The organism is Pseudomonas sp. G34, assembly GCF_031119625.1.
Classification (GTDB): Bacteria; Pseudomonadota; Gammaproteobacteria; order Pseudomonadales; family Pseudomonadaceae; genus Aquipseudomonas.
On record NZ_JAVHZV010000020.1, the window covers coordinates 56,913 to 113,405 of the forward strand.

The window sequence follows — 56,493 nt, forward strand, 5'->3', positions numbered from 1 at the left end:
GCGGCGACAGACTGCGGGCGTCTTTTTCTGATGAGCGACGCCCACCATGCAGCAGTTCATGATCATTGCCGCCGCCCACTTCCTGGCGCTGATTTCCCCCGGCCCGGATTTCTTTCTGGTCGCCCGCACGTCCCTGGCCGCAGGCTGGCGAGTCGCCAGCGGCGCCTGCCTGGGTATCGCCGTGGCCAACGGGGTATTCATCGTCGCGGCGTTCACCGGCGTATCGGTGTTGCAGCCAGGCAGCCCAGCGTTCATCACCTTGCAACTGGTCGGCTGCCTGTACCTGCTGTACCTGGGCGTGCTGTTCATCCGCCATGCCGGCAGCAGCCTGCTCCAGGCCCCGGGCGAGGCGCCGCCTGGCGCGCGGCTCTCCTGGTTGCAGGCGGCCGGCATGGGGTTGCTGTCGGGCATCCTCAACCCCAAGAACGCGTTGTTCTACGTCAGCCTGGCGAGCATGCTGGGCGCCCATTCCAGTGCCGGCTGGAAGGTGTTCTATGGCATCTGGATGTTTGCCGTGGTGCTCGGCTGGGACCTGCTGGTGGCGCTGGCCATCGGCAACGGCCGCCTGCTGCGCAGCTTCCAGCGTGCCCTGCCGCTGCTCGAGCGACTCTCGGGCCTGGTGCTGATCGCCCTGGCGGTGGGCATGGCCGGGCTGCTGGCGAGCTGAGGGCGGCTCAGCGCCCTTCACCATTCAATGCCTGGTAGAGGCTGGCGCGCCGTGGTTTGCCCAGCAGATGACGGATGCCCCGGTAGCACGCCAGGCTGCCCAGGCCCGCGACGCCGATCACCAGGCACATGGGCCGCGCCGTGCCGTCGGCCAACACGCTGACCAGCCAGCTGAACAGCGCACCGCAGGCGAACTGCAGGGAAATGCCCAGGCCCACGGCGGCGCCGGCATTGCCCGGGAACAGGCTCATCAGGCTGGCGATGCAGTTGGCGCCGATCATGCCGCTGATACCCATGAACAGCAGCACGCCGCCGGTGATGGAGAACGGCTGCCCCCAGCCGGTCAAGCCGATGACGATCAACAGCGCCCCGGCGCAGGCGGCGACCACACTGCCGAAGCCGAGCATCTGCAATGGGCCGAGGCGGCGAACCAGGCGGGCATTGATGACGGTCGCCAGGATGATGCCGGCGATGTTCAGCCCGAACAGCAGGCTGAAGGCCCGTGGCGAAAAGCCGAAGTGGTGGATGAACAGAAACGGCGAAGCGGTGATGAAGGCGAACATGCCGCCCACCGACAGGCCCATGGCCAGGATGTAGCACAGCGCCAAGGGGTCGCGCAGCACGGTGCCATAGTGGCGGAACGAGGCCAGTACCGAATGGGTGCGTGCCTCGACCGGCAGGCTTTCCTGCAGGGCTGTCGCGACCGCCACCAGGCAAGCGGTGCCGAGCAGCGACAGCATGACGAAAATGATCCGCCAGCCGCCGAGCAGCACCAGATAGGTGCCCATGATCGGCGCCAGCAGCGTGGCGACCATGGCGATCACGTGCATCAGCGACAGCACCCGCGCCGCCTCGCTCAACGGATACAGATCACGCACCACGGTCCTGGCCAGCACCAGCGCACCGGCGCCGCCGACCGCCTGCATGAAGCGCAGCACGATCAACTGCTCGACACTGGTTACCCAGATGCAGCCCACCGAGGCGAGGATGTACAACAGCAGGCTGCCCAGCAACAGCCGGCGGCGCCCGTAGCGATCCGACAGCGGCCCATAGAGCAACATGCCCGAGCACAGCCCGGCCAGGAACACACCGATGGTCAACTGTACCTGGGCATCCCGAGTGCCCAGCTCCCGGGCGATGTCCGGCAGGCTCGGCAGGTAGGTATCGATGGACAACGGTGAAAAGGCGGCGAGCGTGGCCAGCAGCCACACGAGCCAGCGTGGCCGGGTTTGCGAAGACATTCGAGCGCTCTCGGGTAGGCGAAAAGGGATCGGTCAGCCGGATGCACGGCGGGTTTCGGACGGGTATTCGCCAAACAGGCCGCGGTAGTTTCGCGAGAAGTGGCTCAGGTGATAGAAGCCCATCTGCGCCGCTGCCTCGCCCACCCCACAGACCCCGGTCGGGGTGCTGGCCAGCCGCCGACGAACCGCGTTGAGGCGCAGGTTGCGCAGGTACTCCACCGGCGGAATACCGGCGACCACGTGGAAGCTGTTCTGCAGGGTTCGCCGGCTGACGCGCAGGCGCTCGCACAGATCGAGCACGCTGATTGGCTCATCGACGCAATCGAGCGCCAGCTCCTGGCTCTTCTTCACCAGGTACGAGCTCACCGCGAAGTTGCCATGCCGCCCGCGGCACTCGTTCTGCGCGCTGCCGAACAAGTCCAGCAGGGCGTCGATCAGGCTGTCTTCGAGCAACTTCTCGGCGGCGGTGCTGACGGCGTTAGCGTTGTGCAGCAGGTGTTGAAACATCGGGTAGATCTGCTGATGGAAACGTTTGAGCGCCACATCGGGTAAACCGATCTGCGAGGCGCTCTTGAGCAGGTCGAGTTGCTGCTGCGGCAGTTCGAGCGCTGCCAGCCTGGCAAAGCGCACGGTGTCGACGGTTACGGCGAAGAAGTGGGTGCCCTCCGGCGCATGCAGCAGAAACTCCTCGCCGTCGCGCAGCAGCACCACGCTGTGGGAGCCGACCTCGTGCTTCTGCACCACCGGCGCACAGACCGGGTTGAGCACCAGGGCCAGGCACAGGCGCCCTTTTGGCGCATAACCGTGCTGCACCACACGCTTGTCGAGCACCTCCTGAAAGATCTGGAAGCGCTCGGACGAAACCTGCTGCAGGTTGCTGCTCAGGCTGCCACGGCCGAGCTGGTCGTACACCTGGCGCCAGCCCAGAATCGAGCCGGCGTGTTGTTGTGGGTCATTGAAGGAACGGACTTCTGCAAACATGATGGCTGCACTCCACGGCTTGTCTGTAACGATTCGCCACAGGTGGCTCCGACGGTGAAAGGCGCTGTAGCGAAACGCGCCTTTTGCCCATCCCGGCCACATTTATTGTTTTCGGCGACACCACCTGGCTAGGCGATATGCCACTACAGGCTCTCCGGCCCTTGACCCGCTTGGAACTGTAAAGCCAACTCCATGCCAAGCATGCTCAGCCGGTAGCAACCCGGCTCGATGGCGATAGGCGCTAACAGCGCGCCGGACAGGATGACCTGCCCGGCACCGAGCCGATGCCCATCGGCCAGCAACCGGCGAATCAGCCAGCAGGCGTTGCTCAACGGCGACTCGTCGCCAAAGCTGCTGGCCCCGCGGCCCAGCGCATGGCCTTCATGCACCAGGCGATACTCCACCTGGTCATGACGCGTTGCATCGAAGGGCTGCCGGGCGGACAGGCAATAGGCCGCAGCGGCGGCGTTGTCGGCCACGAAGGCACCGGCCTCGAAGCTCCAGCTCTGCCAGCGGCAGTCGGCGATCTCGAAGGCGGCGGCCACCTCGCCGATGGCCGCGTGCAACGCCTCATCGCTGTAGAAGCCTGGGTCGAGGTCCTGACCGAGGATCAGGGCCAGTTCGATTTCCAGCTTGGGCTGGATCAACCCGGCCAGGTCGACCACCTGGCCCTCGGCAATCGCCATGGCGTCGGTCAGCGCGCCATACACCGGCTCGCTCAGGCCGAAGCGGCGCTGGGCGGCAGCACCGGCAAACGCCACCTTCCACCCGCTCAGGCGCTCGTGCCGCGCCTCGCGCACCCGCATGCCGAGGCGCTGCAGCTCATAGCCCGAGGCGAGATCCAGACCGTCGCCCTGCTCCCGGGGCAGCGCCACCTGCTCGCGCGCGGCCTGTAGAAGACGCTGGGCCAGATTGGCCTGGTTCATGACAACTGCCCCTGCAACTTGGCCAGCACGCTTTCCAGACGCTCGGGCGTGGTGATGGCAGCGACGAAACGGTCCGGGCGCACGATCACCACGCAGTCACGCACCTTGGCAAACCAGTTGCCGAGCTTGTTGTCGACGTCTTCCACGCTGATCACCCCATCGGCGCTCAGCGGCTGGTTGCGGCTGCCGCTGCGCGAACGGTTGACCTGGATGAAGCGGGTGTTCCAGCGCGCCCAGTAGGCCTTGGCCGCCTCGCTGAGCTCGGCCGTCGGGTTGACCCGGTAACCGAGCACCGCATAGGAGTCGCCAAGCACCTCGTCGAGCCGGCGCTTGTTGCGCTCGGCGTCTTCGACGAAGGGCTGCACGAACAGCTGGCCGACCAGGTCGCCTTCGCGCAGTTCTTCGCGCTCGTGGTAGACCAGCCCCTTGATGATGGTGGCCTTGGGCTTGAACTTGAACTCCAGAAGGTGCGAGCGCAGGTTGTCGACGGTGTTCACCGCCTGGAACAGCCAGTCGCGCACGCCGGCCATCAGCGGGTTGGTGAGGCCCAGTACGGCGCCCATGTTGTCGGCCAGGCCGATCAGGTCGGTGGCATGGCCACGGCGCTCGATGTCGTAGCTGGCGATGATCTTCGGCGAGGCGCGGCCCTGCAGCACGGCCACCAGTTTCCAGGCCAGGTTGGCGACGTCGCGCAGGCCCGAGTTCAGGCCCTGGCCGGCCCACGGCGGAGAGATATGCGCGGCGTCGCCGACCAGGGCCACACGGCCTTCGACGAAACGTGCCGCCACCCGCGAGTTGTGGGTGTAGGCGCGGATGCGCACGATCTCCAGCGCGTCCACCGCATCGCCGATATGCCCGCGAATCAGCTGGCGGATGGTGGCTTCCTCGCACATCTTCGCCTCGTCCTCGCCCTCCTTGAGCATGAACTCCCAACGGCGCTGGCGGTACGGCAGGTAGATGCACACGAACGGCCGCTCGGGGTCGGCGTGCAGCGCGGTGTAGGGGGCGTCGAGGGAATCGTTGGTGACATCGACCACCACCCACTTGCGCGGGTGGGTCATGCCCAGCAATTCGATGCCGAGCTTCTTGCGCACGCAGGAGCGGCCGCCGTCGGCACCGACCACGTACCCGGCATGTAGCTCGTAGGGTTCGCCATCGGCGCCCTTGACTTGCAGGGTCACGCCCTCCTCGTTCTGGCTGAGGTCGAGCATCTCGTGGCCCAGGCGCAGGTCGACGCTGGTGTGGCGCGGCAGTGCTTCACGCAAGGTGCCTTCGAGCAGCTGCTGCATGAAGATGTTGCGCATCGGCCAGCCGTACTCGGCGGCCGTCGGTTTGACTTCGGCAAAGCACACGCCACGGGCGTTGTAGTAGCGCAGCGGCACATCGCAGATCATGTCGCGAATGGCCATGTCGGCGATGCCGATGCCCTGCAACACGCGCAGCGCCTCATCGTCCATGCCGACCGCACGCGGGTACGGGAGGATGCCCTCGGCCAACTCCAGCACCACGCACTGGATGCCGTGATGGCCCATGTAGTGGGCCATGGCGATGCCATTCGGCCCGCCGCCGACGATGACTACCTGAGTCGTCTCGCGTTTCATGCTTTCCACCTGTTTCTTGTAGGTTTCGGTGTAGATCGGGCTAGGCGCGCTGCGCCCGCAGATAGTCGCCGACGACCTGATTGAACAGCGCGCTCTGGTCGTCGTGAACGTAGTGGCTGGCGTCGTCGATCACGGCTGTCTGAACGTTCGGGTTGGCGCTCTGCAGTGCCTCCAGGGTCGCCAGCGGCAGGAAATCCGAGCGCCCGCCACGAATGAACAGCGTCGGGCAGTCCAGTGCATGCACCGCCGGCCACAGATCGGTCGGGGTGATGCTCAGGCGCGCCTCGGCGATGCCCTGCTGGTCATGCCGCCAGGTGATGCCCTGCTCGGTTTGCTTCATCGAATGGGCCAGCCGCGAGGCCAGCCCCTCGGCCGACAGGCCCGGGCGCGAGCGCTGCCAGAAGGCTCGCGCGTGCGCCCAGTCCGGAAAATACAGCGGTGTTTCCTGCATCTCGCGGCGGATGCGCGCCGCCCCGTCGCCGACGCTCGACGAACCCGGGCCGATGTCCTCGATCACCAGGGCCGACAGGCGCCCCGGGTGTTGGCGGGCGTACTCCAGGGCATTGGCGCCGCCCAGGGAGTGGCCGACCAGCATGAAGCGCCCCAGGTGCAGGTACTCGACCAGGTCTTCGAGGTCGCGCACGTAGTGCTCGGTGCAGTAGGTGCGGCTGTCGGCCCAGTCACTCAGTCCGCGTCCGCGCTGGTCGAGGGCATAGCAGCAGAACGCGTCGCCCAGGGCCTCGGCCAGCGACTGCCAGGTCTGCGCATAGGCGCGCAGACCATGCAGCAGGATCACCGGTGTGGCATCGGGGTTGCCCCACTGCAGGAAATGCAGCGGCAGCATCGAGCGGTTGTGGAAGAAGTGACTGTTGGACATGGCGGTTCTCCGGCCGGCGCGTGGCACTCAGGTCAGCCCGTTGTCGCCCTTGATGGCATCGGCGGTCAGGCCGCCCAGGCGGGCATGCAGGCGCCCGCGGGTGGCGAAGGCCCAGATGATGATCACTTCGTCCGGCGCCGGGCCGTCGCCAAAGGAGGCCGACACGGTGTCGTAGTGCGAACGCACGTAGAGGGCGTCCTTGTGGGCCAGCGGAATGTCGATGGTCACCCCCGGCGCGCCGCGCTTGCCGGTCGACGGCACCCACGACTTGCCGCCACCCAGGGCGACGCGGATCGGGTCGGCAGCCGGGTTGGTCAGGAAGGCGTTGCCGTGCTCGTACTCGCTGGCGCTACCGACCAGGCAGGCCTTGCCGTAGCTGATCACGCTGCGGCCGGCGGCCAGTTCATTGATGCGCCGGCCGAATTCATGGCCGAGCAGCGGCGAGTCATTGATCAGCTCATCGAGGTTCTCGCTGAAGCGCCCGGCGTAGGGGTTGTGGATGGCCGCGGCGATCACGTACTTGAACACGGGCTCGCCATCGGCCAGTTTGCCGGTTTCGTTGGCGTGGGTTTCTTCGGTGAAGCTGTACCACTTGCGGATGTGGTAGCTGGCGAAATTCTTGGCTTTCATCAAGGTGTTCCTTGCTCAGAGAGGGTCGACGGTGAAGTTGCGGCTCGGTGCCCCGGCCGCCTTGAAACGCGCCTTGGCCAGGGCGTCGTCGTGTTCGGTTTCGAAGAAGAATTCCAGGCGGTTGCCGTCCGGGTCGTGGAAGTACAGGCCGTTGCCGATCTCGTGATCGGTGATCTTGACGATCTCCACGCCCTTGCTCAGCAACATGCCGTACAGCTCGCGCAGGGTGGTCATGTCGCCGGCCACTTCCAGGCCGTAGTGCTGCAGGCCCAGGCCGCCCTGATGGGCGCCGGGCTCGGCCTTGATCAGGGCGATGTCGTGGTGCTTGCTGCCAAAGGCCATCATCACCCAGGCCTCGCCACGGGCGCTTTCATGCATGCCCAGCACATCGGCGTACCACAGCGCCGAGGCGTCCGGGTCGGTGACGAACAGCGAAATATGGGTGCGCAGGATGTCGATCTTCATCGCAAGGCCCTCACTTCTTGATCACGGATGTGTGCCCGGCCTTGATCTGCGCCACCGCCGGCGTCCACAGCACGTCGGCGATCTCGCTGAATTCGCGCCACTGCTTCTGCCAGCCGTTGCCGCCGTTCAGCGAGGTGAACAGGTGGCCGTACTTGGTGCCGGCGACGATCTGCAGCGGGTTGGCCGGGTTGAAGGCGATGGCCCACACGCAGGAGTTGGGCTGCTGGGACAGCGGCAGCACTTCCCAGGTAGCGGCGGCGTCACGGGAGACCAGCACCTTGCTGGTGGTGCCCGGGGTGCCGTCGGAAATGCTCAGGTACAGGGTGTCTTCGCTGCCCACCGGTGCATTGAGCACGCGCACGTAGTACAGGCCGAAGGCGTCGGCGCCGACGATCCCGGTCCAGGTCGCGCCTTCGTCGAAGCTGCGGTACACGGCGTTGACGCACACCACCACGATGACCTTCTTGCCATGGTTGGGCAGCACCACGATGTTGTGCACATCGGAGTTGTAGTCCCACAGCAGGCGGTCATCGAGGCGGGTGAAGGTTTCGCCGCCATCGCGGCTATGGAACAGGCCGCCCTCTTCCAGGCCGAACCACACCTGGTTGCGGTCGGTGGGGTCGTAGGCGAAGGCCAGCAGGCGTGGCTTGCTGACGCCCTCGCAGAACTCGGGAATCTCTACCGGCACGCGGTACCAGCTGGCGCCGGCATCCAGGGTGCGCCAGAGCACGGCCCGCGATGGCGCGCCGGTGCCGACGAAGATGCGCTTGGCATCCTTGGGGTCGACCGCCACCTTCCACACGGTTTCGCCATTGAACGGCGAGTCGACGCGCGTCCACTTGCCGCCGGTGTCGTGGCTCACGCACAGGCCGACATCGGTGCCGGCGTAGATCACTTCCGGCGCTTGCGGGCTGACGCTCAGCGAGCGGGTGATGGCATCGAACTCGATGTCCTGGCCGAGGCCCAGGCGATGCCAGGTCTTGCCATCGTCGGCGCTGCGGATCACCGCTTGGCCGACGGTGGCCACCAACAGGGTTCCGTTGCTCATGGTTGCCTCCTCAGATGAAGATGCCGCGGGTCAGGCCGCCATCGATACCGATGGATTCGCCAGTAACGGCGGCCGCTTTGGGGGATGCCAGGAAACCGATCAGCCAGCCCATTTCGATCGGCTGCAGGGTGCGGCGGATCGGCGTGGAGTCGATGTAGGCCTGCTCGACCTGCTGCGGGGTCTTGCCCTGCTTGACGCCTTCACGCTCGTACAGCTCGTGGATGTGCGGGGTGTCGACCACACCGGGGTGGATCAGGTTGACGGTGATGCCCGACGGGCCGAGCTGGTCGGAGAGGGTCTTGGTCATGTGGGCGATGGCCAGGTTGCGCATGCCCGACAGCACCTTGCTGCCACGCCCGGTGAGGCCGCCGATGTTGATGATGCGCCCGAAGCCGGCCGCCTTCATGTGCGGGGTCACCGCCTTGGCGCAGCGGAAGTAGCCGATCACCTTGGTGTTGAGGTCCGACAGCAGCTCGTCGTCGCCGGCGTGTTCGATATCGTTGCGCACCACGCCGGACGGCGCAGCGGCGCCATTGACCAGGATGTCGATACGGCCGAAGTGATCCTTGGCCTGCTGCACCATGCTCGACACCGCCTGCATGTCGTTGGTGTCGCAGAACAGCGGCAGCACTTCATTGCCGGTTTGCGCGCTGATTTCCTCGGCAGCGGCGCGCAGGTATTCCATGCGGCGCGCACAGATGACCACCTTGCAGCCCTCTTCGGACAGGAAACGCGCGACTTCTTTGCCGATACCCATGCCGCCGCCGGTGACGATGGCGACGCGGTCTTGCAGTTGCAGATCCATGATTGTTCCTCTGGTAATCGTGTGGTCAGGCGAGATCGACGTAGACGCTCTTGGTCTCGGTGTAGGCGTCGATCACGTTCTTACTCATTTCCCGGCCCCAGCCGGATTGCTTGTAGCCACCGAAGGGCGAGGCCGGGTCGACCACGTTCCAACAGTTGATCCATACCGAACCGGCCTTGAGCTGCGCCGCCAGGCGATGCGCGGAACGCAGGTCGCGGGTCCACAGGCCGGCGGCCAGGCCGTACGGCGAGTCGTTGGCGCGCTGGGCGAGTTCGTCGACGTCGCTCCAGCTCATCACCGTGAGCACCGGGCCGAAGATTTCCTCACGGGCCACACAGCTCTGCTCGGCGCGGTCGAAGAACACCGTGGGTTCGATGAAGTGGCCCTGCTCCAGGTGCGCCGGGCGCTTGCCGCCGCAGACCAGCTCGGCGCCGTCCTGTACGCCGCGCTGCAGGTAACCGCTCACGGTGCTCAGCTGGCGCTCGGAAACCAGCGGCCCGAGGGTGCTGCGGCTGTCCAGCCCGGAGCCGATGACGTGGGCGGCGGCGTGCTTGCGCAGCTCCTCGAGCACCTGGTCGAGCACCGATTCATGCACGTACAGGCGCGAGGCGGCGGTGCACACCTGGCCCTGGTTGTAGAAGATGCCGTCGGCGGCGCCCTTGGCGGCGCGCACGATGTCGGCGTCCGCCAGGATGATGTTCGGCGACTTGCCGCCCAGCTCCAGGGACACCTTCTTCATGTTGCTGGTGGCAGCCTGGGCGATCAGCCGGCCGACGTTGGTGGAGCCGGTGAAGGCGATCTTGTCGACATCGGCGTGCTGGGACAGCGGCGCGCCGGTGCGGGCACCGAAGCCGGTGAGCAGGTTGACCACCCCGGCGGGGAAGCCGGCCTCCTCGATCAGCTGCACCAGGCGCACGGCTACCAGCGGCGTTTGCTCGGCAGGCTTGAGCACCGCGGTGCAGCCGGTGGCCAGGGCCGGGCCGAGCTTCCACACGCACATGTTCAGCGGGAAGTTCCACGGCACGATCAGCGCGCACACGCCCACCGGCTCGCGCAGGGTGTAGTTGAGCATCGGTGCGCCGCTGGCCGGCGATACCGGCAGCGTGCTGCCCTCGATCTTGGTCGGCCAGCCGGCGAAGTAGCGAACGATGTTGGCAGCGGCGGTGGCCTCGCCACGGGAGGCGGCGATGGTCTTGCCGTTCTCCAGGGTGATCAGTTGCGCCAGCTCCTCGCGGTGGGCATCGATCAGCTCGGCCAGGCGAAACAGCAGGTAGCCGCGGCGCGCCGGGGTTTCCCAGCGCCATGGGCCCTCGAAGGCGGCACGGGCGGCGGCGACCGCCGCATCGACATCGGCCTCCTCGCCCTCGGCGACTTCGCACAACAGGGTGGCGGTGGCCGGGTTTTCGACGGCGAAGCGCTTGCCGCTGGCCGCCTCCACCCACTGGCCGCCAATCAACAGGCGCTTGGGCGTGGCCAGGAATTCACGGACGGCAGGTAGCAGTTGAATCTCGCTCATGGTTCAGAGCTCCATTTCGATCAGGCAGGGCGCCGCGCTGGCGATGGCATTCGCCAGGGCCTGACGCAGTTCGAGGTTGGTTCGCACGCTGCTCGCCGGTACGCCGTAGCCCTTGGCCAGGGCCTTCCAGTCCACCCGCGGGCGATCCAGCTCGGTCAGCGCCAGGGCCTGCGGGCCGAAGTCGGTCACCCCGTAACGGCGCAGCTCGTTCTGCAGGATCGCGTAGCGGTGGTTGGCGGCGATCAGGATGATCACCGGCAGCTGTTCGCGGGCGATGCTCCACAGCGTCTGGATGGTGTACTGGGCGCTGCCGTCCGATTGCAGGCAGAACACCTGGTTGCCGCGCTCGGCCAGGGCCGCGCCGAAGCCGGCCGGAATGCCCTGGCCGATGGCGCCGCCGGTGTTGGTCAGCACGCGGTGGCGAGCGGCACCGGCCGAGGCGGTGAAGAACGGGTAACCGCAGGTGCCGCCCTCGATGGAGACGATGCAGTCGTCGGTCAGCGCCGCCGACAGCACCTTGCCGATGGACTGTGGCGACAGCGCGTCGCCTGCCGGCGGCATCTCGATGCCTTGCGGCGCAGGCACATGAGCCGGCGCCTGCAGGGCTTCGGCCACGGCGCTGATGGCGCCGACCACGTCGTCACCGACCTCGGCCAGCGACAGCAGGCGATCACGTTCGGCCAGGCGCGAGGCGATGCCTTCGTAGCCGAAGTAGCTGATCGGCTCCGGCACACCGGCGCACACCACTAGGTCGTACTGGTCGAGAATCTCGATGGCCACTTCCGGGAAGTACGGCAGGCGGTCGAGATCCGGCAGGCCGCCACCGCGATGGCTGACCCGCGGGAAGGTTTCGGCGAACAGGCGCACGCCCGGCAGCTGAGCCAGGCGGCCGGCAGCCTCCAGCCCCTGGGCCGACAGCCCGCTGTCACCGACGATGAACACCAGGCGCTTGCCGGCCTTGAGGGCGGCCACCACCTGCTCGACCTTGTCGCCGGCCAGGCGGCGAACCGGCGCCTGCAGTGGTGCGAAACGCGCGGCACCAGCCGACACCTGATTGGCCTGCAGGTCCATCGGCAGGATCAGGCTGGCGATCTGCCCGCGTGGCTGCCAGGCAGCCTGCACGGCGCTCTGGAAATCCTCACCGACCCGCTCGGCGCTGCGCGAGGTGCGTACCCAGCCGGATACCGCGCCGGCCAGGGCCTCGATGTCGCTGGCCAGGGGGGGATCGTAGTTGACGTGCCAGGAAGCGTGATCGCCGATCACGTTGACGATCGGCGTGTTGGCGCGACGGGCGTTGTGCAGGTTGGCGATACCGTTGGCGAAGCCCGGGCCGAGGTGGGTCAGGGTCATGGCCGGTTTGCCGGCGATGCGCCCGTAACCGTCGGCGGCGCCGGTGCACACGCCTTCGAACAGCGACAGCACGGGTTTGAGCGTCAGCGCGGGATGCTTCGCGATGGCGGCCACCAGGGGAATCTCGGTGGTTCCCGGGTTGGCAAAGCAGTATTCGACGCCGCTGGCGGCAGCGGCCTCGATCAGTAGTTCGGCACCATTCATTTCGTCTAGCCTCGCAGGCATCTTTTGTTTTGAGATTTATTCCATCAAACAAAAAACCCAACAAGTTATTTTTATCGTTTTACTCAAAATACGAGACAAATGAGATTTTTAAGGGTAATTTGACAATCAATTTTCAGCCTGCAAGATTGCCTACCCCTCGCCTGCTCGACAGGGCAGCCTTATCGGTCGGTATCCGGGGGCACTGTGGTGGTCAGGTTGGCAAACGGTGGCGGCACAAGGCCGCTGCGCAAGGAGTGACATGAGCAGTTTGAGCAAGACCCTGGGTGTGCTGGACCTGTTCGGCCCCGAGCAGCTGCAGGTGGATCCGGAGACCATTGCCGCGCGCATGGGGCTCTCGCGGGCCACCGTGTATCGCTACGTGAAGGATCTCTGCGATGCGGGCCTGCTGACCCGCGTCGGCGCCGGCAGCTACGGCCTGGGGCCGCGGATCATCGAGCTGGACTGGATGATGCGCCAGTACGACCCGATCCTCAGCGCCGGCCGCGAGCTGATGCACGAGCTGGCCGACAAGACCGGCCTGGCGGTGTTCGCCAGCGTGTTCTACGACGGCCACATCATCAACACCTACATCACCGAGTCCCATGACGCCTCGCACTTCGCCTTCGGTCGCGGCCACCCGCTGCCGCTGTTTCGCGGTGCGCAATCCAAGGTGCTGGTCGCCTCGCAAAAGGGCAAACGCCTGCAGAAACTCCATGAAGAGATCGCCCGCGACCCCGGCAACCCGTACAGCACCTGCAGCTGGTCGGAGTTCGCGCGGATGGCCAAGAAGATCCGCAAGGACGGCTACAGCATCACCCACGACGAGCTCAACACCGGGCACACCGGTATTGCCGCGCCCATCGTCAGCGTCGATGAGAAGGAAGTGGTCGGTAGTATTTCGGCGGTGGGCACCACGGCCAATTTCCGCCTGCTACGCCAGGAGACGGTACTCGACATGCTGATCGAGACCACCAGGCAAATCGCCCAGAACATGCACGCGCAGCGTTCGATACCGGCTGCTTGAAAAAGCGCCGCTACGGCAATGGCGGGGAAGGAAAAACGACTGCCCACAGGCGGGCAGTCGTGCGACCAAGTGCGTGGAGCAGGTCGCCAAGAGGGTCAGGTGAACGCCACTTGGGTGGCGCGTAGTTCACGACCTTCATGCTGGGCTTTATCTATTTGGCTGCAACGTGGCGGGAGCGGCCATTTGCAGCGGTGGGCTAAAGCCCACCCTACAGATCGTGCCAGCCTCGTAGGGTGGACGACGCCTCACCTACGCGGCCCGACCCGTCCACCGCTCTGCGATTGCAATGGTGGATGAAAAGAGCGTCATCCACCCTACGCCTGCAACGTGGCGATAGCGGCCTTTCGTAGGGTGGACGACGCTTCATCCGTCCACCGCTCTGCGAGCGCAATGGTGGACAAAAAGAGCGTTGTCCACCCTACGCTGGGAACGTCCGCTTCTGCCTTATCGCTGCCCGTAGCCATGCCTGGAAGGATCGTGAACAGGCTATTAAAACGGCACGATGACCATCAGCTGGCTGTAGACGTTGGTGCCATTGCCGCCAGCCTGGCTGCCGATACCCCCGTTGTCCGAGGTCTTCTTGGGCTGATAGAGGCCCACCAGCGGCGCGATGATCAGGTTGTCGCTGACCGCCCATTCGGCATACAGGTCGAGTTCGCGCGCGTCGCGGTTGATGGTGTCGCGGTCGTGCAGCGTGCTGAAGTCGAAGTACAGCGCGCCCAGGGTCAGCCCTTCCATCGGCGTGGCTTTCAACCCCACATGGTGAATACCGGTATTGGTGTTGAACGGCCCCGCATAGTTGCCCGCCACCTCGCCCTGGAACCAGGTGCCGTAACCGGTGCTCAGCCCCGTGAACAGCGAATCCCAGCCCCCAGAGAAACGCGTGTAGCGGTAGGTCAGGCTCGGCGCCCAGGGCGCGTCGGCGAAGGTGTAGCCGGCCTCGGCGTACCAGGCTTTCTCCACCCCGGTATCGACATCCTGCCAGGCATATTCGAAGGCGAAGTTGGCGTTCTCGATACCGGCACTGCCTTCGCCGCGAATGCTGTACAGGTCCATGTTGTCGCGCTGCGCCTGGATCGGGCTGGCCCAGCGCTGGTTGACGTCCAGGCCGTGGATCCAGGTCAGGCCCAGGGTGCCGGCCTCGGTGGTGTAGTCCAGGGTCCCGGCGGCCAGTTCGGTTTCCGCTTGCGCGCGGTTATCCGACTTCAGCCACAGCACCGAGCCATGCACGCCCTCCTCGCCGCCCAGGCGCAATACCGCGGTGCGGTCGAAGGCATGGCGAGCGGCGATGTAGTAGGCGCCGCCGCGGTTCAGCGCACCATCGGCCGGCCCCTTGCCCAGGTTGGTGCCATCGTCGTTGATCAGGAAACCGCGCCCCAGCTTGACCACCTGGCGGCCTGCGGAAAAGTCCACGCCGTCCTTGCCGAGCACTGGGAACAAATCACCGGAGCGCCAACCCAGGTAGGCGTCCTCGATCTTGGTGGTACGTTCGCTGCCGTCGCTAAGGCCTGCCGGGTCACCATCACCCCAGGTTGCCGAGCTCACCAGGCTGAACGCGCCATAGGCGGTGCCGGCACCAGCCAGCCCCTGGTCACCGCTCAGCCCATATTTGATGAACCCCTCGCGCCAGGTCGAGCCGCCCCTGGTTCCGTCGTAGTTCTTGCGGCTGTTCAGCATGCCGAACACCGCCAGTACGTCGGCGTTGAGATGGCTGTCATCGTCGCTGTACAGCTCGACGGCGCCGGCCGGCGAGGCCAGACCGATAGCCAGGCTCAGGGCTACACCGCTGCCGGTGAGGCGAATAGCGCGTTTGCGATGCTCCATTGTGATGCTCCTTTCACGTCGACTTTATTATGTTGGCAAGCACTTCTGGCGCCCTGGCGGACAACGCCCAGGGCCCTACCCCTAAACGGGTTTGCGCACGTACAGCAGTTGCTGGCCGGTGAACTCGAGCAGCCCCTCCAGGCCGAACTCGACGCCGAACCCGGACATCTTGCTGCCACCGAACGGCGTGTTCGGCTGGATTTGCGCGTGGCAGTTGACCCAGGCCACACCGCTCTCCAGGCGCCTGGCAACCGCCAGCGCCTGCTCGGTATCAGGCCCCCAGACCGAACCGCCCAGACCCATGTCGCTGTCGTTGGCAGCGCGCAGCACCTCCTCGACATCGCGGTAGGCGATCAGCGGCAGCACCGGGCCGAACTGCTCCTCGTCCACCAGGCGGTCACCGTTGTTCACGCCGCTGACGAGGGTCGGCGGGTAGAAGAACCCCGGGCGCGCCAGGCGCTCGCCGCCGCACAGCACCTGGGCACCTTTAGCGCGGGCGTCGTCGACCAGCTCGCTGACCAGCTGCAGTTGCTCGCTGTTCTGTACCGGGCCGAAGGTCACGCCCTCCTCCAGGCCGTCACCGACCACCTGGCGCCCGGCGATGGCCACCAGCGCGTCGGCGAACGCCTGCTGCTGCGACTCGTGCACGTACAGGCGCTTGAGCGCTGCGCAGGTCTGGCCCATGTTGAGGAAGGCGGCCTGGAAGATCGCCTCGGCGGTTTCTTCGACCGCGGTGCCGGGCAGCACGATGGCCGCGTCGTTGCCACCCAGCTCCAGGGTCAGGCGCTTGAGGTTGCCGGCCGCCGCCTGCATGACCCGCTGCCCGGTAGCCGTGGAGCCGGTGAAGACGATCTTGTCGATGCCCGGGTGGCTGGAAATCGCGCTGCCGAAACCGCGCTCGCCGGTGATGATGTTGATCACCCCATTGGGCACGTGCCGGGCGATGATCTCGACCAGGGCGATGGTGCTCAGCGGGGTCAGGCTGGATGGCTTGCTGATCACGCAGTTACCCGCCCGCAGCGCCGGCATGATGTGCCAGATGGCGATCATGAACGGCCAGTTCCACGGCGTGATCGAGGCCACCACGCCCAGCGGCTTGCGGTGCAGTTCGACGCGCTGGGTGGCGTTGTCCTCGATCAGCTCGACCGGGATTTCCTGGGCGGCGGCGTAGCGGGTCCAGGCGACGCCGCCCATGACCTCGGAAAACGCCAGCGCCAGCGGCTTGCCCTGCTCGCTGACGATCAGCCGTGCCAGGCGCTCGGCATCCTGTTCGATGGCATCGGCGATGCGCTGCAGGCAGGCGCTGCGCTCGGCGTGGCTGCTCAGTTGCCAACCGGCAAAGGCCCTGCGGGCCGCTGCCACGGCCAGGTCAAGCTGGGCCAGGGAGCCGGCCGTGCACTGGGCGACGGCGGTCTCGGTGGCCGGGTTGAGCACCTCGAAGTGGCCACCCTCGCCCGCTACGCGGGCACCGTCGATAAGCATGCGATAGTCGTTCATGGAAAAGGTCCCGGGCGCTACCGCCAGCAACGCTGCGCGGTAGGCTTGGTATAGATGAAAGGAGAGCGCCGTGCTTACAGCCGTGCTTACAGTTTGTGGCTGCCCAGCTTGGCGAAGCACTCCGGCGATTTGCGGCGCAGGCGCATGGCCAGCAGCACACCACCGATCAGGGCGGCTGGAATCACCGCACACAGCGCGTAGGAGATCGCCTTGCTGGAGCCGGTGAGCACATCGAAGTGGATCACCGCGATCACCAGCACGATGCTCAGGGCCATGCAGGAGAACGCCGGCAGGATCAGGCGGCGCAACACGCCCAGTTGCAGTTGCGGATTGCGCTTGAAGTACATCAGCACCGCCGCCGAGGTCAGCGCCATCAGCAGCAGCAGGCACAGCGTGGCCAGGCTGGAGAACCAGGCGAACAGTTGCAGGATCGGGTCGGCGTCCATCACCGCGAAGATCAGCACCACCACCGCGGCGATCAGGCTCTGCAGGGCCGAGCCCATGTGCGGGCTCTGGTGAATGCGGTGGGTCAGGCCCAGCGACTTGGGCAGCATGCCGTCACGGCCGATGGCGTAGAAGTAGCGCGCCGCCGAGTTGTGGAAGGCCAGCAGCCCTGCGTAGATGCTCACCACGAACAGCACGCGGATCACCTGGGTCAGTTGCGGGCCGACGTAATGGTCGGACAGACCGTAGATGAAGGTGGTCGGGTCGGTCAGCGCCTGCAGGGTCGGCACGATCTTGTCGGTGCCCACGCCAATGACCATCGACCAGATCGAGATGGCGTAGAAGCAGCCGATCAGCAGCACCGACACATAGGTGGCGATGGGAATCGCGCGCTGCGGGTTCTTCGCCTCTTCACCGTAGATGGTGGTCGCCTCGAAGCCGATGAACGCCGCGAAGCAGAACAGCAGGCCGATCGACGGGTTGCCGCTGAACGCGTACTCGGGCGTGAAGGAATCGAAATTCACCCCGCTGTCGCCACCGCTGCGCAGGATGGCGATGTCCAGCACCAGGATCGCCAGGTATTCGGCAACCACGATCAGCGACAGCACCCGCGCCGACAGGTCGATATTGCGGTAGCCAAGAATCGCCACGCTGGCCATGGCCAGCAGCGAATACGCCCACCATGGCAGGTCGATGGCGAACACGCTGGACATGGTGCCGGCCACCACGCCGCCGAACATGCCGTACAGGCCGACCTGCAGGATGTTGTAGGCGAACATCGCCAGCACCCCGGCCGCGCCACCCGCCAGCCCACCCAGGCCCCGCGAGGAGAAGGCGTAGAAACCGCCGGCGTTGGTCACATGCCGCGCCATGGTGGTGTAACCCACCGCGAACGACAGCAGCACCAACAGGGCCAGCACCAGTAGCGCAGGGGTGCCGGCGCCGCTGCCGAGCATGATGCCGATCGGGAAACCGCCGGCCAGCACACTCAGTGGGCTGGCTGCCGAGACCACGAAGAAGATGATGAAACCGACACTCAGGGCGCCACGCCGCAGCTCGTTCGAGCCTGCGGGCGGACTCATGGATACGCTCATTCTCTTGACCTTATTTTATGAGGCAGTTTTTCAGGGGTCGGAGGAAGACGACACGCCCGCCTGGCCGACCGAAACGCTGTTGTTATTCGCTGACGAAATCGATCCTAGGCCGTTCCCCTGCGGTGTGTTAGCCCAAATTGGCAGTCAAAAATACGCCCCGTTGCCAAGATGGTTCACGGCCGTGCAGCGCCATGGCGAGACGCTGCCGATTTGGGATACCGCCGGCGCGACGCGCGCTTCTACCATCGCCCCACAGGGGACACACGCGCCCCGGCCAAAACCCAATAAGAACAATAGGCATGGGAGGGCTCGATCATGATCCGGGGCAGCATTGCGGCCATCGTCACGCCCACCAACGCCGCCGGCGAGGTGGACGAACGGCGCCTGGCCAGATTGATCGACCTGCACCTGCACGCAGGCAGTGACGCGCTGCTGCTCCCCGGCCCCCCGGGTGACAGCGCCACTCTCGACATCGATGCCCACAGCCGCCTGATCCGCCGCGTGGTGGCGCTGGTGCAGGGCGAGATCCCGGTCATCGCCAGCATCGGCAGCAACAGCACCCGTGAAGCCATCGCATTCAGCCTGGCGGCCAAGCAGGCCGGGGCCGATGCCCTGATGCTGAGCACGCCCTGCTTCCCGCGCCCCTCCCAACAGGGCCTGTACGGCCACTTCGAGAGCATCGCCCGGGCCGTCGACATGCCGCAGATGCTCCATGACCGCACTGGCGGCGAGCTGAGCGTGGCGACCGTTGCACGCCTGTCGCCTGTCGCCAACATCATCGGCATCAACGACGCCAGCGGCGACCTGCAGCGGGCCAGGCAACTGCTCGCACGCTGCGCCCCCGGGTTCGCGCTGTATGCCGGCGACGACCGCACTGCGCTGGAAGTCATGCTGCTGGGCGGCGCGGGCCGCATTTCACTCATTGCCAACCTCGCCCCGCGCCTGGTCGCCGACCTGTGCGCGGCGCTACGCCGCGGCGATGCACGCACCGCGCTACAGCTCGACAGCCGTCTGCGCGCTGTGAGCGGCGCCGGCCAGGCAAACCAGTCCGCTGGCGGCCCTGGGCAACCGATTCACCAGCCATGCTCGCCGAACCCGCTGGCCCGCGCCGATGCCGGCGATCTCCTGGGAGTGATGCCATGAAAGCCCTGCTCTGCCTACTCGCCCTGCTCACCTGCAGCAGCGCTCACGCCCAACCCGTGCTGCGCTTTCTCAGCTGGCAGGACTACTTCGACCCCGCGGTGATCGAGGACTTCCAACAGAGCACCGGCATTCGCGTCGAGTACCAGGGCTTCACCACCGCCGAGGAGCTGATGCAGGCCATGCGCTCAGGCACGGCCTATGACGTGATCGTGCCGTCGCACTTCATGCTCAAGGAGCTGGCGGACAGCGGCGCGCTGGCGCCCCTGGACACCCGCCGCCTGTCCCACTACGCCCAGCTCGACCCCTGGCTGCTGTCGATGCTCGCCGGCCAGCCAGCCGCCAAGGGGCACGCAGTGCCCTATCTGTGGGGCTCGGTGGGCATGGTGGTGAACACCACGCTGGCCCAGGCCGCCTATGGCGGGCCATTGCCGTCGAGTTGGGGCCTGCTGTTCGAGCCCCAGCAGGTGTCGCGCCTGTTCGACTGCGGGGTCGGCTTGATCGACGCGCCCCAGGAAGTGTCCTCGCTGCTGCTCAACTACAAGGGCCGCAATCCGACGGTCAGCAGCCCGCGGCAGATCGCCAAGGCCCTGCAAGCGCTGGAACCGCTGGTGCCGAAATTCGCCGAACTGAACAACTGGGCGTACGTCGATGCGCTGGCGCAGGGCAAGTTGTGCCTGGCCATGAGCTGGAGCGGCCATGCGTTGCGGGCCATCGAAAACAACCCGGCGCTGAGCTATGTGATCCCCGATGAGGGCGCGGCCATGTACATCGACACCCTGGCCATCCCCGCCAATGCGCCCAACCCGGAGCTGGCCTACCGCCTCATCGACTTCCTGATCACCCCGCAAAACGCCATTCGCAACGCCCGCGCCACGCATTTCTATGCACCGCTGCCAAGCGACTCGCCGGCCATGCAGCGCTTCGCTGCCGAGCACCCGATGCAGGTCATGAATGCCAGGCAACGGCGCGTCAGCTATCTGCTGGAATCCTTGAGCGATGACCAGGAGGCTGCGCTCACGAGCACCTGGCAAAAACTCAAGGCCAACCGTCGATAAAAAAGCAGGGTGGTCACCGGCAACTCGACTAGTGTCCCTATGACAGCTAGCGAAGCGCCAGGCATCTTCACCGCACCTGCTCATGAAAGGAATCGCCAGGCCGATACCCAGGAAGCCAACCATCCGTGCGCGTTCGACACAACAAGAACAACCGTACCCCTCCCGAGAGATAGCGCCATGTTCAATTCGATGTCCATCCGGCTGAAAATCGTTCTGCTATCCGGTCTGTGCCTGCTGGGTGTAACGGCCCTGATCGTCGGCATGAACCTCTACCAGAGCGCCGAGAACAACCAGCTGACCAGTGCATCGAGCAAGCAGATGCTCACCGCCAGTGTCGAGCGCCTGCTCGAGGCCCAGGCGGCCGAACAGGCGGTGAGGCTGCAACGCACCTTCAACGAAAACCTGCTGGTGACCAGGAGCCTGGCCGACCAGGTGAATGACCTGCGCGCCCTGGCCAACCGCGTCGGCATGCCGGCCAGCGAGCTGCGCGCGGCGCTCAATCAGAGCGTCAAGAGCGTCTTCGAGCGCAACACCAAGGTGCTGGGCGTCTGGATGGTGTTCGAACCCAACGCGCTGGATGGCCGTGATGCCGAATTCGTCGACGACCTCGCCCACGGCTCCAACGAAACCGGCCGTTTCTCCAGTGGCTGGACGCGCAGCACAGCGCAACGGGTGAACATCGTGATCACCGAAGGCGACCTCGGCAAAACCGAGCTGAGCATCAGCGGCACGCCCTACAACAGCTGGTACACCTGCCCCCGTGAGCGCAAGAGCGCCTGCCTGCTGGAGCCCTATGCCGACACCCTGGAAGGCAAACGCCTGCTGATGACCTCGCTGTCGATTCCACTGATGGACGGCGACAAGGTGATCGCCACCGTGGGCGTCGACCTCGAGCTCGCCGGCCTACAGGCCGCTGCCAGCGAAGCCCAGCGCGGCCTGTTCGACAACGCCGGGCGGGTACTGATCGTCTCCCCCAGTGGCACCCTCGCCGCCTTCAGCACCGACGACAAGCAGATCGGCAAGAACATCGGCGAAGCCCAGGGTGAAGAAGGCAGGAAGGTTCTCGCCGCCCTGGGCAACCAGGCGCCCAGCGTGTTCAGCCAGGACGATTACATCCACGCGGTCTACCCGGTCAGCCCCATCGACAATGCCAAGCCCTGGGGCGTGTCCATCGGCCTGCCGGAAAAGATTCTCCTGGCCGACGCGGTGAAACTGCAGGACCTGCTCGACCAGGCGCAGACCAGCGGCACCTTCAAGGCCCTGGCCGTGGCCTTGGTGGCCTGCCTGGTGGGCCTGCTGCTGATCTGGCTGACCGCCTCCGGCGTCACCCGGCCGATCAACGAAGTGGCCCGTATGCTCGAAGACATCGCCAGCGGCGAAGGCGATCTGACCCAGCGCCTGCGCTACAACAAGCGCGACGAACTGGGCGAGCTGGCGAGCTGGTTCAACCGCTTCCTCGACAAGCTGCAACCGACCATCGCGCAGATCAAGCAGAGCATCACCGAGGCGCGCGGTACCGCCGACCAGTCCTCGCACATCGCCAGCCAGACCAGCGACGGCATGCAGATCCAGTTTCGCGAAGTCGACCAGGTGGCCACCGCGTCCAATGAAATGAGCGCCACCGCCCAGGAAGTCGCCAGCAGCGCCTCCAAGGCGGCCGAAGCTGCCCGCGGCGCTGACGAATCAGCCCAGCAGAGCCGCACCATCATCGAGCGCAGCAGCAAGGACATTCGTATCCTGGCCGATGAAATCAGCAAAGCGGTGACCGAGGTCGAAGCCCTGGCGGTCAACAGCGAACAGATCGGCTCGGTGCTCGAAGTGATCCGCAGCATCGCCGAGCAGACCAACCTGCTGGCCTTGAACGCCGCCATCGAAGCGGCCCGGGCCGGCGACAGCGGCCGCGGCTTTGCGGTGGTGGCCGACGAGGTACGCAACCTGGCCCGCCGCACCCAGGACTCGGTCGAGGAAATCCGCCAGGTGATCGAGCGCATCCAGGGCGCCACCCGCGGCGTGGTCACCACCATGCACACCAGCCAGCAGCACGCGCAGACCAACGTCACGCAGATCCAGCACGCTGCCCAGACCCTGGGCCAGATCAGCGATGCGGTGTCGGTGATCAGCGACATGAACCTGCAGATCGCCAGCGCCGCGGAACAACAGAGCGCCGTGGCCGAAGAGGTCAACCGCAACGTCGCCGCCATCCGTACGGTGACCGAAACCCTGACCGAACAGGCCACCGAATCGGCCAAGGTCAGCAGCCAGCTCAACAACCTGGCCAACCAGCAGATGAAGCTGATGGATCAGTTCAAGGTGTAGCGCCGCTCAGGAGGGCGATCACCGCCCTCTCCTTCCTGTGCCTGATTAGTGCTGCAAGCGCGCCGCCAGTGTCGACAGGTCACCGGACAGCCCCTGCATGGCGCGACCCGCCGATTCGCTGCGCTGCAGGTCGGTCTCGTTGCGCTGGGCGATGGACACGATCTCGGCGAGGTTGCGGGCGATGTCCTCGGCCACCGAGGTCTGCTCCTCCGCCGCCGTGGCGATCTGCCGGTTCATGTCGCGGATGGCTTCCACCGCCAGGGTGATGCTGTGCAGGCGCTCGCCGGCCACGCCAACCTGGGCACGGCCGGCGGCACTCTGCTGCGCTCCGGTGGCGATCGCCGCGCTGGCCTCCTTGGAGGCGCCCTGCACGTTGGCGATCAACTGATGAATCTCGCTGATCGAACTGGCGGTGCGCGACGACAGGTTGCGCACCTCATCGGCCACCACCGCGAAGCCACGGCCCGCCTCACCGGCGCGTGCGGCCTCGATGGCAGCATTGAGGGCCAGCAGGTTGGTCTGGTCGGCGATGCCGCGGATCACTTCCAATACCCCGCCGATACGCTCGCTGTCGGTGTCGAGCCGGCCGATCACTTCGGCGGTACGGGTGATTTCCCCATGCAGGCGCTCGATGGTGGCGATGGTACTGGCCATGGTCGCCTCGCCTTGCTGGGCGGCCTGGTCGGCGTCGTCGGCGGCCCGCGCCGCGCTGGCCGAATGGCGCGCCACTTCCTCGGCCGTGGCGCTCATCTGGTGCATGGCCGTGGCCACCTGGTCGGTGCGGGAAAACTGCTCGCGAATGCCCTGGCCGATATGCCCGGCCACGCTGCTCAGTTCCTGCGTGGCGGCGTCCAGCTCACCGGTACCACGACGCAGTTGCTGTGACAGCGCCTGCATGAACTCGCGCAGGCGGTTGGCCGCCTGGGCCAGTTGCCCGACCTCATCTTCACGGCCTTCGCTCAGGCGCTCACCGAACTGCCCGCGGCTGAGCAGTTCGAGCTGCCCGGTAGCCTGCAACAGCGGCGTGGTAATGCGGCGATTGACCAGCCAGGCGCTGAACAGCGCCAGCAGCACGCCGAGCGCAAGCATCGCCAGGCTGCCGAACAACACGCTGCGCTCGGCGTTCTCACTCAACTGCCTGGCGCTCGCCTGGCTACGTGCGTGCAACTCGTCGACCAGCAGCGACAGCTGTTCGCTGGTGGCCCGGTCGATGCCCTTGACCGCCGCATCCCCAGCCTGGGCGGAAAACCCTGCGGCGGCAAAGGCCTGGTAACCGCGGCGATAGGCCTGGCCCATCTCGGCGTGGGCGGCGCGCAACTCGCTCAGCCGTTGGCGCAGCTCGGCGCTGTCCGCTGTGTCTATCAACTGGCCGATCCGCGTCTGCACCCGTTGCTCTTCATCCTGGAACTGCCGCCAGTAACGGTTGCGCTGTGCTTCGTCGGCGCCGCGCAAGAGCACGTTCTTCCATTCCTGAACCTGGATCTTGAAGGCCAGGTTGGCGCCGTCCACCTGGCGTGCTTCTTCCAGCGGGCCACTGAGCAACGCCCCATAGCCATCCAATTGGCGCGACAACAATGCAAAACCAGCCAGCGCAATCAGCAACATCAACACCAGGCCACCGCCAATCAGCAACACCAATTGGGCACGCAGCGAACGACCAAAGCTCATGGAAATCTCGAACGGAAGGGAGGTACGACGAGTTTATGAAGACCGCATGACAGATATATTGCAGCGAGATAACCAGCCGTCCAGATAGCCACTTTTTACGAATTCGCGTGGCCGTATTCCGGCCTGCGCGGGCTAGGGTTTTCTGCTGCGCTGCCTGGCCTCCTTCTCGGCCTCCTCCATTGCCGCCGCCATCAGCCCGGAACACACCAGCACCCCGGCGCCTTTGGACAGGCATTCGTAGCGTTGTTGGTCCTCACCGGAACTGGTGGTGCAGTCCTGCAGGCTGATCCGCTGCTCTACACCGTCCAGGTTCTGTTGCGCCTGCGCGTATTCGGCGGCGGTAATGCGCCCGGCGCTTTGGCGCTCCTCGGCGATCTCGCGCAGGTTCTTGAGGTCGATGACCGTCCAGCGCATGGCGCTCTGGCACATTTCGCGCTTCGACGTTTTGCCTGGCGCCCGCTCGGCCGCTGCCGCCCGGGCGGGTTCGGCAGGTGCTGCCGCTGGCGCTTCAGCGGCGTAACCGGGCTTGATGGTCACCGCCTCGACCTGCTGGGCAGGCGGTGGCTGGCTGCCGAAATGCTTTTGCCCCTTCTCGTCGACCCAGCTGTACACCTGGCTCAACGCGTGAGTGGAAAGGCTGCACAGCACAAGCAGCGCGAGCGTCGGGCGAATGGGCATGACCGATAAATCCCTGTACTGAGCGCGGGCTGCGCTGCGGGCAATCTAGAACCAGGTGGCGGCTTTGCCAAGGGCCGGCCGCGCTGCCCGTCTGATATCTGCGAACGGCGCCACGATGGCGGTGCATGAAGTTGCCGCAACCAAACGGCCAAGACTGCATACAATGCGCATCCGCTTTCAGCTCCGCACAAGGACCCTGCCGCCATGGCCTCTCCCGACAAGCAGAAAAAACGCGCCCAGCGGGCCAAGACCAAGGCCAGGCAGAACCGCATGGGCAAGCCCAAGGCCACTGTCGTGCACCCGCTGCTGGCCAACCCGCTGATTGACGAGCCCTTCGATGACGTGGAGATCGACCTCGCTACCTTCGACTTCAAGGACATCGAGGCAAACGGCTTCGACCCGGCGCACTTCGATGACCTGTTCCAGGCCATGCACCAGGCCGAAGCCATCGGCCTGCTCGCCCTGTGCCTGGTGTTCCTGCAATACCCGGTGCTGGAACTGGTGGTCGCCGAGGAAGACCCGGAAGCGGCGACCGACTTCATGATGGGCCTGCTGATCGTCTACCGCGGCCTGTTCCACCACGACGACGAAGACGCCGCCGTGCAGTGGATCGGCAGCGAAACCTTCCAGGCCGCCTACAACGAGGCCGCGGAGATTCTGCAGAAGAAGAATGCCCGTGGCGGTGCGCGCACCTGACCGCTACCTGGTCACTGCTCGCCGTAAAGCCCGCCCTCGGCCTCGCCCATGAAGATCTCCACCGTCTTCGGGCCGATGCCCTCGAAGGCCAGCAGGCGCTGCGCGAACTGGTGCCGAGTGGGGCTCTGCTGGCGGATGGCGGTAACGGTGCCGCTGTACTCGGCCAGTAACTTGCGGCTGAGCTTGTGCAGGCGCGCGGCAGTGGAAATGTCGTAACGCACGTAGCGCGCCTGGCCGAGCAGCCGCACCAGTTGTTGCTGGCTGCAGTGGGCAAGCTTGGCAGGTGTGTCCAGCCCGTGCTGCTCGACGAGGATCCGGTAGGCCCGTTCGGCCACGGCCTGCTGGATCGGCTTGCCGAACACGAAGCTCGCCAGCAGCCACTTGAACAGCGTCCGCTCATCGGCCTTGGCGAGCCCGGCCTCGAGCCCCAGTTGCTGTGCGCTGATGCGTTGCTTGGTCACCGGTGCCGCTCCCTTCATGACGCGCGTGATCTACGCCCTCTCTGCAAGGCAGACCACGGCCAGCCGGCAGCGATCACTTCATCTGTATCAGGCAGAGCCCGACGACCCGCGGCGAGCAGTGCGCCGCGATCAGTCAGGCGAGTCAGATCTTGAAGCGCGACACCACGGTGCGCAGCTCCCCGGCCAGGCGCGACAGCTCGTCGGCCGTCTGGGCGTTTTCCTCGATGCCCTCGATCAGAACCACGCTGCCATTGCGAATCTCGATGACGTTGCGGTTGATGTCTTCGGAGACGGCGTGCTGCTGCACCGCCGCGCTGGCGATCTGGGTGTTCATGCCGACGATCTGCTCGACCTCATCATTGATCGCAACAAGGCTCCTGGCCGCCTGATCGGCCGATTGCACGCAGGCCTGGGCCTTGTCCTGGCCGGTTTTCATCTGTTCAACGGTAGCGGCCATGGCCTGCTGCAGTTCCTGAATGATGCGGCGGATTTCCTCGGTCGAGCCCTGGGTGCGCGAAGCCAGGGTGCGCACCTCATCGGCCACCACGGCGAAACCGCGCCCCTGCTCGCCGGCACGCGCCGCTTCGATGGCGGCGTTCAACGCCAGCAGGTTGGTCTGGTCGGCGATATTACGGATGACTTCGATGACCCCACCGATCTCCTGGCTGTGCACCGCCAATGCGGATACCTTCTGCGCGCTCAGCTCAACCTCGCCGGCCAGCGCCTCGATGGTCATGCGCGTGGTATTCATCACCGCCAAGCCATTGGCCGACGCCTGGCTGGCCTGCCCGGCCGCCCGCGCGGCGCCCTCGGTGTTCTGCGCCACGTCGGCGACGCTGGCGGTCATCTCGTTGATGGCCGTGGCCACCTGCTCGGTTTCGCCCTGCTGGGTATTCATCGACTGCTTGGCCCGGGCAATGGAGGCGCCCAGGCGCACCGAGGCCTCGGACACCGCGTGGGAACTGTGCTCCACCTGCGTCAACGAGGTGCGGAAGGCCTGCACCATGTGGTTGAAGCCCTTGCCCACATCGGCCATTTCATCCTTGCCACGGACCTGCACCTGGGCGGTGAGGTCGCCCTGGGCAATCTGCCGCGAGGCTTCCAGCACCTCGTCGATGGCGTTGCGCATCGAGCGGTAGATGCCCATGAACACATAGGCCAGCAGCAGGCCCATGAAGGCGAACATGCCGAGGATCAAAGCCCGTTCGGACAGTCGTTCGTGCGTCCGCTGCCCCAGGGCGTTGGTCAACTCTTCCTGCAACACGTCCTGAGCCTTGTACAGATCGGCCACCACCGCGTTGCCGTTGGCCGCCAGCCCCTGCACCCCATTGATGGTGCTGCCGGTGTCGGCGAGCACTCGGCCAAGGTCGGCGCGAAAGCTGTCCAGCGCCTGCAGTGCGCTGTTGATCGGCGCCTGCAACCGATCTGCCAGCGCCGGCGCGTTGCGACGCAGCAGCGCCAGGCTTTGCAGCAGCTCCTGGCGGATCTGCAGTTCCTGCTTGAGCAATACCCGCAGCGCCGAGCGCGTGCCGGCGCCAAGCGGCTGACCCTCGCGCAGCCCGCTGGCCAGGCCGCGCAACTGGCCGACGACGTTTATCTGCCGCGGCAGGCGCAGGGTGCTCTGGTCGATCATGAACAGCGAGTTGTAGTCCTCATCCAGCACCATGCCCGATGTGGCGCTGACCAGATAAACGAAATTCAGCGTCTTGGCGAGCTGGTCGTTCCAGGCATCGAAGATCTGCCCCTGATCGGCATTGCCCCTGCCCTGCTCGATCAGCTGCAAAGCGTCGGTACGCAGGCGCGCCACCCGGTCAGCGGTTTCCAGCGTGGTGCCCAGCTCGCGGTCGGTGGCCTCCAGCTTGCTGAACGCCTCCTGCAATTTCGCCTGGTTGGCGGCGAGATCGCCCTGGGCCGTGGCATCGCCACTGAGCAGGCGGTTGGTCAGGGCGCGCTGCAGCATCGACAGGCGCAGTACGGGCGTGACGTCCAGCAGGTAACGCTGGCCAAGCTGCTCGCTGCGGATAGTGTCGATGCTGGCGTTGATCTGGTTGATGACGCGCAGGCCCAGCAGGCTCAGCGGAATCAGCACGATCACGGCGAGGATCGCGAATTTGACGGGAAAGCGAAGCCGACTGGTCAGGTGCATGGCAGGAGCAAGGATATTCATGGTTTCTCACAGACCTCTCAGGGTCGGCTTGGTGTTTTAGTGTGCAGGGCCCATCTCGCGGCACGAGAAAGGCCAGCTGTGCCTGCCTGGATGCGCCCGTTCGACAGCGGCCCACCACAAATAGCAATACGCCATTACTGGCGATGTGCCTATGACTGCGCCACCTACACAAGGTTGCAACGATATGTTTCAGCCAGGCTGTAGCCCTACCGCGCCGTATAAACCTGTGCGCTTTGTACAAGGTTCGTATCGCCCCAGAGCGGCGCGGGTAGCGCATGGGCTGTATCTGGCTTGTATCAGTCCTGCGCAGCGAGCCGCGAGCGATTACGCCGCCCATCGCAAATGGCAATGAGCCACTATCAACCCGATCGATACCCAACATGCGCCATGGCCTCTCGAAGAGCGGGCGTAATCGGGCTAGCCTCGCGTTCACATGCACTGCCCCATCACGCCGATAGCGAGGATTCCATGACCCAATCAACCTATGTTCCGCCAAAGGTATGGCAGCACCTTGAAGCTTCCGGTGGCCAGTTCTCCAAGATCAACCGCCCCACCGCCGGCGCGACCCACGACAAGCAACTGCCGGTCGGCAAGCACCCGCTGCAGCTCTACTCCATGGCAACGCCCAATGGCGTGAAAGTGACCATCCTGCTCGAGGAGTTGCTGGCGCTGGGGCACAGCGGCGCCGAGTACGACGCCTGGCTGATCCGCATTGGCGAGGGCGACCAGTTCTCCAGCGGCTTCGTGGGCGTCAACCCGAACTCGAAGATCCCGGCCCTGCTCGACCGCAGCGGCGACACGCCGATCCGCGTGTTCGAGTCTGGCTCGATCCTGCTGTACCTGGCAGAGAAGTTCGGCGAGTTCCTGCCCAAGGACCCGGCCGGCCGTACCGAAACCCTCAACTGGCTGTTCTGGCAAATGGGCTCGGCGCCCTACCTGGGCGGCGGCTTCGGGCATTTCTACGCCTACGCCCCGGAGAAGTTCGAATACGCCATCAACCGCTTCACCATGGAAGCCAAGCGCCAGCTCGACGTGCTCGACCAGCGCCTGGCCGAGAACCGCTACCTGGCGGGCGACACCTACACCATCGCCGATATCGCCGTGTGGCCCTGGTACGGCGAGCTGGTGCGCAACAACGTCTACGGCGCCGCAGAGTTTCTCGCCGCCCACGAGTACACCCACGTGCAACGCTGGGCCAACGAGATCGCCGAGCGCGAAGCGGTAAAACGCGGCCGCCGCGTGAACCGCACCTGGGGCGAGGAAGCGGAGCAGGTGCCGGAGCGGCACCAGGCGGCGGATCTGGACTGAGCCTGAGTCGGTGCCTGTAGCCTGAGACTCTTGGCAACCCGACAAGCCCCACTGCCTTCAGCAGCGGGGCTTGTTTGCAATTGAGCGTAGCGGCAGGACGTCATGGGCTCACCTGCTTCCATCTACGGCTTATCCACGCCCCACCAGCTGTTCAAGGCCAGCCTGATAGCGTCTTTGCACTGCGTCGTCTGGGCACTGGGAAGCAGGTCGAACATGTGAGTCACCCCTGGGTAGACGTGCAGTTCCAGCGCAACGCCTGCCTGGGAGAGGCGCTGTGCGTAGTCGAGATTTTCGTCGAGAAACAAATCCAGCGCGCCAACCGCCATGAAAGTTGGAGGCAGTCCACGCAAATCCGCCGCCAAGGACGGCGAGAAATAACCCCGCGAGGCGTCATCCACCGGTTGCTGGCCTTGCAGGCAACGCCAGCAAAAGCGGTTTTCATCGGCCGTCCAGCCGAACATGCCAGTCGTCGAGTTGGCCCAGGGGGAGGCCGGCGTTCCCGTGCGGCAATCCAGCATCGGGTAGACCAACAGCAGCCCGCACAATGCCGGTAAACGACGGTCCCGGGCGAGCAGGGCCAGCGCGGCGGCAAGACCACCACCAGCACTGTGGCCCATGAGCGTGATACGCCTCGGATCGACACCGAGTAACTCGGCGTTATCGATAATCCACTGGAGGCCCGTGAAGCAGTCCTCCAGCGGCGCCGGAAACGGATACTCCGGCGCCAGACGATAGGCGACGGCCACCACCAGCGCATCCATTGCCCGGGCCAATTCGGCTAGTTGATCATCGGCCATTTCCGGTTTGCCGAGCACGAAGCCGCCACCGTGCAGGTAGTAGAGCACCGGCCTGGCTCCAGCTTGGCTCTCGCCGGGTGGCACGTATAAACATGACCGCAGCGCAGCACCTCCTTGCGGCCGGGCAAGCCAACGCTCCTCAAAACGCAACGGCGTGGCTGCGCAAATGCCTGCATCAACCCGCGCACGAATAGCCGGCAGGGTTTCCAGGCTCCATACTTGCGGAGCTTGCTCAAGTAACGAGTGATAGGCGGGGTCAAGCAGAAGCTTGCCGCGCTGGGTGTTGCTGGGTATGGCCATCAAATGCTCCTGTCCGGCAGGTAACGCTAGCGGCTTCACCGCAAATGCAAAGCAAGCGCCAGTGAAATGGAAAACAGCGCGGCCAGATGGCCCAGTATCACGATAGACGCCACCTTTTCCGGTTCCTGGCCATAGCGCTCGGCGAACATGAAGTTGAGCACCGCCGGCGGCAGCGCGCCGAAGATCAGCAGGATGGCGGTCTCGCGCTCGGACAGGCCAAACGCCAGGCAGAACAGGTAGGCGATCAGCATGCCGGTCAGCGGTGTAGCCACGGCACCGACCGTGCCGATGCGCCACTGCGCGAAGGGCGCGGTGTTCAGGCGTACGCCAAGGGAAAACAGCATCAGGCCCGTGGAGACGTCGGCGATTATCTTGATCGCGGCCAGAAAAGGCGGCCACATCGCGATACCCGACATACTCACCAGCACGCCGGCAACGCCGGCGATGATCACCGGTTCGCGGAGCAGCCCCCATACCCTGGCGTTGCGCCCCAGCCACCAGGTGGCGATGGCGAAATGCAGAACGTTTTCCACCAGAAACAGCACCACCGCCGCCGGCAGCACCTGCTCGCCGAACGCGAATAGCAACAGCGGCAGCCCCATGTTGCCGGCGTTCTTGAACATCATCGGTGGCAGCAGCGTTTTCGGTGCATGACCCAGCCGGCGGGCGATGGGCCAGCCGAGCAACCCGGAACCCAGCACGATGACCAGGCCACCGAGCGCGATCATCTGCACCTCGGCCAGATCCACGCGCTTGCCCGCCAGCGCCGAAAAGATCAACGCGGGCACGAAGATGCCCATGTTGACCTGGTTGGTGGCGAGCATGTCCGGGCGATGCTGGCGACCATACAGGTAGCCAACCGCAATGACCGTGAACACGGGGAAAACGATGCTCACGATCTGCACGAGCATGGGGCAACCTTAGCCACTGGCGAGTAGGTGGTGCTGGGCGACTCAGCCTGGCGTGGGCGTACCGTTGAGGGCGTAGTAGCTGCGGATCACCTGGCTGTCGTCAGCCCGCCCCTCACCACGCCCGGAGGTGGCCAGGAACAGCTGGTGTGCCACCGCGGCAATCGGCAGCGCGGCCTGCGCATCGCGCCCGGCTTCGAGGACGATACCCAGGTCCTTGACGAAGATGTCCACCGCGCTACTGACCTCGGGCTCGGCCTGCAGCATGCGCGGGCCGCGGTCCTTGAGCATCCAGCTCGATGCTGCCGAGCCGCCCATGATCTCCAGCAGCACAGGCAGCTCGACCCCGACCTTGGCCGCGAGGGCGAAGGCTTCGGCAACCACGGCAATATGCACACCACACAATAGTTGGTTGACGGCCTTGACCGTGGCGCCCTGCCCGGCTCGCTCGCCAACATGGAAGATGCGCTGGCCGAGGCCCTGGAACATCGGCTGCGCCGCGTCGAAGGTGGAGCGCTCACAGGCCGCCATGATGGTCAGCGAACCGGCGATGGCGCCGGCGCTGCCACCGGAGACCGGGGCATCGACGAAACGCCGCCCCGCGCCCGTCACCCGCTCGGCAATGCGCTCGACCGCGGCCGGTGGACAGGTCGCCATCAGGCAGACGATGCCATTCTCGGCCAGTGCGCCCAATGCGCCGTTGTCGAAGAGTACCTGTTCGGCCTGGGCGGCATTGACCACCATCAGGATCAGCACATCGGCGCCTTCGCAGGCGGCCGCCGCGTTCGCAGCCGGCTCGCCACCGGCCTTCGCCAGTTCGGCCAGGGCAAGCGGATTGAGATCGATACCGCGCACCAGGTGGCCGGCGGCGAGCAGGTTCTTGGCCATGGGCAGGCCCATCGAGCCAAGCCCGGCAAATGCAATCGTAGTCATGAGAATTCCTTGCATGACGCGCCCCGTTGAAAGAACCGGGGGCGCACCGTTCAGTAGAGGGTCAAGGCAGGCACGAAAGAGACCAAGCCGAGCACGATGATCGCCACCAGATAGAACGGCCAAAGCTCGCGCACCACCGCACCGACCTTCTCGCGTGAAATCGCCGAGGCGATGAACAGCGTGGTGCCCACCGGCGGGGTGAACAGGCCGATGCTCAGGTTGACCACCATCATGATGCCGAGCTGGGTCAGGTCGAGACCGATGGTGTTGCCGATGGCGACGAAGGTTGGCCCCAGCAGCAGGATCGCCGCCGGCAGGTCGAGGAACATGCCCACCACAACCATGATCAGGTTGAGCATGAGGATGACCATCCACGGCGAACTCAGGGTTCGTGCGGTCCACTCCGCCACGGCGGTCGGCACCGACTCCACGGTGAGCACATAGCCCACGAGGTTGGAGGCGGCGATCACCAGCATCACCACGCCGGTGGTGATCGCGGTATGTACCAAGGCGTCGTAGAGGCGGCGCAGGGTCAGGTCGCGATAGACCAGCATGCTCACCATCAAACCGTAGAACACCGCCAGCACGCTGACCTCGGTCGGCGTAGCGATACCCGCGCGCAGCAACACCACGATAAAGGCTGGCATGGCCAGCGCTGGCATTGCCGCAATGGTCACGCGCAAAACGCCCTTCAGGGTGACTTCACCGGCCAGCCGCTTGAAGCCACGCAGGCGCCCCGACAGGTAGCAGGTGAGCATGAAGCCGACGCACAGCATGAGCCCAGGAACCAGGCCGGCGAGAAACAGCGTGGCAATCGATTGGTTGGACACGGCGGCATAGAGAATCAGCGGAATCGACGGCGGAATCAACCCGGCGATGGTGGCCGACGAGGCCGTGGCAGCCGCCGCAAAAGCGCCTGGGTAGCCCTCGCGCTTCTGCCAGGGAATCAGCATCGAGCCGAGCGCTGACGCCTCTGCTACCGCCGAGCCGGAAACCCCGCCGAACACGGTGGACCCGACTACCGTGACCTGCCCGAGCCCGCCGTGGAACCGGCCGACCAGCATGGTGGCGAAATCGATCAGGCGCTTGCCCAGCGTGCCGCCCATCATCAGGCTGCCCGAGAGCATGAAGAACGGAATCGCCAGCAGCGGGAAACTCTGCGTGGGCTGAAAGATCTTCACGATTGCCGCAACGCTGGGAATGCCGCCCACAGTGACAGCGGCAATACCCGAGCTGATCAGCAACGCGTAACCGACCGGCAACGCCAGCGCCAGCAGCACGGCGAAGACCAGAAGCATCATGAGCGTCATACGTCGTCCTCGATTTGGTGGGCGCGAACAGCGAGGGGATCACCGGCATACAGCAGGTGAACCAACGTGGTCAGGGCGGTGAAGGCGAGGCCGACGAAGCCGGCGATCATGGCCAGATACGCCCACTTGGCCGAGATTCCAGTGACCGGATAGATCTCGCCCCCGGTGATCTCGATCACATCGAGGCCGACCCAGGCCAGGTAGAAAAACGTGGCGCAGATCAAGGCCTGATGGCCAATCAGCAACACCCGATTACCACCTCCGCCAATCCAGCCCTGGATGGCGGTGACGGCGATGTGTTGACCGCGTTGGGCAGCCAGCACGATGCCGCCCATCACCAGCCAGGGGAACAGGATGTTGGGCATCTCGGTGGGCCAGCCCATGCCCTGATTGGTCAGGTAGCGCACCACCACCTCGGCCATCAGCGATACGAACATGGCCACCAGCGCGGTGATCACCGCCACCACGCTGAGCGCCACAATCACCTTGTCCACCCACCTCGCCATCTGCGCCAGAACGCCGGACTGCAACGAGTCGTTGCTGGAGGTTTGGGCGGCCATCATTGCTTACCTGCTTCCGAAACGATCAGCTCCACCAGCTCGGGGTATTGCTTGGACCACTTGTCGTAGACCGACTTGGTCTTGGCGGCGAATGCCGCCTGGTCAATTTCGTTGAGCTGCACACCAGCCTCGCTCAGCTTGGTGCGCAGCTCAATATCGGCCGCCAGCGACATCTGGCGATTGAGCTTGCCGGCTTCCACCGCCGCTTCCTTGATCGCCGCCTGGTCGGCCTTGGACAGACCGGCCCAGATCATCTTGCTGGCCAGCAGTGGCGTGGTCTCGTACTTGTGCCCGGTCAGCGAGATGTACTTCTGCACCTCGTAGAGTTTGGAGGAATAGATGTTCATCAGCGGGTTCTCCTGGCCATCGAACACCCCCTGTTGCAGGGCGATGTACAGCTCGGAGAAGGCCAGCGGGCCTGGGTTGGCGCCCAGTGCCTTGAAGATGTCCAGGGTCATCGCATCTGGTGGCGTGCGCACCTTGATGCCCTGCAGGTCTTCGGGTTTTACGATCGGACGCTTGTTGTTGCTGGTATGGCGGATGCCGTTATCCCACAGCGCCAGCACAACCAAACCCTTCTTGTTGGCGGCCTCATCGAGCTTGGCGCCGACCGGGCCATCGACAACCTTGTAGGCATGTTCGAGATCGCGAAACAGGAACGGCAGGCCGACCACGTTGAATTCCGGCACCACGCCTGCGGTGCTGCCCTGGGAGTTGGTGCTGAACGCCAGGGTACCCAGGCGCATGTTGGTCAGCGATTCGACATCATCGCCGAACTGGGCACTGCCACCGACCTCGACCTTGACGCGACCTTCGGTCTTCTGCTCGACCAACTCGGCGAACGTCAGGGATGCCACCGCCTTCGGGTTGCCCGGCGCGGCGTTGTGGGAGAGGCGCAGCACCTGCTGCGCCCAACTGGTGGAGGCAGTAGCCAATGCAAAGGTTGCGGCCACAGCAATCAATGTCTTTTTCATGAGCTTTACCTTGCGTTTCTTATTGATATTGTCTGCATGTCTTGCTTGTTGCAGGTGGTCCGTGCAGACCGCATGGCAGCGCCCGCACGTGGCCAACCCGGTGCTGCTCAACCGTGGATGAGCATGCCACCGTTGACGTCGATCACCGCTCCGGTGATGTACGCCGACAGGTTCGAGGCGAGGAACAGGTAGGCACCCGCCACCTCCTCGGCATTACCCAGGCGATTGAGCGGGATGCTAGCGGCGATCTCGGCCTTCTGCTGATCACTGAGCTTGCCGGCGCTGATATCGGTCTGGATCAGGCCAGGGGTCACGCAGTTGACGCGGATGTTGCTCGGCCCGAATTCGCGTGCCATGGCCTTGGCCAGCCCCAGCACACCGGCCTTCGCCGCCGAGTAGTGCGGGCCGCCGAGGATGCCGCCACCACGCTGAGCCGACACCGACGACATGCAGGCGATAGAACCACTGCCCTGCGCCTGCATGTGCGGAATGACGGCCTGAGACAGGTACAGTACGCCACGCAGGTTGACATCGAGGATGCGATCCCAGCTCGCCGGGTCGATTTCCAGGGTTTTCACCGGCTGGGTGATGCCGGCGTTGTTGATCAGCACGTCGATACGGCCGAAGTCGGCGATGGCGCGCTCGGTGGCCTTGAGGCAGGCATCCTTGTCCGTCACGTTGCAGGCATAACCACGGTGCTCGGGGCCGATGGCAGCCGCGGCTTCGACGGCTGCGCCTTCATCCAGGTCGAGAATTGCCACCTTGGCGCCGTGACTGGCGAACAGCCGAGCGGTGGCCAGGCCGATGCCGCGAGCCGAGGCGGCGCCCGAGATCATGGCGACCTTGCCGTCGAGAAGAAGAGCGTTGTTCATGCAGAAGATCCTTGCAGTAGCGCCGGCATCCGGCGCTTGGAAATATGGGTTGGCGTGGCGCTGCGTTCAGCCGAGCCAGCCTTTGATGGTGGCCGACATCGCTTCTGTGGAAATCCCGTAGCGGTCATGCAGGGTCGGCAGCGCACCGGCATCGAGGAAGGCATCGGGCAGTGCAATCTGACGAAACTGCGGGGTCACGCCGGCAGTCAGCAGCGCCGTCGCCACGGCTTCGCCGAGCCCGCCAACCGTACTGTGGTTTTCCGCCACGACGACCAGGCGTCCGGCGCGGCCTGCTTCGCGCAGGATGGTCGCCACGTCCAGCGGCTTGATGGTCGGCACGTGCAGCACGCCGACGTCGACCTTGTCCGCCTGCAATGCCTTGGCCACTTCCAGTGCGCGCATGGTCAGGATGCCGGACGAGATCACCAGCACATCCCGGCCGTCACGCAGCATCTTGGCCTTGCCCAGTTCGAAGCGGTAGCCGTACTCGTCGAGCACCAGCGGCACGTTGCCGCGTAGCAGGCGCATGTATACCGGGCCGTTGTGCGCGGCGATCTGCGGCACGGCCTGCTCCGTATCGAGCGCATCGCAGGGGTCGACGATGGTCATGCCGGGGATGCCGCGCATCAGCGCGATGTCCTCGGTGGCCTGGTGGCTGGGGCCGTAGCCGGTGGTGAGACCCGGCAGTGCGCAGCACAGCTTGACGTTGAGGTTCTCCTCGGCGATGACCTGGTGCACGAAGTCGAAGGCACGCCGCGTAGCGAACACCGCGTAGGTGGTGGCGAACGGCACGAAGCCTTCCTTGGCCATGCCGCCGGCTGCAGCCATCAGCAGCTGCTCGGCCATGCCCATCTGGAAGAAACGCTCCGGGTAGGCCTGGCCGAACAGGTGCAGGTCGGTGTACTTGGCCAGGTCGGCGGTCAGGCCGACGATCTCGGGGCGGTTGGCGGCCAGCTCGACCAGGGCCTTGCCGAATGGGGCTGACTGCACGCGCTGCCCTTCGGAGGCAATCGAGGCGATCATCGCCGAGGTGGTCAGGCGTGGTTTCTTGGCGGTGGTGCTCATCGGGCAGCTCCCTGGGCTTGATCGAGAATATCGAGGGCCTGCTGCCACTCGGCCTGGTCGACACGGATGAAGTGGTTCTTCTCGCGGCTTTCGAGGAATGGCACGCCCTTGCCCATCAGGGTGTCGCAGAGGATCACGCGCGGCTTGGCTTCGGCGAGGTTGCGCGCGGTGTCGAAGGCCGCGATCACGGCAGCAAGGTCATTGCCGTCCACGCGCTGCACATGCCAGCCAAACGCTGCCCATTTGTCAGCCAGCGGCTCGAAGCCCATGACCTTGCTCGAAGGGCCATCAGCCTGCTGGTTGTTGATGTCGACCACGCAGATCAGGTTGCCCAGGCCATGGTGAGCCGCGCCCATCGCCGCCTCCCAGGTCGAGCCTTCGTCCAGTTCGCCATCGGACATCGAGTTGTAGACGAAAGCCGGGTTACCCTTCAGCCGTAGCCCGAGCGCCATGCCCACGGCAATCGGCAAGCCCTGACCGAGCGAGCCGCCTGACATTTCCATGCCTGGCGTGTAGGTCGCCATGCCCGACATCGGCAGGCGGCTGTCATCACTGCCGTAGGTTTCGAGTTCGTCTTCGGGAATGACCTTCGCCTCGATCAGTGCCGCGTAGAAGGCAATGGCGTAATGACCGTGGGACAGCAGGAAGCGGTCGCGACCCTCCCAGCCTGGGTCTGCGGGGCGCAGGTTCAGCGCATGGCAGTAGGCGGTCGCCAGCACATCGGCGTAGCCCAGTGCCTGGCCGACATAGCCCTGCCCCTGCACCTCCCCCATCTGCAGCGCAAAGCGGCGGATGCGGTAGGCGCCTTCGGCAACCCTGGCGTGGACGGAAGAATTATTGTTCTGCACGCAGTTCTCCTTGATATAGCCCGGCGCATGGTACTGCCGGTGCTTCATTCGTCTCGGTTGGAGCTTGAGTCTCCAGGCCTGCCAAGCACCTCTGCGGTTCGCCTGGCGAGTGAGAGAAAGCCTATTCCCTTGATTTTTTGTGCTCAAACGAATAGTTAAGGCAGATAGATGAACTGAGCTAATGTGAAACGCCATGCAAAACCGGGTTTCTTTCAAGGCAATTCAGGCTTTCGAGGCAGCGGCACGCCTGTCGTCCTTTGCGCTGGCAGCGGAGGAGCTGTTCGTCACCGCCTCGGCGATCAGCCATCAGATAAAACTGCTGGAGGAGCAATTTGGTGTTCGCCTGTTCCATCGCGTGCATCGCGCGGTGGTGCTGACCGATGCCGGCCGTGTGTATGCCGAAGAGGTCTCGGCGGCATTTGCCAGAATCGACATGGCGACCCGCGAGCTGGGGCGCACCGCCAAAAGCGACATCCTTACCGTGCATTCGACACCCAGTTTCGCCACCCAGTGGCTGATGCCCCGCCTGGCACGGTTCAGCGCCCTGGAACCGGATATCGACGTGCGCCTGAACGCGTCCTACCCGGCACCGGCCGACCTACTGACGCAAGGCGTGGACATCGACATCCGCTACGGCATGAAACGCCTGCAGCCTGCGGGGACCATGGTGCTGCCCTTCCCCGCCGAAACCATCGTGCCGCTCTGCGCACCATCACTTGCCAACGGTGAGCAGCCGGTTCGCGTGCCAGAGGATCTGCACCACCACATGCTCATACACAGCGAGGTGTGCCTGGTGAGCTGGCGCGACTGGATGCGCCAGCACCGCAAGGTCAGCCTCGACATATCGCGTGGGCCGCGCTTCGATCGCTCGTTCATGGCGATCAGTGCGGCGGTGGATGGCCAAGGCATATGCCTGGAAAGCTTGCTGCTTGTACAACGCGAACTGGAGACGGGCCGGCTGGTAGCCCCATTCGGGTTCACGGGCCCCAAAGTCCAGGGTTATACCTTCAATGTTCTGAAATCATGCGCGGAGCTTCCCAAGATACGCAGCTTCCAGGACTGGCTATTCAGCGAACTCGAAGATGATTACTCACCAAACCAGCCCAAACGGGCAGGCAAAAAACCAGCGGCTAACACCGATCATGCGTGATACCTCCCAGCAGCAGGCCACAGCACATGGTGAATTCGTGCAGCGCAAGGTGGCCGTTGCCAGAGCCTCGGTCGAGGCTGGCCGCGGCCGCTCCAATGAGGATGTGGAGGCCGCATTCGCTGCACGCCGCACCAAGGCGCAGGGCCACCAATGACGGTCATCTGCACGCCCGAAGCCGAGCAGGATGGTTTGGGTATACGGGCCTACATTGCGGCAGATAATCCTCCAGCTGCCGTGCGCATGGATGAGCCATTCAGTGCCGCTGCAGCCTCCCGGAAAGACTCTCCCGACAAGGGGAATTGCCGCTGGCCGTAGGCACCCGCGAACTCATGCCGCACGAAAACTACCGGCTCGTCTAGCGGACTGAAAATGATGCGGTCTGGATTCTCGCTCTGGCGCATGTCGCCAGGATATGGCCCGCGCTCCAGAGCTGAGAGGCGAACCGAGGTGCCTTTCGACACTTTCCCACGCCGGCAGGCCCTGAAAAGCAAAATCCACAGAAACTCTATGAATTTCAGGGGCTTAGGCTTGAGATATGGCGGGAAGATAGGGATTTGAACCCGTTTTTGAGCAGTTTCAGTGCGTCACAGTGCGTGCCAATGTGTGATTTTGCTGGGCCTCAGCGTGTCGATTCGTGGCTATGCGGCACAGTGTTTTCGACACTTTTTCGACACATGCCAAGATGATAAGATTTTAAAATCGACACCCTAATTGAACGGATTCAAATGGAAAAAATCATTCTAACCGACAAATTGTGGCAAGGATTTATAGGTCAAGCTTACTCAGAGAAGCTTTTGGAGCTTCCAGCCTCCGAGCATGATGAAGTAGGAAAAATCCTAAATAGATACAAGGTCTCAAAGCATAAAAAAGAAGCGCTTACGCTTTTTTTGTTGTATGACAAAACAATAATATCTGATGACCATTTAGGGATTTCCTCCCCCCTCCTTGAAGCCCAGAACTGCATCAACCTCTGCTCTGAACGCCAAGTACTAGACAATATATTTGCATACTCCAACTGGACCGACAAAAGGGATCCTACTGCGTTCGCTAAGGCACTCGAACTAGTTAAAGACAACATCGAATTCGTAGTGCCGTGGGCAGCAAAGCAAAAGTTTATAATGCTAGACCAGGTAGCAAAGGACTTTAGGCTTTCAAAACATCAAGTCATCACGCACTTCACCGACTTTGGCTATCAATACTTTAATTCACGGGAGCTCCCCTTAGATCATATATTTACAAAAACAGTCGGCGAAGAAATCGCAAATATATTTTGTGACGGATTTAAAGAGGCAAGTAAGAACCCCGAGATATTCCATAATGTCGATGTGACTCTTTTTAGATTAATGGTTCAAGCTGAAAGATTCGCGAACGCAAAAACTCTATCTATTGAATATAAAGCTCCTGCTGCCGGTACGATTACCAGTGATGGCCGCTATGCTTTTGATTCCAAAACTGACCCATCAAACCCCAGCACATTGGTATCTGACTTTCATGTGGTCAGGCAAGCTTTCACTGATGCTAGTCTTTCCATACCAGTACCCAGCTCTATAAAAGAAGCAATAACACTAAAGTCAGACCCCAACTTCAAACCTTTCCAAGAGCAACTAACTCTATTTCAGCGAAAATTTGCTACAGGGCAAGTCAGAGATTCAGAGAAAATAATTAATGAAATAAGGAGGGCAAGGAAATAATTAAAGATCTCTACCGAAGTCACTAAGGGTCTAAAGCTTGTTACTTACTCATCGTTACCGACCGCCGTTATTGAGTCGATATTCCTAGCCGGCCTTCCGGCCCTAAGCATGAGCGCAACTATTTTATCTACCGCCGGCCAAGCATTTAGTGACATTACTGAAAGAAAAAATAGCTGGATATTATTCGGCAAGTAGCTTGTCACATTGGGCTAAAGCTACTAGCTGCTACACAATAACGATCTCTTAGCTTATCGCTCCTATCTTTTCGATCATTGCTGTACTTAGCACGCCACGCTCTGCACTCTTCGTGATAGTGCTGTTTGGCAGCTTTCCGGCATTCGCGATAATCGATTGATCCGCGCTTGTGGTTAGCGCAAACGGTTGTGCCGTCGATGTGGTTATTAACAGATATCCACTCGGCTAGATAGTTGGTGCCGCCATTCCAGCTTTTGATCCATCTGGAAGTACGCTCACGCTGCACGGTGCGTTGCTGTTCCCTTGGTCGCTCTGCTGAGGCAATCTGCTGTACTGCCGGGGCTGGTGCTGCTTTGTATGTGTTTACAGGCTGCTTTGGCGCATAGTTATTATCGTTGAACACCGTTTGCCGTTCGTGAGTTTCCTGGGCGCGTTGGCGTGACCATTCTTCAAGCTCACGGTTGGCTTGGATGGTCTGTTGGGCTTGGCTGGTTCTGATCCAGTCTTGATCGTTGCCTTGTAGCGCTTCGGCTGGTGGCTGCTGAGGCTGTGCTGGCTGCTGGCTGAATACGGGTTCACCGCCAAAGCGAATAGCCTGCTTGAGCTGCGCCACGTCTATCACGATGGGTTTTGCAAATACGGTGACCAAGCCCCAAAAGATTGCAGAGCCAACACCCAGGATTGCCAGCGTACGCCATGGGCCTTGTTTCTTGCGTGGTTTTAGGTAGCTAGGAATATCATCCTTATCAACTCTCATCACTACTCCTTGTGCTCATGAATAAATCCATCCCTTTTAAGCGAAAAACTTCATCCTTTAAGTCCACTTGCCTACTTGCTTATTTGCTCAGCCCGATCTTTAATTGCAGCATAAAAGCCGTCAACTTCATCAAAGGTTGATAACCATAATTTTAGATCATCATCACTATCGCTATCATTTTCATAAAGCTTGCAGATTGCGGATCTTGCCAAACTCTCGCAGTTCTCTAAAAAGTAGCCATTGATCCTAGAGATAATATACTGCCCTTCCTTCTTGGGATTCGCATCTTGTATTTCTATTAATCCAAATGCATCCATGCATCTTATAAAGGCTTCCGTCTCTATACTAATATCGCTCGGAAGACCAATTGCCTTGCAAATCTCATGAACATCAATTATTTTTGATGAATACCATATTCTTACACAGCAATAAGCGTAAAGAATCTCTACAGGGGACGATCTTGAAAAGTACCTATCTACAGTACTCTCTTGCAAGAACCTTTTAGACTTCGAAGGTTCGCTAGCCGCCGGCTTTTGCTTCGCCATCGTTGCCACTTCTGAAAACTTACTATCTAAATCATCTAGCCTGCCTGGAAGCATTGAAATCATTCCATGCATTGCGTTATTCTTTTCTCCCATCGCCGCTAAAAGACATGCAAACTCTTGCAGCCCCTGCCTCATCTCTGTAGACACGTCCTCAAGGGATTCAACATTTACCTTACTTGCAACCTCAATATTTTTAGCTAGCGATATATACCCACTTATCTCCTTCTTAACGTCGTCAAGCTCATTAGTTACAGAATTGATGCTTCCAAGACTGCTCGATATAGAGTTATTAGATAGAAAAGAATAGATTATCGCAGCCAAACCAAGCAACAATGACGTCAGCGTTGCGGCATTAGTTAAATAATCTGTAAACCCATCCTGACCAGTCCACCTATCGGTAGCTATCGCGATAATCAAAAGAACAAGTATCAAAATCCAATATCGATAATGAATACTACCTTTGCACTGTTTATTAACTTCCATTCTCAGTCCTTGAATGCTTCACTTCTCAAATACCAGCGCCTAGCTACTTCCGTTGTAATCACTATCCCGCGTTCTGATTGGGCAAGTTTCGGTTGGCTTCATCGTATTCTGGACTCACTTGTCCTTTGTCTGGCATGACCTCCCCGGTCATGAGCCACCAGCGATACTGCGGATATGCATGCCCTAGCAACTCCACCTCGTCCGCACCGATGCGAGCCCTCCCGCGCTTGATGTTCTGCCAGCGTAGGTAGTCCTTGCTGTTCACCTCTGCCAGCTCTTTGAGGCTGGTTGCGCTCAGCAATTGAAGCGCCCTATCGGTCATCCCGGAGGCCATTGAAAAAACCACTCATGTCCTATGTACATTCAAGAATCCTCAGGTAATATGTACCTATGTACTTTTTACCTGAAGCAAGTTCGATGCTTCGAATATTGACACGAATAGGCACGGAACGACATGGGACTGGAACAGCTGGACGCCAACAAGCTGATAGGTCCGCAACCGGACGTTGAAACCATCGAAACCTGGGCGGATCGCAACGGCATCACCTACGACACAGCGCGCTTCTGGGCCATGCGCGGGGCTGCCTACCTTAAAGCGCGGCAAGCGCCCATGGTCATCAGCGCCACTCACCGTCACCTGTTGTGATCGATAGGCTACCTTGCACCCGCGCGCCCTTTGCTGACAGCAACGCTCGTCGTCACTTGCTGGATACCGGGCATAACAACTCGCGCAAAGTTACAACCCCGATAACGCGCGACCAACGCTACGCACCACAGCGGCGGCCCTATGGCCTGCTATAACGCAGCGCATCCACGACTAGGCTAAAGGCTGGCGATGGCTGTCGACGGCTCGGGTAGTACAGATAGTAACCGGGGAATGGTGGGCACCAGTCCTCCAGCACGCGCTCCAACCGACCCTCGTCGATATGCGGGGCGAATTCATCTTCGGGTAGCCAGGCGACTCCCAACCCGGCCAGCGTGGCATCCACGACGTTGGGCGAGGCATTCAGAATGAGCTGTCCATCGACACGGACGTTCAACTGCTTGTCCTTGCGCTGAAAGTCCCAGACGTAGAGCCCTCCTCCAGACTGCATGCGCATGTTGATGCAATTGTGGTCGATCAGCTCACGGGGCTTCCTGGGTTTCGGGTGTTTCGCAAAGTACGCCGGGGATGCCACCACCGCCATGCGCAACGGCGGCCCGATGGGAATCGCGATCATGTCCTTGTCGATGGTGTCGCCCATGCGCACACCCGCATCGAAGCGATCGGCCACGATGTCGCGGAAACCGTAGTTGATGTCGAACTCTATCTTGATGTCTGGATATTCCAGCAACAGAGGCGTGAGCCTGGGCATCAGCAAGCTGCGCTGGATGTGATCTCCGCAGGTAATGCGCACCGTGCCGCTGGGTTTGTCACGCAGGGCCGACAACTCGTCCAGCTCCGCCTCGATCTCGTCGAAGCGATTGCCAATCGCGTTCAGCAAGCGTTCGCCCGCAGCAGTGAGCGAAACGCTACGTGTCGTTCGGGTGAGCAAGCGGATCTGCAGTCGTGCCTCCAAGCCGCTTATCGCCTGGCTCAATGCCGACTGCGTCACGCCCAGCTGGGCGGCGGCGCGGGTAAAGGTGCCCTCGCGCGCGACGGTGACGAAGGACAGCAGGTCGTTGAGATTACGTTTGATCATGGCCGAAGTTTCCCACGAATCATTGATTAGCAGAGCTTATAGCCTTTTGAAGGATTCATTAGCTAGTAACAGCTAGGCGCATGCCCGAACATTCACTTCGCGTGATCAACCTCGATCTCACTGGGAGTGGCAATCCCTGCCCTCTCCCTCGCCGCCTTCGTCGCATCGGTGGCTTTCATTCTTCGTCAAATCTCGGAAAACCAGGTTTTGCATGACAGCCCGCACAATCAATACCGCCAACGAAACCCCCGAGCAGTCGAGCTCCTGGAGTGGCGTGCTGGCCATTTCGGTTTGCGCCTTCGCGCTGGTCGCATCGGAGTTCCTGCCGGTCAGCCTGCTGACCCCCATCGCCGATGACCTGGGTGTCACCGAAGGCATGGCCGGCCAGGGCATTGCCATCTCGGGGGCCTTCGCCGTGCTCACCAGCCTGTTCATTTCGGCGCTTGCCGGCAGCCTGAATCGCAAGACACTGCTGCTGGGACTGACGGCGGCCATGGGCGTATCCGGCGCCATCGTCGCGCTGGCGCCAAACTACGTAACCTACATGCTCGGTCGGGCACTGATCGGCGTGGTGGTGGGCGGTTTCTGGTCGATGTCGGCAGCCACGGCGATACGCCTGGTACCAGCCCGTGATGTGCCGCGGGCACTGGCATTGGTCAATGGCGGCAACGCACTGGCCACAGTGGTCGCCGCGCCGCTGGGCGCTTGGCTCGGAACGATCATCGGTTGGCGCGGCGCCTTTCTCTGCCTGGTGCCAATCGCCCTGATCGCCCTGGCCTGGCAATGGAAAGCGCTGCCATCCATGCAGGCCGCCGCGCGCAGTTCCGGCCTGGGCAGTGCATTCAAGGTATTCACCCTGCTCAAGCGCCCCGCCGTCATGATCGGCATGCTGGCCAGCAGCCTGTTCTTCATGGGCCAGTTCTCCTTGTTCACCTACGTGCGGCCGTTCCTGGAGATGGTCACTGGCGTGCATGGCACCGACATTTCACTCGTGCTACTGGTGATCGGTGCGGCGGGCTTCATCGGCACCCTGCTGATCGGTCGGGTGCTGCAGCGGCGTTTCTTTCAGGCGCTGATAGCCATGCCATTGCTGATGGCTTTGATTGCCGTGGCGCTGACCGCCTTCGGTCACTGGACCGCCAGCGTAGTCGCCCTGCTGGGCCTGTGGGGGTTGATCGGCACCTCGGCGCCCGTTGGTTGGTGGTCCTGGATCGCCATGGTGTTTCCCAAGGATGCGGAAGCAGGTGGTGGCCTTTTCGTTGCCGTGGTTCAGTTTTCCATCGCGCTGGGGTCGACCCTCGGTGGCCTGCTGTTCGACCACAGTGGCTACCAGGCGACCTTCCTAGCCAGTGCGGCCATGCTGTTGTTAGCGGCTTTTCTCGCGTTTCTCACCTCGCGCTCGCCGATGCGGCAAGCGGACTGAGCCAACTGCCACGCCCGGAGTGTCTATGACAGCTAGCCTCGTTATCTCCCGTAGCAGCCATTGCCGAGCGCAGATTGCAGGCCGCTGCGCAGGAGGCGTACGTGCCCTGCGCGTGCTGGGCCTGCTGTCCAGCCTGTGCATCCTTGGCGGGAGCGCAGAGGCATGGGCCGCTGCCAGCACCATCTCGACTACTGCCGCAACGGCAACTGTTCAATCGGAGGAATCGCGTATGTGGATGACCGTCGGCGAGCGTCGCTTCGCCATCACCTTGGCCGACACCGAAGCTGCTCGCGCCTTTGCCGCCCTGCTGCCGCTCACGATCGACATGCTCGATCTCAACAGCAACGAGAAGCACGCCAAGCTGCCGAAGGCGTTGCCTACGAGCACCATTCGGCCCGACACGCTCCACAACGGCGACCTCATGCTCTACGGCTCACAAACGTTGGTTGTCTTCTACCTGACATTCGATTCGAGCTACTCGTACACGCGCCTGGGTCGTATCGACGCCCCCGCGGATTTGGCGCAGGTACTTGGCGGGGGAACCGCGCGGATCACCTTCTCAAGGTGATTGATTTTCCTCGAGCGAGGCAGTTCTTTCATTCCCGCCAACAGCCAATTCGACAGGCCGGCAGCCAGGCGTTGGCCTGCGAAGGTGAAGCGAACGGTTCTGCGCACTTGCCCCCCTCATCAACCATGCGAAGGAAAACACGATGAACGTAGCAACCCTGAACCTGACGAGCATCAAACCGCGCAGAACCCTGCGGGACCTCTTCCATGGCTCCCTCCTTGTCGGCCTGGCTGCAGCCTTCGGTGGCGAGATGGCGCAGGCGCAAACAGCCCCGGCAATGATCGAGATGGATGGCCTGCACCTGACCCAGGAATGGGACAAGGTGTTTGCCAAGAGCGAGAAGGTCGATCACCAGAAGGTAACCTTCAAGAACCGCTACGGCATCACCCTCGCGGGCGACCTGTATCTGCCGAAGAATCGCGGCAACCAACGGCTGGCGGCACTCGTCGTCGGCGGCCCCTTCGGTGCGGTGAAGGAGCAATCCTCGGGCCTTTATGCACAAACCATGGCCGAGCGTGGCTTCGTCACCCTGGCTTTCGACGGCTCCTATACCGGGGAAAGCGGCGGTGAGCCGCGTAACGTCGCTTCGCCGGATATCAACACCGAAGACTTCATGGCCGCAGTGGATTTCATCGGCCTGCAACCCTACGTTGATCGTGAGCGCATAGGCGTGATCGGCATCTGCGGCTGGGGCGGTATGGCCCTGAACGCCGTGGCGGTCGACAAGCGCGTCAAGGCCGTCGTCGCCAGCACCATGTACGACATGACCCGCGTCATGTCCAAGGGTTACAACGACAGCGTGACCGCCGAGCAGCGCGCGCAGACCCTGGAACAACTGAGCCGGCAGCGCTGGGACGATGCGCAGAACGGCAAACCAGCCTACCAGCCGGACTACAACAAGCTGAAGGGCGGCGAGCCGCAGTTCCTGGTCGATTACGCCGACTACTACATGACGCCACGCGGCTACCATCCGCGAGCGGTCAACTCGGGTAACGCCTGGACGATGACTACGCCCCTGTCGTTCATGAACATGCCAATCCTGAGCTACATCAAGGAGATTTCGCCGCGTCCCATCCTGTTCGTTCACGGTGAGAAGGCTCATTCGCGTTATTTCGCCGAGACCGCCTATGCAGCTGCAGCAGAGCCCAAGGAACTGGTGATCGTTCCGGGAGCCAGCCACGTCGACCTGTACGACCGCCTGGACAAGATTCCCTTCGACAAGATGACAGCCTTCTTCGCCGAGCACCTGAAGTCAGACGCAGGCAAATAAAGAGTCATCCCCCGGCGTCGCTGGGGGATATCGAACGGAACCAATGGAGTGGGCTGCTTACCTTCGCAAACCCCAAGGGCAAGCGCGTTCGCTCGATCCCAATCGACCCGCTCCTCGAACAACGCGTCCACCGGTACTTCAAACTGCACGGCGCCGTCTCGAAATGCCTCAACGGCTTCGACAAGAGCCGGGACGCTACAAAGCTGGTCTTGGCTGCTGGTCAGGCTTCCCATGTTCTGCGGCATACGTTTGCTAGTCGCTTCGTGATGAACGGTGGAAACATCCTGACCTTGCAAAAGATCCTTGGCCACCAGTCGCTAGCGATGACGATGCGGTATGCGCACCTTGCACCAGACCATCTACAGGACGCGGTCAAATTCGGGCCGATTGCTGACTTTCAGGGGTTCTTCAGCGGCTGGCCAATTTAGTCACGTGCCAACCGCCGTTCTCCACCCGCTTTCGGACGTAGATCTGATACTGCTCTGGCTCCATTGGTTTTTTCCGCTGATGCCTTAGCCGGTTACATCGAATGCATGCTGCAGCGATATTCCAGCCTACGTCACGTCCACCATCCTGGCGGGCGACTAGGTGTTCTGCTGTGCATTGGAAATGTTGCGCCTGCTTAACGGTGATTCCGTGTTGCTTGGCGAAGGATTCGGCAGAGTCTTGCCACATACTGAAATTGCAGTAGTAGCACTTGCCCTTTTGGCGGGTGAAAGCAGATTCACGAATTTTGCGAAGAGGATTCAAGGGCAACGGCCCTCCTAGAATTTTAGGGGAATCCGTTGCTCACATTGTGCGACGCTGACGGTACTGTTGACCGTTGCGGTCATCAGCCAATCACAGCCCCCTTCTGGGTGGCGGCGATTTGAAATTAATGGTTCTTCTTTAAGGGTGCAAGCTGTCCTTCGACACTTTTTCGACAGTCGGTAGGCCCTGAAAAGCAAAAACCCCCGAAACTCTATGAATTTCAGGGGCTTAGGCTTTAGATATGGCGGGAAGATAGGGATTTGAACCCTAGGTACCATCGCTGATACAACGGATTTCGAATCCGTCCCGTTCGGCCACTCCGGCATCTTCCCAGGCGGCGCGCATGATATCAGCAGATTTCGCTTTGGCGAAGCCCATCGCGTAATTTTTTTCGCGTGCTATCAAATGCTTGGCTCATTTGCGGGGTAACGACTGGGCTGCATGGGCTGATTGGCGCGCTGGATTCGGTGCTCCATGGCCCGCTGCCTCGGGGCTGTGCACCCTAAGCCAGCCGCCAGAGGAGCCGTGCTGCCAGAACCGTGCGTCATCCACTCGACGGATAGCACCTTGTCGGCAAGGTAAAATACTGTACATTTGAACAGTATTTTTCTTGCCCTCTGCCTGCCATGTCTTCCGTCGTCGCTATCGATCATCTGCTCAATGAACGCCGTATCTGGCGTGGCCAGGGCATTGTCGCGCCCAGTGGCCACCAGCCCACGGGCAATGCGGTGCTGGATGCCTCGCTGCCAGGCGGTGGCTGGCCGGAGGCGGCGTTGAGCGAGCTGCTGGTCGAGGCGCCGGGCATTGGCGAGTTGCGTGTAGTGCTGGCGACGCTGGCGCGCCTGAGCGCTGCCGGGGAGCGGGTGGTGCTGGTCGCGCCGCCCTACCTGCCCTACCCCAGCGCCTGGTTGGCGGCTGGAGTGGAGCTGAAGCAGCTGACGCTGATCCAGGCGAGCGCACGGGATGCCTTGTGGGCAGCCGAGCAGTGCCTGCGCTCGGGCAGTTGCGGCGCCGTGGTGCTCTGGCCGCAGCGTGCCGATGACCGCGCCCTGCGCCGCCTGCAGATCGCCGCGGAAACCGGGCAGACCCTGGCCTTCGCCTACCGCCCGCTGCACGAGGCACGCAATCCTTCACCGGCCGCCTTGCGCCTGACCATCGAAGCGCAACCCGCGCAAGTGCGGGTGCTCAAGTGCCGAGGTGGGCAGCCGCCAGCGCGGGTGTTTGCCTTGAGCGCCTGGGGCCTTTGAGATGCGCTGGGCCTGCATCCTGTTGCCGCAACTGGCCATGGACGGCGTGCTGCGTGGCCGTGAGGACCATGACACGCCATTGGTACTGCTCAGCGGTACGCCACAGCGGCGCGTGTTGCAGGCGGTCAATCAGCCCGCCCGGGCACTCGGCCTGCGCCCCGGGCTGACGCTGACGGCTGCGCAATCCCTGAACTGTGCGTTCGCCAGCGCCGAGTACGAGCCCGCCGACATCGAGCGCTGGCGCAGTTTCCTGGCCGCCTGGGCCTATGGCTTCAGCTCCCAGGTCAGCCTGCACTATCCGCGCTGCCTGTTGCTCGAGGTGCAATCGAGCCTGACCCTGTTCGGCCCCTGGCCGCGCTTCGAGGCGCGCTTGCGTGAGGAGCTGACGGCGCTGGGCTTTCGCCATCGCATCACCCTGGCACACCACCCGGCCGCAGCGCGCATGCTCGCCAACCTGCACGATGGCCTGGCGATCACCGACGAGCAGGCCCTGCGCGAGCGCCTGGCGGCCATGCCGCTGGAGCGCATCGGCCTGCCCGAAGAACTGGTCACGGCGCTGGCGCGCATGGGCCTGCGCCAGGTGCGCCAGCTGCAGGCGCTGCCCCGCGACAGCCTGGCGCGGCGCTTCCCGCCCGAGTTGCTGGCTGGCCTGGATACCCTGATGGGCCTGCGCCCGCTGGCGCTCGATTACTACCGCCCGCCGGATGTGTTCGACAGCCGGCTGGAGCTGCACTTCGAAGTGGAGTCGACCCAGGCCCTGCTGTTTCCACTGCGCCGCCTGATCGCGGACCTGGCCGCCTACCTGGCGGGCCGGGACTGTGGCGTGCAGCGTTTCGTGCTGCACCTGGAACACCGTGACGGTGACGACAGCCTGTTGCCGGTCGGCCTGCTCAGCGCCGAACGGGAGGCGGCGATGCTGCTGGAGTTCACCCGCGGCCGCCTGGAACAGCTGCAATTGCCATCCCCGGTGCTGGCGCTGCGCCTGGTGGCCCGCGACCTGCCGATCTTCGTGCCGCAGCACCAGGCGCTGTTCGAGGATCGCCCGCAACAAACCCTGGGCTGGGAGCAGCTGCGTGAACGCCTGCGCGCACGCCTGGGCGACGACGCCGTGCAAGGCCTGGCCGCCCATGCCGACCACCGCCCGGAGAAGGCCTGGCGCACCGATACCAACCGCGCTGCACTGCCCACCCCGAGCGGTGCCCGGCCCAGCTGGCTGCTGCCGGAGCCGCAGGTGCTGCGCGAGCCGCTGCATATTCTCAGCGGCCCCGAGCGGATCGAATCCGGCTGGTGGGATGGCGAGGACGTGCGCCGCGACTACTACCTGATCGAGACCCGCAGCGGCCAGCGCGGCTGGGCCTTTCGCAGTGTCGGCGAAGACGGCCCGTTGCGGCTGCACGGCTGGTTCGCATGAGCCTGCCCGAGTACGCTGAGCTGCACTGCCTGTCGAACTTCAGCTTCCAGCGCGGAGCCTCCAGCGCCGCCGAACTCATCGAACGCGCCAAGCTGCTCGGCTACCGCGCCCTGGCGATCACCGACGAATGCACCCTGGCCGGCATCGTGCGGGCCTGGCAAGCCGCCAAAGAACATAAGGTGAAGCTGATCGTCGGCAGCGAGCTGAGCCTGCAAAGCGGCGCCCGGCTGGTTGTGCTGGTCGAGAACCTTGCTGGTTACCAGCGCCTCTGTGCGCTGATCACCCGCGCCAGACGACGTGCGGAAAAGGGCCACTACGTTCTGCGCGACGAGGATCTGCCCGTGGCGCCGGACGGGCTGCTGGCCATCTGGCTGCCAGGGCCGGACGACGACGCCATGGCCGGTGCCTGGTTGCGCGAGCGCTTTGCCGAGCGCCTGTGGCTGGGCGTGGAATTGCACCGTGGCGCGGACGATGCGGCGTTGTTGCAGCATGGCCTGGATCTGGCCCGGCAGCTGGGCATCTCCGCCGTGGCCTGTGGCGACGTGCACATGCACGCCCGTGGCCGCCGCGCCCTGCAGGACTGCATGACCGCCATCCGCCACCACCTGCCGGTAGCCGAAGCCGGCGCCCATCTGTTCGCCAATGGCGAGCGCCACCTGCGCCGCCGCGAGGAACTGGCCGAGCTGTATCCACCCGAATTGCTCGCCGAAACCCTGCGCATCGCCGAGCGCTGCCGGTTCGACCTTAATGAGCTCAAGTACCAGTATCCCCACGAGCTGGTGCCGGCCGGCCATGACGCCGGTTCCTGGCTGCGCCAGCTGGTCGAGGACGGTATTCGCTGGCGCTGGCCTGACGGCATTACCGAGAAAGTACGCAAGCAGATAGACAAAGAGCTCTCGCTGATCTGCGAGCTGGGCTACGAAAGCTACTTCCTGACCGTGCACGATATCGTGCGCTTCGCCCGCGAGCAGTCGATCCTCTGCCAGGGCCGTGGCTCGGCGGCCAACTCGTCGGTGTGCTTCGTGCTGGGCATCACCGAACTCAACCCGATGGCCAAGGGCAGCCGCCTGCTGTTCGAGCGCTTCCTGTCCCGCGAGCGCAACGAGCCGCCGGATATCGACGTGGATTTCGAGCACGACCGCCGCGAGGAAGTCATCCAGTACGTGTTCCGCCGTTATGGCCGTGAGCGCGCAGCGCTGACCGCGGTGGTCAGCACCTACCATGGCGCCGGGGCGATTCGTGACGTGGCCAAGGCCCTGGGCCTGCCGCCCGACCAGATCAACGCCCTGGCCGGTTGCTGCGGGCGCTGGAGCGATCGCATCCCGGATGCCGAGCGCCTGCGCGAAGCCGGCTTCGACCCGCAGAGCAAGGTGCTGCACCGGGTGCTGGTGCTGGCAGGCGAGCTGATCGGCTTTCCCCGCCACCTGTCCCAGCACCCCGGCGGCTTCGTGATTTCCGAGACGCCCCTCGACACCCTGGTGCCGGTGGAAAACGCCAGCATGGCCGAGCGCACCGTGATCCAGTGGGACAAGGACGACCTCGACGCCGTCGGCCTGCTCAAGGTCGATGTGCTGGCCCTCGGCATGCTCAGCGCCCTGCGCCGCTGCTTCGACCTGCTGGCCGCCTACCGCGGCAAGCGCTGGACGCTGGCCAGCCTGCCGGCCGAGGACCAGGCCACCTACCAGATGATCAGCCGCGCCGACACCCTGGGCGTGTTCCAGATCGAATCCCGTGCGCAGATGGCCATGCTGCCGCGCCTGCGGCCAAAGACCTTCTATGACCTGGTGATCCAGGTGGCCATCGTACGGCCGGGGCCGATCCAGGGCGATATGGTGCACCCTTACCTGCGCCGCCGCACCGGGGAAGAAAAGGTCACCTACCCCTCCGAGGAACTGCAGCCGGTGTTCGAGCGCACCCTCGGCGTGCCGCTGTTTCAGGAACAGGTGATGGAGCTGGCGATCATCGCTGCCGATTACACACCCGGCGAAGCGGACGAACTGCGTCGCGCCATGGCCGCCTGGAAGCGTCATGGCGGCCTGGAACCGCACCGCGAGCGGCTGACCAGGCGCATGCTCGAGAAGGGTTACGAGCCCAGCTATATCGCGCGCATCTTCGAGCAGATCAAGGGCTTCGGCAGCTACGGCTTTCCCGAATCCCATGCCTCCAGCTTCGCCCTGCTCACCTATGCCAGCTGCTGGCTCAAGTGCCACGAGCCGGCGGCCTTCGCCTGCGCGCTGATCAACAGCTGGCCGATGGGCTTCTACAACCCCGACCAGGTATTGCAGGACGTCCGTCGCCACGGCCTGCGCGTCCACCCGGTGGACGTGCGCCACAGCGCCTGGGAGTGCACCCTGGAGGATATCGGCAAAGCGCAGCCGGCCATTCGCCTGGGGCTGTGCCTGGTCAAGGGTTTTCGTGAAGACGCGGCGCTGCGGATTGCCGCCGCCCGCGAGCAGGCCCCATTCAGCGATATCGCCGACCTCTGCCAGCGCGCTCGCCTGGACAGCAATGCCCGCACTCGGCTGGCCGATGCCGGTGCCCTGCAGGCGTTGGTAGGCCATCGCCACCAGGCGCGCTGGGCCATCGCCGGGGTGGAACCGCAGTTGCCGCTGTTCGCCAGCCTGCCGGCAACAACCGAAACCCGCATCGAACTGCCACGCCCCAGCGTTGGTGAAAACCTGCTGACCGACTATGCGACCCTGGGCACCACCCTCGGCCCCCATCCGCTGGCGCTGCTGCGCAGCAAGCTCAGGGCCGTGCGCTGCCGCAGCCGCCGTGAACTGGAAGCTGTGGAGCCTGGGCGAATGGTCAGCGTGGCCGGGCTGGTGATCGGCCGCCAGCGCCCACAGACCGCCAGCGGCGTGACCTTCGTCACCCTGGAAGACGAGTTCGGGATGATCAACGTGCTGGTGCGCCTGGAGCTGGCCGAGCGCCAGCGCAAGACGCTGCTGCAATCGCGGCTGCTGCGTATCGATGGTCACCTGGAAGCCGCCAACGGCGTACAGCACGTGATCGCCGGGCGGCTGGTCGACCTGACCGACTGGCTAGTGGGGCTGGATGTGCGTAGTCGGGATTTTCATTGAGCGATGGGCTGCAGTGGGTTGCTCTTATAGCTCGGCGGCAGTGTTGATGGGCTTCGCCCATCCTACGGGGTGGTGGCTTCACAAGGTGTGGGAACGAACTAGGCGTCCCCGCGCGTTCCCACAAAGATGGCTGCAGTGGGTTGCTCCTGTAGATCGGCGGCAGTGTTGATGGGCTGCGCCCATCCTACGGGGCTACGTTCCTGGATCGTGGGAGCGGGCCATGCCCGCGAAGCTGTCGCGCGCATGGCGCGCTCCCACAGGATGACCCAGGTCGCAGCCCTTACAGTGCCCGGCGCATACCGACGTGGGGGATATCGTCTTCCAGGTATTCGGCGGTGGCGGCCACGAACCCGTAGCGGCCGTAGTAACCCTGCAGGTGCGCCTGGGCGGACATGTACACCGGCAGGCCCGGCCAGCGCAGCCCGCAGGCCAGCAGGGCCTGCTCCATCATGCCGTGGCCGAGCCCGGTGCCGCGGGCGCTGGGTGCGGTGACCACGCGGCCGATGACCACCTCGCCGTCATTGAGCGCCGGGTCGAGCAGGCGCAGGTAGGCCACCAGCTCCTCACCGCGCCAACCCAGCAGGTGGCAGGTATCGCCCTCCAGGTCGCGGCCATCGACTTCCAGATACGGGCAGTTCTGCTCCACCACGAACACCTGGGTACGCAGCGCCAGCGCGGCGTACAGCTCGGTCTTGGTCAGTTCGGTATGGTGTTTGCAGTGCCAGGTGATGGACATGGTCGGCTCGCGGCTGGAGGCTCAGGGACAGCCGGCGACTCTACCCGCTTGGCCGCGTTTCGTCATCGGCGCAGCCGCTCTACTTCTCGATCACCTGCCCGCGCAGGGCGGCCAGGCGCGCCAGCAGGCGATTCTGCACGGGCGTCGGCACGCCCTGGCTGTCCATCGACGCCTGCAGGTTCTCGACCAGCGCGTTGAAGTGGCTGGGCGTCAGGTTCTGGCCCTTGTGGCTTTCCTCGAGCGTATCGCCGGTATAAACGCAGGGCCCGCCGGCGATCACGCAGAACTTGTCGACCAGCTTGTCACGCAGCCCGGCGATATCCACCCTGGCAAAGAACTGCACGATGCGCGGGTCGCCTGCCACGTTGAGCAGCATGCCCTCGACGATGCGGGTGATGCCGGGCTTCTCGCCGAGGTCGCGGTACAGGCTGTCGTCCTTGCCCGGCTGCTGCGCGCAACCGATCAGTACCAGCGCCAGCAGCGCGATGCACAGGGAACGCAGCATGCTCAGAAACTCCCCTGCACGGACAGGTAGGCGCCATTCTGGTTGTCCAGCGTGGCGATCTCGCCGAGGCGCGCGTAGGCCAGCACGATGGCCAGGTGCTTGTTGGGGAAGTAGCCGACGAACAGGTCGGCCCAGTCGCTCTCACCGGCGAAGTTGAGGTTGTCCGATTTTTCCCGGTACTCCACGCCCACGGCCCACTGGCGGTTGAGCAGCACGGCCAGCGAGCCTTCCTTGAGCAGCGAGCGGCGGTCACGGCGGTCGCCGCCGAAACCCAGCAGGCCCAGCTCGTTGGCACGGCTGTAGCGCACGCCACCGTTGAGCAGCAGGTTGTAGCCAAAGGCGCCGCCGAGGATCAGCCGGCTGGCGCTCAGGTAGCCCTCGGTGTCTTCGTCGCGCCGGGCACCGACCAGGCTGGGAATCAGAAAGTCCTTCTGGCGCTTGTGCTGGATGCCCAGGGAAACCTGGGGCAGCTGGTCGTAGATCAGGTCGCCGAACAGGCGCACCTTGAGGCCGAAGATGTCCTGGCTGAGGCTGTTTTCCGGCAGGCTCAGGTTGCGCGCCAGGTTGCCCAAATCGAGGCGCTGGCGCGCGTAGGAGAGTTCGATGCGGTTGTCATAGGCCACGGCCATGCCGGCCACATCCAGGCGGTAGTCAGCGGTTTCCACCCGGGTGGCGAACACGTCGGCGCCCCACTCGCCCTTCTCGCCATAGCCGGCCAGCACCGACCAGGGCGTGATGCCGCCGC

At 63.6% G+C, this 56,493-nt stretch carries 49 protein-coding genes, 1 tRNA gene and 5 pseudogenes (1 of these 55 cut by a window edge); 18 read left to right on the forward strand and 37 right to left on the reverse strand.

The window, feature by feature from the left end; all coding sequences use genetic code 11:
- Positions 1-46: 46 nt before the first annotated feature.
- Entirely contained in the window at positions 47-667 is a 621-nt protein-coding gene (locus QYS36_RS13845) for a LysE family translocator (protein ID WP_308840028.1), read from the forward strand.
- Between the two features lie 7 nt (positions 668-674).
- Here the strand turns inward: QYS36_RS13845 and QYS36_RS13850 are convergent, their stop codons facing one another.
- The 11 genes from QYS36_RS13850 to QYS36_RS13900 all read right to left on the reverse strand — a co-directional run bounded on the left by QYS36_RS13850 (position 675) and on the right by QYS36_RS13900 (position 12,310).
- A complete protein-coding gene (locus tag QYS36_RS13850) occupies positions 675-1,907 on the reverse strand; it encodes a multidrug effflux MFS transporter (protein ID WP_308840029.1) in 1,233 nt (410 codons plus the stop codon).
- 33 nt (positions 1,908-1,940) lie between these two features.
- Entirely contained in the window at positions 1,941-2,888 is a 948-nt protein-coding gene (locus tag QYS36_RS13855; RefSeq protein WP_308840030.1) for a helix-turn-helix domain-containing protein, read from the reverse strand.
- 143 nt (positions 2,889-3,031) lie between these two features.
- The gene (locus tag QYS36_RS13860; protein ID WP_308840031.1) at positions 3,032-3,814 is read right to left on the reverse strand and encodes a 2-keto-4-pentenoate hydratase; all 783 of its coding nucleotides are present in this window, start codon (positions 3,812-3,814) and stop codon (positions 3,032-3,034) included.
- Positions 3,811-5,415, reverse strand: a complete 1,605-nt coding sequence (locus QYS36_RS13865; RefSeq protein ID WP_308840032.1) for a bifunctional 3-(3-hydroxy-phenyl)propionate/3-hydroxycinnamic acid hydroxylase — start codon at positions 5,413-5,415, stop codon at positions 3,811-3,813. Before QYS36_RS13865 ends, QYS36_RS13860 begins: the two co-directional genes overlap by 4 nt.
- Positions 5,416-5,455: 40 nt before the next feature.
- Positions 5,456-6,292: an alpha/beta hydrolase gene (locus QYS36_RS13870; RefSeq protein WP_308840033.1), complete on the reverse strand. Its 837-nt coding sequence runs from the start codon at positions 6,290-6,292 to the stop codon at positions 5,456-5,458.
- Positions 6,293-6,319: 27 nt separating this feature from the next.
- Positions 6,320-6,922, reverse strand: a complete 603-nt coding sequence (locus QYS36_RS13875) for an amino acid synthesis family protein (protein ID WP_308840034.1) — start codon at positions 6,920-6,922, stop codon at positions 6,320-6,322.
- A 15-nt stretch (positions 6,923-6,937) separates the two neighbouring features.
- On the reverse strand, positions 6,938-7,387 hold the full coding sequence (locus QYS36_RS13880; protein ID WP_027906094.1) for a VOC family protein: 450 nt from the start codon (positions 7,385-7,387) through the stop codon (positions 6,938-6,940).
- A gap of 10 nt (positions 7,388-7,397) precedes the next feature.
- A complete protein-coding gene (locus tag QYS36_RS13885; RefSeq protein WP_308840035.1) occupies positions 7,398-8,435 on the reverse strand; it encodes a glycosyl hydrolase in 1,038 nt (345 codons plus the stop codon).
- A 10-nt stretch (positions 8,436-8,445) separates the two neighbouring features.
- Positions 8,446-9,240: an SDR family oxidoreductase gene (locus QYS36_RS13890; RefSeq protein WP_308840036.1), complete on the reverse strand. Its 795-nt coding sequence runs from the start codon at positions 9,238-9,240 to the stop codon at positions 8,446-8,448.
- Positions 9,241-9,265: 25 nt separating this feature from the next.
- Positions 9,266-10,756, reverse strand: coding sequence for an aldehyde dehydrogenase family protein (locus tag QYS36_RS13895; protein ID WP_308840037.1), 1,491 nt, complete (start codon positions 10,754-10,756; stop codon positions 9,266-9,268).
- A 3-nt stretch (positions 10,757-10,759) separates the two neighbouring features.
- Positions 10,760-12,310, reverse strand: coding sequence for an acetolactate synthase large subunit (locus QYS36_RS13900; protein WP_308840038.1), 1,551 nt, complete (start codon positions 12,308-12,310; stop codon positions 10,760-10,762).
- Positions 12,311-12,569: 259 nt separating this feature from the next.
- Between QYS36_RS13900 and QYS36_RS13905 the strand changes: the two genes are divergently transcribed.
- Positions 12,570-13,334: an IclR family transcriptional regulator gene (locus QYS36_RS13905; RefSeq protein WP_308840039.1), complete on the forward strand. Its 765-nt coding sequence runs from the start codon at positions 12,570-12,572 to the stop codon at positions 13,332-13,334.
- Positions 13,335-13,823: 489 nt separating this feature from the next.
- Here the strand turns inward: QYS36_RS13905 and QYS36_RS13910 are convergent, their stop codons facing one another.
- The 3 genes from QYS36_RS13910 to QYS36_RS13920 form a co-directional block, all read right to left on the reverse strand.
- The gene (locus QYS36_RS13910) at positions 13,824-15,158 is read right to left on the reverse strand and encodes a hypothetical protein (protein WP_308840040.1); all 1,335 of its coding nucleotides are present in this window, start codon (positions 15,156-15,158) and stop codon (positions 13,824-13,826) included.
- 81 nt (positions 15,159-15,239) lie between these two features.
- Positions 15,240-16,655, reverse strand: coding sequence for an aldehyde dehydrogenase family protein (locus QYS36_RS13915; protein ID WP_308840041.1), 1,416 nt, complete (start codon positions 16,653-16,655; stop codon positions 15,240-15,242).
- Between the two features lie 86 nt (positions 16,656-16,741).
- Positions 16,742-18,193, reverse strand: a complete 1,452-nt coding sequence (locus QYS36_RS13920; RefSeq protein WP_308840042.1) for an APC family permease — start codon at positions 18,191-18,193, stop codon at positions 16,742-16,744.
- Positions 18,194-18,508: 315 nt separating this feature from the next.
- On the opposite strand from QYS36_RS13920, the gene dapA reads away from it, so the two are divergent.
- From dapA to QYS36_RS24005, 4 genes and pseudogenes are all read left to right on the forward strand, one after another.
- Positions 18,509-19,336 carry a 4-hydroxy-tetrahydrodipicolinate synthase gene (gene dapA / locus QYS36_RS13925; protein WP_308840043.1) on the forward strand — a complete coding sequence of 276 codons (828 nt, stop codon included), beginning with the start codon at positions 18,509-18,511 and terminating at the stop codon, positions 19,334-19,336.
- Positions 19,333-20,391, forward strand: coding sequence for an extracellular solute-binding protein (locus QYS36_RS13930; protein WP_308840044.1), 1,059 nt, complete (start codon positions 19,333-19,335; stop codon positions 20,389-20,391). Before dapA ends, QYS36_RS13930 begins: the two co-directional genes overlap by 4 nt.
- Before the next feature lie 552 nt (positions 20,392-20,943).
- Positions 20,944-21,849: pseudogene (locus QYS36_RS24000) on the forward strand (HAMP domain-containing protein); the annotation flags it as partial.
- Between the two features lie 336 nt (positions 21,850-22,185).
- A pseudogene (locus QYS36_RS24005) lies at positions 22,186-22,707 on the forward strand (methyl-accepting chemotaxis protein); the annotation flags it as partial.
- Between the two features lie 45 nt (positions 22,708-22,752).
- Here QYS36_RS24005 and QYS36_RS24010 read toward each other — a convergent pair.
- From QYS36_RS24010 to QYS36_RS13945, 3 genes and pseudogenes are all read right to left on the reverse strand, one after another.
- Positions 22,753-23,604: a methyl-accepting chemotaxis protein gene (locus QYS36_RS24010; protein WP_374990459.1), complete on the reverse strand. Its 852-nt coding sequence runs from the start codon at positions 23,602-23,604 to the stop codon at positions 22,753-22,755.
- Between the two features lie 66 nt (positions 23,605-23,670).
- Positions 23,671-24,375 (reverse strand): annotated as a pseudogene (locus QYS36_RS24015) (methyl-accepting chemotaxis protein); the annotation flags it as partial.
- A 132-nt stretch (positions 24,376-24,507) separates the two neighbouring features.
- Positions 24,508-25,053 (reverse strand): DUF4124 domain-containing protein, encoded by a 546-nt coding sequence (locus QYS36_RS13945; protein ID WP_308840047.1) that lies wholly within the window; start codon positions 25,051-25,053, stop codon positions 24,508-24,510.
- Positions 25,054-25,257: 204 nt separating this feature from the next.
- Between QYS36_RS13945 and QYS36_RS13950 the strand changes: the two genes are divergently transcribed.
- Complete coding sequence (locus QYS36_RS13950) at positions 25,258-25,749, forward strand: hypothetical protein (RefSeq protein WP_308840048.1); 492 nt, start codon at positions 25,258-25,260, stop codon at positions 25,747-25,749.
- 11 nt (positions 25,750-25,760) lie between these two features.
- On the opposite strand, the gene QYS36_RS13955 is transcribed toward QYS36_RS13950, so the two are convergent.
- The 3 genes and pseudogenes from QYS36_RS13955 to QYS36_RS24025 all read right to left on the reverse strand — a co-directional run.
- On the reverse strand, positions 25,761-26,210 hold the full coding sequence (locus QYS36_RS13955; protein ID WP_308840049.1) for a DNA methylase: 450 nt from the start codon (positions 26,208-26,210) through the stop codon (positions 25,761-25,763).
- A 142-nt stretch (positions 26,211-26,352) separates the two neighbouring features.
- Entirely contained in the window at positions 26,353-27,216 is an 864-nt protein-coding gene (locus QYS36_RS24020; RefSeq protein ID WP_374990460.1) for a methyl-accepting chemotaxis protein, read from the reverse strand.
- Positions 27,211-28,377 (reverse strand): annotated as a pseudogene (locus QYS36_RS24025) (HAMP domain-containing protein); the annotation flags it as partial. The pseudogene QYS36_RS24025 and the gene QYS36_RS24020, both read right to left, overlap by 6 nt.
- A 468-nt stretch (positions 28,378-28,845) precedes the next feature.
- On the opposite strand from QYS36_RS24025, the gene yghU reads away from it, so the two are divergent.
- Entirely contained in the window at positions 28,846-29,685 is an 840-nt protein-coding gene (gene yghU, locus QYS36_RS13965; RefSeq protein WP_308840051.1) for a glutathione-dependent disulfide-bond oxidoreductase, read from the forward strand.
- A 122-nt stretch (positions 29,686-29,807) separates the two neighbouring features.
- On the opposite strand, the gene QYS36_RS13970 is transcribed toward yghU, so the two are convergent.
- From QYS36_RS13970 to QYS36_RS14010, 9 genes are all read right to left on the reverse strand, one after another.
- Positions 29,808-30,782, reverse strand: coding sequence for an alpha/beta hydrolase (locus QYS36_RS13970; protein WP_308840052.1), 975 nt, complete (start codon positions 30,780-30,782; stop codon positions 29,808-29,810).
- Positions 30,783-30,817: 35 nt separating this feature from the next.
- Complete coding sequence (locus QYS36_RS13975) at positions 30,818-31,693, reverse strand: AEC family transporter (protein ID WP_308840053.1); 876 nt, start codon at positions 31,691-31,693, stop codon at positions 30,818-30,820.
- Positions 31,694-31,735: 42 nt separating this feature from the next.
- The gene (locus QYS36_RS13980; RefSeq protein ID WP_308840054.1) at positions 31,736-32,623 is read right to left on the reverse strand and encodes an NAD(P)-dependent oxidoreductase; all 888 of its coding nucleotides are present in this window, start codon (positions 32,621-32,623) and stop codon (positions 31,736-31,738) included.
- A gap of 50 nt (positions 32,624-32,673) precedes the next feature.
- Positions 32,674-33,933 (reverse strand): TRAP transporter large permease, encoded by a 1,260-nt coding sequence (locus tag QYS36_RS13985; protein ID WP_308840055.1) that lies wholly within the window; start codon positions 33,931-33,933, stop codon positions 32,674-32,676.
- The gene (locus tag QYS36_RS13990; protein WP_308840056.1) at positions 33,930-34,496 is read right to left on the reverse strand and encodes a TRAP transporter small permease; all 567 of its coding nucleotides are present in this window, start codon (positions 34,494-34,496) and stop codon (positions 33,930-33,932) included. Before QYS36_RS13990 ends, QYS36_RS13985 begins: the two co-directional genes overlap by 4 nt.
- Positions 34,493-35,467 carry a TRAP transporter substrate-binding protein gene (locus QYS36_RS13995; RefSeq protein WP_308840057.1) on the reverse strand — a complete coding sequence of 325 codons (975 nt, stop codon included), beginning with the start codon at positions 35,465-35,467 and terminating at the stop codon, positions 34,493-34,495. The genes QYS36_RS13990 and QYS36_RS13995 overlap by 4 nt, the downstream gene beginning before the upstream one ends.
- A gap of 107 nt (positions 35,468-35,574) precedes the next feature.
- Positions 35,575-36,339: an SDR family oxidoreductase gene (locus QYS36_RS14000; RefSeq protein ID WP_308840058.1), complete on the reverse strand. Its 765-nt coding sequence runs from the start codon at positions 36,337-36,339 to the stop codon at positions 35,575-35,577.
- A 66-nt stretch (positions 36,340-36,405) separates the two neighbouring features.
- Positions 36,406-37,404, reverse strand: coding sequence for a transketolase family protein (locus QYS36_RS14005; protein ID WP_308840059.1), 999 nt, complete (start codon positions 37,402-37,404; stop codon positions 36,406-36,408).
- Positions 37,401-38,252, reverse strand: a complete 852-nt coding sequence (locus QYS36_RS14010) for a transketolase (protein ID WP_308840060.1) — start codon at positions 38,250-38,252, stop codon at positions 37,401-37,403. The genes QYS36_RS14005 and QYS36_RS14010 overlap by 4 nt, the downstream gene beginning before the upstream one ends.
- Positions 38,253-38,445: 193 nt before the next feature.
- Between QYS36_RS14010 and gcvA the strand changes: the two genes are divergently transcribed.
- Both gcvA and QYS36_RS14020 read left to right on the forward strand, forming a co-directional pair.
- A complete protein-coding gene (gcvA, locus tag QYS36_RS14015; protein ID WP_308840061.1) occupies positions 38,446-39,402 on the forward strand; it encodes a transcriptional regulator GcvA in 957 nt (318 codons plus the stop codon).
- 725 nt (positions 39,403-40,127) lie between these two features.
- Positions 40,128-41,093: a hypothetical protein gene (locus QYS36_RS14020; RefSeq protein ID WP_308840062.1), complete on the forward strand. Its 966-nt coding sequence runs from the start codon at positions 40,128-40,130 to the stop codon at positions 41,091-41,093.
- Between the two features lie 199 nt (positions 41,094-41,292).
- Here QYS36_RS14020 and QYS36_RS14025 read toward each other — a convergent pair whose 3' ends face one another.
- Positions 41,293-42,045: a hypothetical protein gene (locus tag QYS36_RS14025; RefSeq protein ID WP_308840063.1), complete on the reverse strand. Its 753-nt coding sequence runs from the start codon at positions 42,043-42,045 to the stop codon at positions 41,293-41,295.
- Between the two features lie 71 nt (positions 42,046-42,116).
- The gene (locus QYS36_RS14030) at positions 42,117-43,073 is read right to left on the reverse strand and encodes a hypothetical protein (RefSeq protein WP_308840064.1); all 957 of its coding nucleotides are present in this window, start codon (positions 43,071-43,073) and stop codon (positions 42,117-42,119) included.
- Positions 43,074-43,527: 454 nt separating this feature from the next.
- Here QYS36_RS14030 and QYS36_RS14035 point away from each other — a divergent pair, with 454 nt between their 5' ends.
- Positions 43,528-43,719, forward strand: a complete 192-nt coding sequence (locus QYS36_RS14035; protein WP_308840065.1) for a DNA-binding protein — start codon at positions 43,528-43,530, stop codon at positions 43,717-43,719.
- A gap of 139 nt (positions 43,720-43,858) precedes the next feature.
- Here QYS36_RS14035 and QYS36_RS14040 read toward each other — a convergent pair whose 3' ends face one another.
- Entirely contained in the window at positions 43,859-44,755 is an 897-nt protein-coding gene (locus QYS36_RS14040) for a LysR family transcriptional regulator (RefSeq protein ID WP_308840066.1), read from the reverse strand.
- 211 nt (positions 44,756-44,966) lie between these two features.
- On the opposite strand from QYS36_RS14040, the gene QYS36_RS14045 reads away from it, so the two are divergent.
- The 4 genes and pseudogenes from QYS36_RS14045 to QYS36_RS14060 all read left to right on the forward strand — a co-directional run.
- The gene (locus QYS36_RS14045) at positions 44,967-46,178 is read left to right on the forward strand and encodes an MFS transporter (protein WP_308840067.1); all 1,212 of its coding nucleotides are present in this window, start codon (positions 44,967-44,969) and stop codon (positions 46,176-46,178) included.
- Positions 46,179-46,407: 229 nt separating this feature from the next.
- On the forward strand, positions 46,408-46,746 hold the full coding sequence (locus tag QYS36_RS14050; protein ID WP_308840068.1) for a cyclophilin-like fold protein: 339 nt from the start codon (positions 46,408-46,410) through the stop codon (positions 46,744-46,746).
- A 142-nt stretch (positions 46,747-46,888) separates the two neighbouring features.
- On the forward strand, positions 46,889-48,016 hold the full coding sequence (locus QYS36_RS14055; RefSeq protein ID WP_374990456.1) for an alpha/beta hydrolase: 1,128 nt from the start codon (positions 46,889-46,891) through the stop codon (positions 48,014-48,016).
- 47 nt (positions 48,017-48,063) lie between these two features.
- Positions 48,064-48,444 (forward strand): annotated as a pseudogene (locus tag QYS36_RS14060) (tyrosine-type recombinase/integrase); the annotation flags it as partial.
- Here QYS36_RS14060 and QYS36_RS14065 read toward each other — a convergent pair.
- Together QYS36_RS14065 and QYS36_RS14070 are read right to left on the reverse strand one after the other, a co-directional pair.
- Positions 48,425-48,691, reverse strand: a complete 267-nt coding sequence (locus tag QYS36_RS14065) for an HNH endonuclease (protein WP_192423940.1) — start codon at positions 48,689-48,691, stop codon at positions 48,425-48,427. The pseudogene QYS36_RS14060 and the gene QYS36_RS14065 sit on opposite strands and share 20 nt — an antisense overlap.
- Positions 48,692-49,008: 317 nt before the next feature.
- Positions 49,009-49,098, reverse strand: a tRNA-Ser gene (locus QYS36_RS14070).
- Between the two features lie 294 nt (positions 49,099-49,392).
- Here QYS36_RS14070 and imuA point away from each other — a divergent pair.
- The 3 genes from imuA to QYS36_RS14085 are packed head-to-tail and all read left to right on the forward strand — an operon-like array spanning position 49,393 to position 54,507.
- A complete protein-coding gene (gene imuA, locus QYS36_RS14075) occupies positions 49,393-50,013 on the forward strand; it encodes a translesion DNA synthesis-associated protein ImuA (RefSeq protein ID WP_308840069.1) in 621 nt (206 codons plus the stop codon).
- A gap of 1 nt (position 50,014) precedes the next feature.
- Positions 50,015-51,424, forward strand: a complete 1,410-nt coding sequence (locus tag QYS36_RS14080; protein WP_308840070.1) for a DNA polymerase Y family protein — start codon at positions 50,015-50,017, stop codon at positions 51,422-51,424.
- Positions 51,421-54,507 (forward strand): error-prone DNA polymerase, encoded by a 3,087-nt coding sequence (locus QYS36_RS14085; protein ID WP_308840071.1) that lies wholly within the window; start codon positions 51,421-51,423, stop codon positions 54,505-54,507. Before QYS36_RS14080 ends, QYS36_RS14085 begins: the two co-directional genes overlap by 4 nt.
- A 280-nt stretch (positions 54,508-54,787) precedes the next feature.
- Here QYS36_RS14085 and QYS36_RS14090 read toward each other — a convergent pair whose 3' ends face one another.
- The 3 genes from QYS36_RS14090 to QYS36_RS14100 all read right to left on the reverse strand — a co-directional run.
- Positions 54,788-55,243 (reverse strand): GNAT family N-acetyltransferase, encoded by a 456-nt coding sequence (locus QYS36_RS14090; protein ID WP_308840072.1) that lies wholly within the window; start codon positions 55,241-55,243, stop codon positions 54,788-54,790.
- A 79-nt stretch (positions 55,244-55,322) separates the two neighbouring features.
- Complete coding sequence (locus QYS36_RS14095) at positions 55,323-55,745, reverse strand: group 1 truncated hemoglobin (RefSeq protein ID WP_308840127.1); 423 nt, start codon at positions 55,743-55,745, stop codon at positions 55,323-55,325.
- 5 nt (positions 55,746-55,750) lie between these two features.
- Positions 55,751-56,493 carry the 3' portion of a DUF3034 family protein gene (locus QYS36_RS14100; protein ID WP_374990457.1) on the reverse strand. Its footprint extends 118 nt past the window's final position, so 743 of the gene's 861 nt are visible here — the last part of the coding sequence; its start codon lies off the right edge, out of view — the gene reads right to left on this strand; the stop codon is at positions 55,751-55,753.

Coding starts and splice junctions, on each gene's coding strand:
- QYS36_RS13845 (WP_308840028.1), top strand. CDS start 47: ATGCAGCAGTTCATGATCATTGCCGCCGCCCACTTCCTGGCGCTGATT.
- QYS36_RS13850 (WP_308840029.1), bottom strand. CDS start 1,907: ATGTCTTCGCAAACCCGGCCACGCTGGCTCGTGTGGCTGCTGGCCACG.
- QYS36_RS13855 (WP_308840030.1), bottom strand. CDS start 2,888: ATGTTTGCAGAAGTCCGTTCCTTCAATGACCCACAACAACACGCCGGC.
- QYS36_RS13860 (WP_308840031.1), bottom strand. CDS start 3,814: ATGAACCAGGCCAATCTGGCCCAGCGTCTTCTACAGGCCGCGCGCGAG.
- QYS36_RS13865 (WP_308840032.1), bottom strand. CDS start 5,415: ATGAAACGCGAGACGACTCAGGTAGTCATCGTCGGCGGCGGGCCGAAT.
- QYS36_RS13870 (WP_308840033.1), bottom strand. CDS start 6,292: ATGTCCAACAGTCACTTCTTCCACAACCGCTCGATGCTGCCGCTGCAT.
- QYS36_RS13875 (WP_308840034.1), bottom strand. CDS start 6,922: ATGAAAGCCAAGAATTTCGCCAGCTACCACATCCGCAAGTGGTACAGC.
- QYS36_RS13880 (WP_027906094.1), bottom strand. CDS start 7,387: ATGAAGATCGACATCCTGCGCACCCATATTTCGCTGTTCGTCACCGAC.
- QYS36_RS13885 (WP_308840035.1), bottom strand. CDS start 8,435: ATGAGCAACGGAACCCTGTTGGTGGCCACCGTCGGCCAAGCGGTGATC.
- QYS36_RS13890 (WP_308840036.1), bottom strand. CDS start 9,240: ATGGATCTGCAACTGCAAGACCGCGTCGCCATCGTCACCGGCGGCGGC.
- QYS36_RS13895 (WP_308840037.1), bottom strand. CDS start 10,756: ATGAGCGAGATTCAACTGCTACCTGCCGTCCGTGAATTCCTGGCCACG.
- QYS36_RS13900 (WP_308840038.1), bottom strand. CDS start 12,310: ATGAATGGTGCCGAACTACTGATCGAGGCCGCTGCCGCCAGCGGCGTC.
- QYS36_RS13905 (WP_308840039.1), top strand. CDS start 12,570: ATGAGCAGTTTGAGCAAGACCCTGGGTGTGCTGGACCTGTTCGGCCCC.
- QYS36_RS13910 (WP_308840040.1), bottom strand. CDS start 15,158: ATGGAGCATCGCAAACGCGCTATTCGCCTCACCGGCAGCGGTGTAGCC.
- QYS36_RS13915 (WP_308840041.1), bottom strand. CDS start 16,655: ATGAACGACTATCGCATGCTTATCGACGGTGCCCGCGTAGCGGGCGAG.
- QYS36_RS13920 (WP_308840042.1), bottom strand. CDS start 18,193: ATGAGCGTATCCATGAGTCCGCCCGCAGGCTCGAACGAGCTGCGGCGT.
- dapA (WP_308840043.1), top strand. CDS start 18,509: ATGATCCGGGGCAGCATTGCGGCCATCGTCACGCCCACCAACGCCGCC.
- QYS36_RS13930 (WP_308840044.1), top strand. CDS start 19,333: ATGAAAGCCCTGCTCTGCCTACTCGCCCTGCTCACCTGCAGCAGCGCT.
- QYS36_RS24010 (WP_374990459.1), bottom strand. CDS start 23,604: ATGCAGGCGCTGTCACAGCAACTGCGTCGTGGTACCGGTGAGCTGGAC.
- QYS36_RS13945 (WP_308840047.1), bottom strand. CDS start 25,053: ATGCCCATTCGCCCGACGCTCGCGCTGCTTGTGCTGTGCAGCCTTTCC.
- QYS36_RS13950 (WP_308840048.1), top strand. CDS start 25,258: ATGGCCTCTCCCGACAAGCAGAAAAAACGCGCCCAGCGGGCCAAGACC.
- QYS36_RS24020 (WP_374990460.1), bottom strand. CDS start 27,216: ATGGTGCAGGCCTTCCGCACCTCGTTGACGCAGGTGGAGCACAGTTCC.
- yghU (WP_308840051.1), top strand. CDS start 28,846: ATGACCCAATCAACCTATGTTCCGCCAAAGGTATGGCAGCACCTTGAA.
- QYS36_RS13970 (WP_308840052.1), bottom strand. CDS start 30,782: ATGGCCATACCCAGCAACACCCAGCGCGGCAAGCTTCTGCTTGACCCC.
- QYS36_RS13975 (WP_308840053.1), bottom strand. CDS start 31,693: ATGCTCGTGCAGATCGTGAGCATCGTTTTCCCCGTGTTCACGGTCATT.
- QYS36_RS13980 (WP_308840054.1), bottom strand. CDS start 32,623: ATGACTACGATTGCATTTGCCGGGCTTGGCTCGATGGGCCTGCCCATG.
- QYS36_RS13985 (WP_308840055.1), bottom strand. CDS start 33,933: ATGACGCTCATGATGCTTCTGGTCTTCGCCGTGCTGCTGGCGCTGGCG.
- QYS36_RS13990 (WP_308840056.1), bottom strand. CDS start 34,496: ATGATGGCCGCCCAAACCTCCAGCAACGACTCGTTGCAGTCCGGCGTT.
- QYS36_RS13995 (WP_308840057.1), bottom strand. CDS start 35,467: ATGAAAAAGACATTGATTGCTGTGGCCGCAACCTTTGCATTGGCTACT.
- QYS36_RS14000 (WP_308840058.1), bottom strand. CDS start 36,339: ATGAACAACGCTCTTCTTCTCGACGGCAAGGTCGCCATGATCTCGGGC.
- QYS36_RS14005 (WP_308840059.1), bottom strand. CDS start 37,404: ATGAGCACCACCGCCAAGAAACCACGCCTGACCACCTCGGCGATGATC.
- gcvA (WP_308840061.1), top strand. CDS start 38,446: ATGCAAAACCGGGTTTCTTTCAAGGCAATTCAGGCTTTCGAGGCAGCG.
- QYS36_RS14020 (WP_308840062.1), top strand. CDS start 40,128: ATGGAAAAAATCATTCTAACCGACAAATTGTGGCAAGGATTTATAGGT.
- QYS36_RS14025 (WP_308840063.1), bottom strand. CDS start 42,045: ATGAGAGTTGATAAGGATGATATTCCTAGCTACCTAAAACCACGCAAG.
- QYS36_RS14030 (WP_308840064.1), bottom strand. CDS start 43,073: ATGGAAGTTAATAAACAGTGCAAAGGTAGTATTCATTATCGATATTGG.
- QYS36_RS14035 (WP_308840065.1), top strand. CDS start 43,528: ATGGGACTGGAACAGCTGGACGCCAACAAGCTGATAGGTCCGCAACCG.
- QYS36_RS14040 (WP_308840066.1), bottom strand. CDS start 44,755: ATGATCAAACGTAATCTCAACGACCTGCTGTCCTTCGTCACCGTCGCG.
- QYS36_RS14045 (WP_308840067.1), top strand. CDS start 44,967: ATGACAGCCCGCACAATCAATACCGCCAACGAAACCCCCGAGCAGTCG.
- QYS36_RS14050 (WP_308840068.1), top strand. CDS start 46,408: ATGTGGATGACCGTCGGCGAGCGTCGCTTCGCCATCACCTTGGCCGAC.
- QYS36_RS14055 (WP_374990456.1), top strand. CDS start 46,889: ATGAACGTAGCAACCCTGAACCTGACGAGCATCAAACCGCGCAGAACC.
- QYS36_RS14065 (WP_192423940.1), bottom strand. CDS start 48,691: ATGTGGCAAGACTCTGCCGAATCCTTCGCCAAGCAACACGGAATCACC.
- imuA (WP_308840069.1), top strand. CDS start 49,393: ATGTCTTCCGTCGTCGCTATCGATCATCTGCTCAATGAACGCCGTATC.
- QYS36_RS14080 (WP_308840070.1), top strand. CDS start 50,015: ATGCGCTGGGCCTGCATCCTGTTGCCGCAACTGGCCATGGACGGCGTG.
- QYS36_RS14085 (WP_308840071.1), top strand. CDS start 51,421: ATGAGCCTGCCCGAGTACGCTGAGCTGCACTGCCTGTCGAACTTCAGC.
- QYS36_RS14090 (WP_308840072.1), bottom strand. CDS start 55,243: ATGTCCATCACCTGGCACTGCAAACACCATACCGAACTGACCAAGACC.